The sequence below is a fragment of the Paenibacillus elgii NBRC 100335 genome (genome assembly GCF_004000865.1).
GTDB classification, from domain to species: Bacteria; Bacillota; Bacilli; order Paenibacillales; family NBRC-103111; genus Paenibacillus_G; species Paenibacillus_G elgii.
Genome location: NZ_BIMB01000003.1, coordinates 1 through 57671, shown reverse-complemented (window position 1 = coordinate 57671; position 57671 = coordinate 1). Strand labels below are relative to the sequence as shown.

Annotated in this window: 54 protein-coding genes (1 of these 54 running past the window's edge); 16 read left to right on the top strand and 38 right to left on the bottom strand. The window is 53.7% G+C overall.

The features are described 5' to 3' along the window. The 4 genes from PEL01S_RS03150 to PEL01S_RS03140 all read right to left on the bottom strand — a co-directional run. On the bottom strand, positions 1 to 461 hold the 5' portion of the coding sequence (locus PEL01S_RS03150) for an FAD binding domain-containing protein (protein WP_127459235.1). The gene continues 373 nt to the left of window position 1, outside the view; the window shows 461 of its 834 coding nt (coding positions 1-461); the start codon lies at positions 459 to 461; the stop codon falls past the left edge of the window. After that, positions 448 to 2796 carry a xanthine dehydrogenase family protein molybdopterin-binding subunit gene (locus PEL01S_RS03145; RefSeq protein ID WP_127459234.1) on the bottom strand — a complete coding sequence of 783 codons (2349 nt, stop codon included), beginning with the start codon at positions 2794 to 2796 and terminating at the stop codon, positions 448 to 450. Before PEL01S_RS03145 ends, PEL01S_RS03150 begins: the two co-directional genes overlap by 14 nt. 151 nt (positions 2797 to 2947) lie before the next feature. Further along, on the bottom strand, positions 2948 to 3124 hold the full coding sequence (locus PEL01S_RS34335; RefSeq protein WP_010501962.1) for a hypothetical protein: 177 nt from the start codon (positions 3122 to 3124) through the stop codon (positions 2948 to 2950). A 115-nt stretch (positions 3125 to 3239) separates the two neighbouring features. Further along, complete coding sequence (locus PEL01S_RS03140; RefSeq protein WP_127459233.1) at positions 3240 to 6374, bottom strand: DUF4855 domain-containing protein; 3135 nt, start codon at positions 6372 to 6374, stop codon at positions 3240 to 3242. A gap of 268 nt (positions 6375 to 6642) precedes the next feature. Here PEL01S_RS03140 and PEL01S_RS03135 point away from each other — a divergent pair, with 268 nt between their 5' ends. Continuing rightward, the gene (locus tag PEL01S_RS03135; protein WP_108533426.1) at positions 6643 to 7140 is read left to right on the top strand and encodes a DinB family protein; all 498 of its coding nucleotides are present in this window, start codon (positions 6643 to 6645) and stop codon (positions 7138 to 7140) included. Between the two features lie 117 nt (positions 7141 to 7257). Here PEL01S_RS03135 and PEL01S_RS03130 read toward each other — a convergent pair whose 3' ends face one another. From PEL01S_RS03130 to PEL01S_RS03120, 3 genes are all read right to left on the bottom strand, one after another. Then, a complete protein-coding gene (locus PEL01S_RS03130) occupies positions 7258 to 8112 on the bottom strand; it encodes a CPBP family intramembrane glutamic endopeptidase (protein ID WP_163767566.1) in 855 nt (284 codons plus the stop codon). A 162-nt stretch (positions 8113 to 8274) separates the two neighbouring features. Next, positions 8275 to 8799: a hypothetical protein gene (locus tag PEL01S_RS03125; RefSeq protein ID WP_127459231.1), complete on the bottom strand. Its 525-nt coding sequence runs from the start codon at positions 8797 to 8799 to the stop codon at positions 8275 to 8277. Then, positions 8792 to 9403, bottom strand: coding sequence for a TetR/AcrR family transcriptional regulator (locus PEL01S_RS03120; protein ID WP_127459230.1), 612 nt, complete (start codon positions 9401 to 9403; stop codon positions 8792 to 8794). The genes PEL01S_RS03125 and PEL01S_RS03120 overlap by 8 nt, the downstream gene beginning before the upstream one ends. 260 nt (positions 9404 to 9663) lie before the next feature. On the opposite strand from PEL01S_RS03120, the gene PEL01S_RS03115 reads away from it, so the two are divergent. Then, on the top strand, positions 9664 to 10833 hold the full coding sequence (locus PEL01S_RS03115; RefSeq protein WP_127459229.1) for a multidrug effflux MFS transporter: 1170 nt from the start codon (positions 9664 to 9666) through the stop codon (positions 10831 to 10833). Positions 10834 to 10964: 131 nt separating this feature from the next. Here PEL01S_RS03115 and PEL01S_RS03110 read toward each other — a convergent pair whose 3' ends face one another. The 9 genes from PEL01S_RS03110 to nikB all read right to left on the bottom strand — a co-directional run bounded on the left by PEL01S_RS03110 (position 10965) and on the right by nikB (position 19794). Further along, positions 10965 to 12026 (bottom strand): copper amine oxidase N-terminal domain-containing protein, encoded by a 1062-nt coding sequence (locus tag PEL01S_RS03110; protein ID WP_163767569.1) that lies wholly within the window; start codon positions 12024 to 12026, stop codon positions 10965 to 10967. 235 nt (positions 12027 to 12261) lie between these two features. Next, on the bottom strand, positions 12262 to 12723 hold the full coding sequence (locus tag PEL01S_RS03105) for a GNAT family N-acetyltransferase (protein WP_127459227.1): 462 nt from the start codon (positions 12721 to 12723) through the stop codon (positions 12262 to 12264). 100 nt (positions 12724 to 12823) lie between these two features. Further along, positions 12824 to 13573, bottom strand: coding sequence for a class I SAM-dependent methyltransferase (locus PEL01S_RS03100; RefSeq protein WP_108533418.1), 750 nt, complete (start codon positions 13571 to 13573; stop codon positions 12824 to 12826). Positions 13574 to 13577: 4 nt separating this feature from the next. Beyond that, positions 13578 to 14339, bottom strand: coding sequence for a class I SAM-dependent methyltransferase (locus PEL01S_RS03095; RefSeq protein WP_127459226.1), 762 nt, complete (start codon positions 14337 to 14339; stop codon positions 13578 to 13580). Between the two features lie 35 nt (positions 14340 to 14374). Continuing rightward, positions 14375 to 16030, bottom strand: coding sequence for a nickel ABC transporter substrate-binding protein (locus tag PEL01S_RS03090; protein ID WP_127459225.1), 1656 nt, complete (start codon positions 16028 to 16030; stop codon positions 14375 to 14377). Then, a complete protein-coding gene (locus PEL01S_RS03085) occupies positions 16027 to 17061 on the bottom strand; it encodes an oligopeptide/dipeptide ABC transporter ATP-binding protein (RefSeq protein WP_127459224.1) in 1035 nt (344 codons plus the stop codon). The genes PEL01S_RS03090 and PEL01S_RS03085 overlap by 4 nt, the downstream gene beginning before the upstream one ends. Continuing rightward, positions 16988 to 17932 (bottom strand): ABC transporter ATP-binding protein, encoded by a 945-nt coding sequence (locus tag PEL01S_RS03080; RefSeq protein ID WP_239551058.1) that lies wholly within the window; start codon positions 17930 to 17932, stop codon positions 16988 to 16990. Before PEL01S_RS03080 ends, PEL01S_RS03085 begins: the two co-directional genes overlap by 74 nt. 49 nt (positions 17933 to 17981) lie before the next feature. Further along, the gene (gene nikC, locus PEL01S_RS03075) at positions 17982 to 18803 is read right to left on the bottom strand and encodes a nickel transporter permease (RefSeq protein ID WP_127459223.1); all 822 of its coding nucleotides are present in this window, start codon (positions 18801 to 18803) and stop codon (positions 17982 to 17984) included. A gap of 58 nt (positions 18804 to 18861) precedes the next feature. Then, positions 18862 to 19794 (bottom strand): nickel ABC transporter permease, encoded by a 933-nt coding sequence (nikB, locus tag PEL01S_RS03070; protein ID WP_108533412.1) that lies wholly within the window; start codon positions 19792 to 19794, stop codon positions 18862 to 18864. Positions 19795 to 20251: 457 nt separating this feature from the next. On the opposite strand from nikB, the gene PEL01S_RS03065 reads away from it, so the two are divergent. Together PEL01S_RS03065 and PEL01S_RS03060 are read left to right on the top strand one after the other, a co-directional pair. After that, the gene (locus PEL01S_RS03065) at positions 20252 to 21301 is read left to right on the top strand and encodes an AraC family transcriptional regulator (protein WP_127459222.1); all 1050 of its coding nucleotides are present in this window, start codon (positions 20252 to 20254) and stop codon (positions 21299 to 21301) included. A 52-nt stretch (positions 21302 to 21353) separates the two neighbouring features. Continuing rightward, positions 21354 to 22148, top strand: a complete 795-nt coding sequence (locus PEL01S_RS03060; RefSeq protein WP_127459221.1) for an SDR family NAD(P)-dependent oxidoreductase — start codon at positions 21354 to 21356, stop codon at positions 22146 to 22148. Positions 22149 to 22243: 95 nt separating this feature from the next. Here PEL01S_RS03060 and ptsP read toward each other — a convergent pair whose 3' ends face one another. The 9 genes from ptsP to PEL01S_RS03015 form a co-directional block, all read right to left on the bottom strand. Beyond that, a complete protein-coding gene (gene ptsP / locus PEL01S_RS03055; protein ID WP_127459220.1) occupies positions 22244 to 23983 on the bottom strand; it encodes a phosphoenolpyruvate--protein phosphotransferase in 1740 nt (579 codons plus the stop codon). Then, entirely contained in the window at positions 23983 to 24252 is a 270-nt protein-coding gene (locus PEL01S_RS03050) for an HPr family phosphocarrier protein (protein ID WP_010500839.1), read from the bottom strand. Before PEL01S_RS03050 ends, ptsP begins: the two co-directional genes overlap by 1 nt. A gap of 49 nt (positions 24253 to 24301) precedes the next feature. Next, positions 24302 to 25036 (bottom strand): SIS domain-containing protein, encoded by a 735-nt coding sequence (locus tag PEL01S_RS03045; protein WP_063187598.1) that lies wholly within the window; start codon positions 25034 to 25036, stop codon positions 24302 to 24304. 22 nt (positions 25037 to 25058) lie between these two features. Continuing rightward, complete coding sequence (locus PEL01S_RS03040; protein WP_127459219.1) at positions 25059 to 25799, bottom strand: creatininase family protein; 741 nt, start codon at positions 25797 to 25799, stop codon at positions 25059 to 25061. A 13-nt stretch (positions 25800 to 25812) separates the two neighbouring features. Further along, positions 25813 to 26805, bottom strand: a complete 993-nt coding sequence (locus tag PEL01S_RS03035) for a phosphotriesterase family protein (protein ID WP_127459218.1) — start codon at positions 26803 to 26805, stop codon at positions 25813 to 25815. Positions 26806 to 26869: 64 nt separating this feature from the next. Continuing rightward, entirely contained in the window at positions 26870 to 28165 is a 1296-nt protein-coding gene (gene ulaA, locus PEL01S_RS03030) for a PTS ascorbate transporter subunit IIC (RefSeq protein WP_108533405.1), read from the bottom strand. Positions 28166 to 28184: 19 nt separating this feature from the next. After that, positions 28185 to 28448: a PTS sugar transporter subunit IIB gene (locus tag PEL01S_RS03025; protein WP_063187592.1), complete on the bottom strand. Its 264-nt coding sequence runs from the start codon at positions 28446 to 28448 to the stop codon at positions 28185 to 28187. After that, positions 28445 to 28891, bottom strand: a complete 447-nt coding sequence (locus PEL01S_RS03020) for a PTS sugar transporter subunit IIA (protein WP_127459217.1) — start codon at positions 28889 to 28891, stop codon at positions 28445 to 28447. Before PEL01S_RS03020 ends, PEL01S_RS03025 begins: the two co-directional genes overlap by 4 nt. Before the next feature lie 31 nt (positions 28892 to 28922). Further along, positions 28923 to 31043, bottom strand: coding sequence for a BglG family transcription antiterminator (locus PEL01S_RS03015; RefSeq protein WP_127459216.1), 2121 nt, complete (start codon positions 31041 to 31043; stop codon positions 28923 to 28925). Between the two features lie 224 nt (positions 31044 to 31267). Between PEL01S_RS03015 and PEL01S_RS03010 the strand changes: the two genes are divergently transcribed. From PEL01S_RS03010 to PEL01S_RS02990, 5 genes are all read left to right on the top strand, one after another. Then, positions 31268 to 31456, top strand: coding sequence for a YqaE/Pmp3 family membrane protein (locus PEL01S_RS03010; RefSeq protein ID WP_010500852.1), 189 nt, complete (start codon positions 31268 to 31270; stop codon positions 31454 to 31456). Between the two features lie 135 nt (positions 31457 to 31591). Further along, entirely contained in the window at positions 31592 to 32338 is a 747-nt protein-coding gene (locus tag PEL01S_RS03005; protein ID WP_127459345.1) for a MerR family transcriptional regulator, read from the top strand. A 152-nt stretch (positions 32339 to 32490) separates the two neighbouring features. Beyond that, positions 32491 to 33111, top strand: a complete 621-nt coding sequence (gene cdaS / locus PEL01S_RS03000; protein ID WP_127459215.1) for a sporulation-specific diadenylate cyclase CdaS — start codon at positions 32491 to 32493, stop codon at positions 33109 to 33111. Between the two features lie 159 nt (positions 33112 to 33270). Continuing rightward, positions 33271 to 33870 (top strand): sterol desaturase family protein, encoded by a 600-nt coding sequence (locus tag PEL01S_RS02995; protein WP_127459214.1) that lies wholly within the window; start codon positions 33271 to 33273, stop codon positions 33868 to 33870. 53 nt (positions 33871 to 33923) lie between these two features. Next, positions 33924 to 34586 (top strand): DUF2306 domain-containing protein, encoded by a 663-nt coding sequence (locus PEL01S_RS02990; protein ID WP_063187584.1) that lies wholly within the window; start codon positions 33924 to 33926, stop codon positions 34584 to 34586. A 125-nt stretch (positions 34587 to 34711) separates the two neighbouring features. Here PEL01S_RS02990 and PEL01S_RS02985 read toward each other — a convergent pair whose 3' ends face one another. From PEL01S_RS02985 to PEL01S_RS02950, 8 genes are all read right to left on the bottom strand, one after another. Further along, entirely contained in the window at positions 34712 to 35299 is a 588-nt protein-coding gene (locus PEL01S_RS02985) for a GNAT family N-acetyltransferase (protein ID WP_127459213.1), read from the bottom strand. 224 nt (positions 35300 to 35523) lie between these two features. After that, positions 35524 to 36498 (bottom strand): aldo/keto reductase, encoded by a 975-nt coding sequence (locus tag PEL01S_RS02980; protein WP_127459212.1) that lies wholly within the window; start codon positions 36496 to 36498, stop codon positions 35524 to 35526. An 86-nt stretch (positions 36499 to 36584) separates the two neighbouring features. Beyond that, positions 36585 to 37334 (bottom strand): arylamine N-acetyltransferase family protein, encoded by a 750-nt coding sequence (locus PEL01S_RS02975; RefSeq protein ID WP_127459211.1) that lies wholly within the window; start codon positions 37332 to 37334, stop codon positions 36585 to 36587. Positions 37335 to 37547: 213 nt separating this feature from the next. Beyond that, positions 37548 to 38606: a hypothetical protein gene (locus PEL01S_RS02970; protein ID WP_127459210.1), complete on the bottom strand. Its 1059-nt coding sequence runs from the start codon at positions 38604 to 38606 to the stop codon at positions 37548 to 37550. Between the two features lie 57 nt (positions 38607 to 38663). Continuing rightward, a complete protein-coding gene (locus tag PEL01S_RS02965) occupies positions 38664 to 39653 on the bottom strand; it encodes an ABC transporter ATP-binding protein (protein WP_010500873.1) in 990 nt (329 codons plus the stop codon). A 42-nt stretch (positions 39654 to 39695) separates the two neighbouring features. After that, a complete protein-coding gene (locus PEL01S_RS02960) occupies positions 39696 to 40802 on the bottom strand; it encodes a hypothetical protein (protein ID WP_127459209.1) in 1107 nt (368 codons plus the stop codon). A 21-nt stretch (positions 40803 to 40823) separates the two neighbouring features. After that, positions 40824 to 42194 carry an ATP-grasp domain-containing protein gene (locus tag PEL01S_RS02955; RefSeq protein ID WP_127459208.1) on the bottom strand — a complete coding sequence of 457 codons (1371 nt, stop codon included), beginning with the start codon at positions 42192 to 42194 and terminating at the stop codon, positions 40824 to 40826. Then, positions 42181 to 42450: an acyl carrier protein gene (locus PEL01S_RS02950; protein ID WP_127459207.1), complete on the bottom strand. Its 270-nt coding sequence runs from the start codon at positions 42448 to 42450 to the stop codon at positions 42181 to 42183. Before PEL01S_RS02950 ends, PEL01S_RS02955 begins: the two co-directional genes overlap by 14 nt. Positions 42451 to 42777: 327 nt before the next feature. On the opposite strand from PEL01S_RS02950, the gene PEL01S_RS02945 reads away from it, so the two are divergent. Beyond that, complete coding sequence (locus PEL01S_RS02945) at positions 42778 to 43269, top strand: PCYCGC motif-containing (lipo)protein (RefSeq protein ID WP_239551061.1); 492 nt, start codon at positions 42778 to 42780, stop codon at positions 43267 to 43269. Positions 43270 to 43342: 73 nt separating this feature from the next. Here PEL01S_RS02945 and ilvD read toward each other — a convergent pair whose 3' ends face one another. Both ilvD and PEL01S_RS02935 read right to left on the bottom strand, forming a co-directional pair. Continuing rightward, entirely contained in the window at positions 43343 to 45034 is a 1692-nt protein-coding gene (gene ilvD, locus PEL01S_RS02940) for a dihydroxy-acid dehydratase (RefSeq protein ID WP_127459206.1), read from the bottom strand. 22 nt (positions 45035 to 45056) lie between these two features. After that, positions 45057 to 45722: a GntR family transcriptional regulator gene (locus PEL01S_RS02935; protein WP_127459205.1), complete on the bottom strand. Its 666-nt coding sequence runs from the start codon at positions 45720 to 45722 to the stop codon at positions 45057 to 45059. A 302-nt stretch (positions 45723 to 46024) separates the two neighbouring features. On the opposite strand from PEL01S_RS02935, the gene xerS reads away from it, so the two are divergent. After that, positions 46025 to 47104 carry a tyrosine recombinase XerS gene (gene xerS / locus PEL01S_RS02930; RefSeq protein ID WP_127459204.1) on the top strand — a complete coding sequence of 360 codons (1080 nt, stop codon included), beginning with the start codon at positions 46025 to 46027 and terminating at the stop codon, positions 47102 to 47104. 41 nt (positions 47105 to 47145) lie between these two features. Here xerS and PEL01S_RS02925 read toward each other — a convergent pair whose 3' ends face one another. From PEL01S_RS02925 to PEL01S_RS02915, 3 genes are all read right to left on the bottom strand, one after another. Further along, positions 47146 to 48390 (bottom strand): PASTA domain-containing protein, encoded by a 1245-nt coding sequence (locus PEL01S_RS02925; protein WP_127459203.1) that lies wholly within the window; start codon positions 48388 to 48390, stop codon positions 47146 to 47148. A gap of 166 nt (positions 48391 to 48556) precedes the next feature. Further along, on the bottom strand, positions 48557 to 50083 hold the full coding sequence (locus tag PEL01S_RS02920) for an NAD(P)H-hydrate dehydratase (protein WP_127459202.1): 1527 nt from the start codon (positions 50081 to 50083) through the stop codon (positions 48557 to 48559). Between the two features lie 352 nt (positions 50084 to 50435). Then, a complete protein-coding gene (locus PEL01S_RS02915) occupies positions 50436 to 51965 on the bottom strand; it encodes a glycosyltransferase (protein WP_127459201.1) in 1530 nt (509 codons plus the stop codon). A 186-nt stretch (positions 51966 to 52151) separates the two neighbouring features. Here PEL01S_RS02915 and PEL01S_RS02910 point away from each other — a divergent pair, with 186 nt between their 5' ends. From PEL01S_RS02910 to PEL01S_RS34895, 5 genes are all read left to right on the top strand, one after another. Continuing rightward, positions 52152 to 53018, top strand: coding sequence for a glycosyltransferase family 2 protein (locus PEL01S_RS02910; protein WP_127459200.1), 867 nt, complete (start codon positions 52152 to 52154; stop codon positions 53016 to 53018). A gap of 116 nt (positions 53019 to 53134) precedes the next feature. Then, a complete protein-coding gene (locus PEL01S_RS02905; protein ID WP_127459199.1) occupies positions 53135 to 54274 on the top strand; it encodes a DegT/DnrJ/EryC1/StrS family aminotransferase in 1140 nt (379 codons plus the stop codon). Then, positions 54271 to 54912, top strand: a complete 642-nt coding sequence (locus PEL01S_RS02900; RefSeq protein WP_127459198.1) for an acetyltransferase — start codon at positions 54271 to 54273, stop codon at positions 54910 to 54912. Before PEL01S_RS02905 ends, PEL01S_RS02900 begins: the two co-directional genes overlap by 4 nt. A gap of 341 nt (positions 54913 to 55253) precedes the next feature. Next, positions 55254 to 55670, top strand: coding sequence for a class I SAM-dependent methyltransferase (locus PEL01S_RS02895; protein ID WP_231885153.1), 417 nt, complete (start codon positions 55254 to 55256; stop codon positions 55668 to 55670). A gap of 943 nt (positions 55671 to 56613) precedes the next feature. Continuing rightward, the coding region (locus PEL01S_RS34895) for a hypothetical protein (protein WP_218032543.1) at positions 56614 to 57671 on the top strand (1058 nt) is incomplete at its 3' end.

The following is a 57671-nucleotide window of genomic DNA, read 5'->3' as shown; positions in this document are numbered from 1 at the left end:
TGTAGGAACACTTGGTGTATGGGAACTTCTCTTACCCCTTGTATTCCTGCGATAACCATACGGCTGTTGGCCAGCAGAAGCGGGAGCACGGCCTCCCGATAATGAATTTTGCCGCAAATGTTTCCGCCGAACGTGATTTTATTGCGGGCTGTTTGGTCAGCGGCTCCCTGTGCCGTTTCACTAAGCAGCGGGAACAGGTTCGCCGCGGATAAAGCCGATAACGTGACACAAGCGCCGACAATCAGCTTATCCTTCCGTATTTCCATGACATTGCACTCCGGAATGGCTTTCAAATCAATAACGGCACCCGGGTGAATGGAATTTGTTCGAGCCCATGTAATGATCTCCGTCCCTCCGCCGTAATATATGGGATGTTTCCCCTGCTTGTGCAGAAGCTGAAACCATTCCACAGCCATCTGAACGGAAGCCGGTTTATAGTATTCAAAGTCAAACGGAATCATGGATCGTCCTCCAGATCATCTCGGGCGTCAGAGGCAGATGATTAAGCTCTACCCCCGCGGCGATCGTCAAGCTATTCGCCAATGCCGCGGGCATACCGATCAAGCCATGCTCGCCGATTCCGCGCAATCCGTAAGGAGCTTCCAAATGAGGTCTCTCGACGAAGTCAATCATGTACTGCGGCTGCTCGCCGTAACGAATCAATTTATAGGTTCGAAATTGTGGATTTACTATGGCGCCCTTGTCGTTAAATAAGAAGGCTTCCCGGCTGGCAAAACTTAAGCCCATGCTCATGCCGCCTTTAATCTGGCTGCGGGCAAATTCCGGATTGATCACCTTGCCGGCATCGATAACCGAGGCCGCCTTCACGATTTTGTACGTGTAATCTTTCGTATTCCATTCCACTTCTATCGCTTGGGCACCCACCGTCCATTCCGGACCGGGATTTCCTTGACCGGTTTCAGGATCCAATGGGGTTAAATGACGCATCGCATAGCTTCCGCGTCCGATGATTTGACCGCCGATCGTATTCCCATTCGGGAAGGTGTAGCCGCTAGCGAGTTTCTCGATTGGTATCCCCATATCGGGGCGGCCTTTCAAGAAAACCTTGCCCCATCCGACTTCCAAGTCTTTCGGCAAGCATTGCAACACGGTAGCAGCTATGTTTTTTAACTGGACAATGGCATCGTCAGCCGCATTCAGGACCGCATTGCCAACTAGAAAGGTGCTGCGGCTCGCCACCGTTTTCCAATGCTGCGGATCGGTTTCGGTGTTTACGTCCGTCGAAATATGGATCATCCGGTCATCCATCCGCAGACGTTCGGCCAGCAGTTGAGTTAGCGCCGTCCTCGTTCCCTGACCGATTTCTACCGCGCCGCAAAGCAGATTTACGCTTCCATCGGGATTAAAGATAATAACGGCTCCCGCTCCGGCGTTTGTTGGCGTATTCGAATTTTTCCAAAAACAGCATACCCCTATCGCCTTAACGAGATGGCCGTCGATTTCACGCAGCGGACGATCGTCCCAATGGATTAACGTTTTTAATTTTGCAATGCACATGGGCAAATCGCCCAGATTGCTTCGATCCAGTAAAGTTTGGGTCGGGGACGTATCCCCTGGCCCTATCGCATTATGAAAGCGAAATTCCAAAGGATCCATACCTACTTGACGCGCCAATAAATCAATCGCTCTTTCGATGGCGAACGTCAGTTCCGGATGGCCGAATCCTCGAAAGGAAGTGGAGTAAGGATGATTGGTATACATGCATAAAGAATCGCAATGAACGTTGTCGATGCGATAAGGCCCCGTGCAATCGACGGCTCCCGCCCGGCTCATGACCACACCCCGATCCGAGTACGCTCCGCCATCATACAGATGCAATATTTCCGCAGCCATTAATTTTCCTTCATGATTACAACCAAGCTTGATTTTGGCATCCAATCCGATATGGACTGGAGAAGAGATCATGTCCACCTCCCTGGAATTAACGATTTTTACAGCTCTTCCACCAACGGCACGGGACGCCAAGAAAGCAAGGAACTCCATTTGAATCGCGGCCTTCCCACCGAAACTGCCTCCGACCATAGGCGTGTGAACGATCACTTTATGAAGTGGAATATGAAACGATTCGCTGATTGCTCTTCGGATGACATAGGGCGATTGGGAAGCGGAATGGATGATCACGGTGCCGTCGGGCCTAATTTCCGCTGTGCTGCATCGCATTTCCATCGCTGCATGATCGGATTGTGGTAAACTGACCTCGACTTCAACGATATGGCGGCTATTCCTCCATCCTTCCTCCATATTCCCCTTCCGTATTTTTGTTAAGTTGGCGATATTCGTTCCCGGCTCCGGGTAGACCTCTTCGTACCGCTTGTATTCCGCAAGACGCTCATGAACGAGCGGAGCATTTTTCTGAAAAGCTTCCCTTGGAGAAAGGACGGTCGGCAATAGCTCATAATCTACTTTGATCCGGAGAGCCGCCATCTCGGCAATATATTCTTGTTCCGCGACAACAAGGGCGACGGGCTCGCCGTAATATCTCACTTTGTCTATTGCGATTGGCGGCCGGTCTGCCAGCGGCGACCCGGTCAACATCGGGTAATATTGTCCTGTTATGACCGCCTTGACGCCCGGAATTTTCATAGCTTCAGACGAATCGATCGATCTGATTTTAGCATGAGCATGCGGACTGACAGTCATTTTGACATGGAGTAGATCGGATATCGCACGATCATTAATATATTTGGTTCTCCCTGTAACTTTCTCCCATGTTTCCTTTCTGGGAATACTTTTCCCAACCGATCGCTGGATCTTGGCCCCCTCCTTTTTCCACATGATCTTGCAACGTTCAAATTCGGCATATCCTATATATATACAGGGCTTGTTGTCCGTATTATTTAATTGATGAACTTCCATTATGGATGGGGTTGCCTTGATGATAAAAAAAGCACGCACCAGGCTTAACCTGATACGTGCTTGGACCCTCTTATCGTTCTTTCAATTCATCCTCGGGTACATCGTATTTATTGATATGCGAGGTGATCGCCTCGACGGCTTCGTTTACATCCGTCGTCGCAGGTACTTCGTTCACCACATCGTCCGTCTGGTCATAAAAGTTCAACCGGTTCGCTTCGGCCGCTTGCTCTTTGTCGCTTTCTGTCATCGTCAAAATACCTCCTTCTTAGCATTCGTTCGCCTTTACTATGCACGAAGTTAATATTTGTTATGCATACTTCTTGCCAACGAGTAAAAGGCATTCCGCAAACTAATCTCTCCACCTAAGGGGTCGGAGTCTGTGTTGTCTTCTTGAAGATGGAAATGGCTTCCTTTAGCTGGGCGGTTGCTTCATCGACATTCGCCTGCGTGAAGCCTTCTTGCTTCAGCTTTCTCATGCTACGGGTCGAAGCTTCGGCCAGATGCCCCTTCTCCTTATGGTATTCGTTACCCGTTTGCTGCAGGAGCATCTTTGCTTCGTCAAGCAGTTGCTGCAGCTCAGTGGTATCCACCCGGCGATCGTTCCCTACCCGAACGCTCGATTCAAGCGTCTGCGGCTTGCCGTTATAGGCGATCGTTGCTTTGATCGTTGCCGTGCCTTCTTTTACTCCTTTAATCCGAATACGGCTTCCGGATTCGCTTATCTTCTCGGCCGCATCGCCGATAACCTCCCATTGATAGGAAGCCTCCTCTTCGGGCACCGCATAGCCATTGCCGAAGCTGCTCGACAGCTTAATCGTTCTTTCCTGTGCCGGGGTGGAAAAGAAGTGATATTGTCCGCGCCAAGCAACCTTGGCCCCCTTCTTCAGTACGGCCGACTTATTAAACACTTGCAGAAAGTACGACTTGCCATACGCTTGCGTAAATGCAACCGGCTGATCATCAGCGAGATATTGCAATTGTCCAAGTCCGTAATGGCGATCGAGCGATACAAGAAGCTGATGCTGGCTTCCATCCTGTACAGCCGAGCAAAGCCAGTACTTGTCTACGTCAGGATGCCGGGATTTCATGCCGGAGTCGCTATACTCGCCTGCTTCGCCTCTTGCGACCTCCGTCTCTCCTGCATAATAACGAATTTCATGATTCCATGCGCCATTGACGGATTGCAAGCCGTAATAGCGATACAAGGTGATGTCTTCCAACGGCTCAATCTCAGTATGGACCTGTACTTTACCGCCCTCAACTTCATACGTAACTGTTTCTTGCAGGATTTCGCGCCCGCTGCCGTCCTGCTCCTTCGTGTTAAAGGCTTGGATCCGATTGACTACCTCGATCTTCACCTTTTTGCCGGAAATGACCTTTCCGTCTTGAGGTTCCTTCCCGTCAACCCACACGTTATATTGGACGGTCCTGCCTGTCGCAGAGCTGTTCTCGCCGCCGTCGTAGTTGTGGTTGCCCCCGGTAAAATCCTGCCCGTTGCCATTGCCATTCTGATTGGCGCCTACAATATACGGGCCGATCCAATCTGACACATCCGGCCACAGCATAACGGAGGAACGGGCCAAGTCAGGACTGGCATCCTTGTTCACATTCGGGCTAAGGCGCCATTCTTTCATCCCATACAGCTTGTTGGCACCGGCATGATCGAATACCATCCACATATCGTTGCCGCTATTGTATTTATGCGTAATCTTGAGGGTGCTGCCTTCCTTCACGACATATTGGGTACTTCCCTGCAGCGGATCGCGAAGAACCGGGTTATCGAATCCCTTATTGGTTTGGAGAGGCGCTTCCGTCCCCTTTAACCGATGAGATGTCCACGGTGCGACCTCGACGGCTACAGATTCCGCTTCCAAAGTCCCAACCTGAGCACGGAGTACAGCTGTACCCGCTTGTACGGCTCGAATCTTGCCTTCCGGCAATACTTCAATGACGCCCGGGTCCGAGCTGGTGAACACAGCCTCCGCCTTCTTCTGCCCTTTATCGTTCCGGTCGATGACTACCGGCGCCCATACCGCGCCGATATCCATCGTCGCCAGCTTGGATGGGAGCGTTATCGCATAATCGGGCACTGTTTTGTCCGGCCCTTCCCCTGCGTTCTGTAGAGCAACGTCACGATAGAGAGTTTGCCGGTCGCGAATGTCAACCTTCACCTCTCGCCCTTGCATTCCCGGCTTCTCTACGACGAATGTATTTTGCGTCGCATATAATCCCTTTATTTCAAATTTTCCGTACACATCTGTCGTTACGACGGTTCCTCCCTGATCGATTAACGTAGCGCCAGCCATACCATTTCCGTCACGATCCACCACACGCCCCGCAAGGTTTCCCGTCGGAGCTGTAAATGTTCCTTTGGCAAACTTGTATATGTCCTTGTACATTTGCTTAGCCGCCGGAAACTCGGAATGGTAAAGATCATACAGAGCGTAAACATCTTGATAATAAGCAACCAGCGCATCGTTCATAAATTGCTTCTTAACCCCTGTAATCAGGTAATTGTAAAAGACTTGACGATACCTTGGAAGGTCAATCATACGCTGATCGAACTCCACTTCTACGCCCGCTTCATTGGCGTAAGCAATATCCGCTGCTTCCTCTACACGAGCCATTGTAGAGCTCTCGTCAGAATAATGGTCCGGCTGAATCGCCGAAAAATCAAATCCGAGCCGTTGGCCATTGCCCTTCTCCCTTGCCCCGAACCACGGGGTCCAGCCCAGACGCATGCCTCGCTCCCGCAAATATTCCGCAGCATACTTTACACTTTCCTGCTCGCCGACTACAGCCGTATCCAAGTCTTTCTGAAGCCAGTAGAACCCTCCCAGCTTCAAATGCTTATATTTCTGCTGCTCGAAGCGTGCCGCCATCGTATCAACATACCAGCGGATCAATGCTTTTCGCGTATCCAGACTTTCCAGATTTTTAACGGTCCCGTCTCCATTGAAATCGCCGAAATCTTTGCTTTGCGGATCGGGGAACGGCAAGGTGAAATACACATTGACCCTCTTGCCCGGATCTTTCAAATCCCCGCTTACCTGCTCCACCGCAGCCTCAAGACCATCCAGCTGTATGCCCTTCTCAAATACCCGATCCATCGCCCATTTCCAATCCTGCAGAGTACCGGGCCTGCTGCCGGCTGCCCAATCGTAATAACGTCCCAAGCTCCCTTTGTATGGAGAATAGGCACTGACCATCAGAAAGGTGTCAAAAAAATAATCTTCCGCAACGCCTTTGTCGTTCAGATAACCTACATAGGGCAGGAACCGTTCCTTGTCATATTCCCCGACCTTCATGCCATTATAATCGTCCGGGTTATAGTAGCCTGTGTGGATGAGCGCAATGTTCGAAGCGCCGTTGGATTTTTCACTGTTCTTAGGTAAATAAGCCGCCAGACTGACTGACGGAAAAAAGTTCATCACGATGACGGAAACAAGCATGAGTAGAGCTATCAGCAAACAATTCCTTTTCTTCAAGTTCATCATCTACGAGTTCACTCTCCTTTAGATTAAGCGAAGCGCTTTCAAAAAAATCTCTACTTTCTTTATCATCTCCTTCTCCTAAAATATATAGACAGAATGGAAGATATATCCTTCATTATCATATCAAATTGGTGGATTAATTCAATCGCTTACTTTCCCATTTCCAGCACGACGAAGGTCCCAACTCTTTCGCAACCGAACGACTGGGAAAAGACTTTCCACTCGACCGGGTTTATAGTATGCTATCCAAATAAGGGAGGAGAGGAATTTTATGGTGAAACAACTGATCGTCGGAGACGCCATGCATGAGCTAGCCACTACGCGCCGCATCCTGGAGCGCTTGCCCGATGAGCATATGACGTGGAAGCCGCACGTGAAATCGATGACGTTGGGCGGACTGTCCACGCACCTGATCAACCTGCTGAACTGGCAAGTTGCGATTTTTCTTTACCCGGAATTCGATCTTGCGACCGTGCCGCATCGGCGGGAAGCTTTGGAAAGACGCGAAGACGTGCTGGAGGAATTCGACACGAACGTCGTCAAGCTTGAAAAGCTGTTAGCTGAATGCGACGAGGAAACGCTCGGCGAGGAATGGATCTTGCGGAACGGCGACCATATTATCCTGCGCCAACCGCGGGCGATCGCGCTTCGCACCTTCGGATTAAGCCACATGGTCCACCACCGGGCCCAGCTCGGGGTTTATTTACGGCTTCTCGATATTCCGGTGCCAGGTCTCTACGGTCCCTCGGCCGACGAGGAAGGCAAATGAACTAAGACGCGCCAAAAAGTCGCAGGGCATCGGCATGACCGCCGTACTCTGCGACTGTTTTTTCGGGACGAACGCTTCTTTTGTCGCCGGGCATAGCACAAATGACTTGCTTTTCCGCTAAGCGGCACGCCGCTGCCGTCTTCTATGCCACGCATACAACACCATAAAACCGAGAACACTCATTCCCGTATCCAGCAGCCCCGCTTCCGGTCCGAAGTCTCCACCGGTCAGCCAGCCTACATGCGTTTGAAACGAAGCCTCGAATACCCCTTTCACATCGTTCCCGCTGACGGCCAGTCCATAAAGGCTGCCCTGTGCATAGTTCCAAGCAAAATGATAGCCGATCGGCATCCATAAGTTCCCCGTTATCGCGAACATGTAAGAAAACAACAGTCCAGTCAGAAAAAGATTGAAAACCGCCAAGGCCGATATGTCGTTATTTCCAAGGTGAATCAAAGCGAACAAAATCGCCGACAGTATGTAGGCAAAGGGCAGCCGGTATTTTAAAGCCTCCATCGTTTTCATAATGTATCCCCGGAAAAACATTTCCTCCGAGAAGCCGACCCATATAAACATCATGAGGCTCCAGAGCAGACCGGACGCACTCCAGGATGGGTTGATCCGAAGCGTAACCGCACCGGCGGCCGCCAGAATGCCCGCTATCATCGACATGAAACCAAGGCCCAGTACAATCCCGGCACCGAACTCACGAACTCCCGCCAACGTCAAGCGCATGCCCAGGTCCCGCAAGCTTCGTTTTTTCAGGAGCATCCAGATGAGAAGCGTGGCTGCAATTCCCCCCAACGGGGTAATCAGCTCCGGTCGAACAGAAGAAACGAGTGACTTGCCGCCCCATTTGACCGACAGTATGAGTCCAATCGCGAATTGCAAACCCACGAACAAGAGCAAGGATAAGAACAAATCCCATCCGAGCCTCATTTGGCCTGCGTTGTTTTTAAAAAGCTTCAGCAACTTGCCATCCCTCCGCAGCATGAACTTATCGACACTAACCTATTAAATTTCCTACGTTCATGCTAAAAAAGCAAGTGCTTGGAAGGACTTACAGAAAAATTTAAGAACTTGTTCCCCGCGTTGCCTCGTAAAGGAACACGCTGATTTAGGGTCAAGAAGAAGTTACCGTCCGACCTTTTTCAATCGTGCGTGAATAAAATTTTTAATTTCCGGATGATTCCTGTACAAGGTCAAGCTGTATAGGATGGACGATGCGGTGATGGTAGACCAGATCAACCAGTCTGCCGAAATCCGAGCGATTTCATTCGTAAACTGTTCTTGACCTGCATCGAAGGATGACACTATGGCGGAAAAATTAAACAATAACAAGATGATCCCTCTTCCAGCAAGCATCGCGATCCAGCCGATAATATAGGGGTACCCTCCGACCGTACATAATTGGTTATCGCGATAAAATACTTTCGTTTTCTTGGCTTGCCAATACCCGACGACCGCGCCTAAAGCCAGTAAACTGATCAATTCGGCTATAATAAGGCCGTCTAATTTATCGGGCAGACCGGTATAAGTTCGGATAATCGCCATGATCGGCAGTCCGAGGAGATCGAATCCATCGGCCTTTTTGGGGATGAGCTGCCGAATGATCAGCACAATGACGACGACAAGAATAATGAGTGCAAATTTATCCACCCGCTTGATCCCCTCTTTTTCTCGTTAAGTAATAGTCGATGAGCTGATCCACTTTTTGTTCCGGGTATTGTTCCGGGCTTTGAAGCACATGAATAATTATCCCTTCGATAAAGCAATAAACGATCTCCGCTTCCAACTCCCGATCACAGTCCGGTTGAAGGTAACCGAGCTCCCCCATCAGATCGACAATCATCCCCATGATATACCTTGTATAATGGTTCATCTGCTGCTGCAGTTCAAGTAGCTCCGGATTGCTGAAGGACTGGCCGAGAAACGCAACCCACACCCTTCGCTCCGACAGCTCCTCCGGATTGACAGGAACAAGAAATTTCATCAGCCTTCTGATCGCTTCTTCATCCGTCCCCTGAAAAGCTTTCGTCCGAGTCATGGCTCTCTCGTGCACCCGGTCCAACACCAGCTTCATGGAGTAATAAATTAATAGATCCTTCGACGAAAAATGATGCTGGATCATTCCGGCCGAAATGCTTGCTTCATCTGCGATTTGTTGGATCGATGCTTTATCCAATCCATGCTTTAAGATCACACGCCAAGTAGCAGATGCGATCTGGTTTTTCCTTTCCGTAAGATCGATTTTTTTGGGCATGACAAAATGCTCCTCTCTTTTTTTACAATATGATTATATTGTTTTATTCCGTTTTTTACAATACGATCATATTGTAAAAATGCACCCCTGGTGTCGACAGTCTCCCGAAATCCTGCTAGAATGCACTATAGATCTCCCCCTATAAAAAAATTAAGGTGAAAAATCATGCTATCCTTTTCCAGATTGAGCAAATGCAAACCCCCGATCCCGTAATTTCTTTGCCGGCTTATTGAGATTTTTGAATTATAGGGGGATTGGCTGTGCAAAGAAAAATCTCAACACCATCATTATGGCTGTTCATTATCCTTGTGGGTTTTCCGCAAATTAGCGAAACAATCTATACACCATCATTACCGGATATCGCAAATCGCCTGCATACAACCGGCAATGCGATTCAACTGACGCTTAGCATGTATTTCCTCGGTTTCGCCGTTGGCGTTTTTTGCTGGGGAAGGCTTTCGGATTCCATCGGGCGGCGTCCCGCCATGCTTTGGGGAATCTTGGTTTATGCCTTGGGCTGCTTGGGATGTTATTTGTCCGGTTCGGTCGAATGGCTGCTTGTCAGCCGGTTCATTCAAGCTTTCGGCGCTAGCACCGGTTCGGTCGTGACGCAAACCATGCTTCGTGAGAGTATCGACGGAGCCAAGCGCCATGCCGTGTTTGCCCAGATCTCTGCGGCACTTGCCTTTACACCGGCCATCGGGCCGTTCATTGGCGGATGGGTCGATCAAGCGTTCGGTTTTAGAGCCGTGTTCCTCACTCTAGTGGTGATGAGCGCCGCCATTTTTACGTACACCTTGGTTTCTCTGCCTGAGACAAGAGTGTCCACGAGCTCCGGGGTCCATACGTTTTCTGTAGCCAAGCGCTTGGTTTCCGACAGAAGAGTATGGGCATTCGGTTTTCTCATCGGAGCGACCAACGGCATCTTGTTTAGTTACTATGCCGAGGCTCCGTTCATTTTTATGGATGTTTTTCACATGAGTCCGGGCGTGTTCGGTTTTTTGGGAATTTTTGTGGCGTTGTCCTCCATCCTTGGTGCGATGCTGTCGAAGAAACTGCTGACCCGGGTCCCGGCCGAAAAAATTATTTTTCTCGGTTCCCTCGTCACGATAGCGGGAGCCGTAGGTCTCGCCGTTCTTGCGCTTTATGGCATAAGCCCTTCCGTCATCGGATTAGCGCTCATGGTAACTTCGATCTTTATCCTCCTACTGGGGATTGGTATGGCAATCCCTAACTGCCTGAGTCTGGCGCTCGTCAATTATGGCGATGTCCTTGGCACCGCAGGCGCCATTTTCGGATTAGGTTATTACGTGGTGATCAGTCTCATTACCAGCGGGATGAGCTATCTTCACAACGGTTCGTTAGCCACTATGCCGATGTATTTTCTCGTATTGGCGATTAGTATGGCCCTTGTGAGCAAAAAGCTGTAAACATCGGGAAGCCGGTTCTCTCTTAGCAGAGAATCGGCTTCTCTGCATGTAAGGCCCTAGAGGGCAAAAAAAAAGCAGCCCTTTAACATGAAATCGTTAAGGACTGCCCCTTTTTGCGATGATGCCGTAATTTAGTTTTCTACAACGATTTTGACGGCTTGGCCGATTGGCGGCAAGCTCTTGGTCAAGATCGGACCATAGAAGCCATACACTTTATCGCCTTTTTTAAGCTGGTTGGCGGCAACCGGTTGATTATCCTTCGTACCGATCACAGGTGTATCCCCTGCCACATTCAGGATTACCGTGTCATGCGATCCGTCGCTAAGCTTATTCCCCTTGATCGTAAGACGCGTTCTCCCCTCTGCCGACGAAGTAATCTCCTCGATCTCGCCTGCCGTACCTAACGTTTGTTGGGCTGCAGGACTCTGTTTCACGATAATCTTTTTCGCATGGGTCATCGGCGGCATACTCATGGCCATAACTGGACTGTGCTCCGCTTCGATGGACATACCGAGCTGCAGATCGGCAAGCGTCAGCTTCTGGTTCGTGTCGGATACGATCTCCGTTTCGTCGGAAATGTTCAGTCGGACGCCGTGTCCATAGCCGTTAAGGCCGATCTCTCCGCCTTTATCGCGGTAGGTAATGCTGGTAACCGTTCCTTGCTTGGTTGTGTTCGCCGCCTGTTCACCGCTTTCTTGCTTCTTGGAATCGATATGGATCGTTCCCGTTGCGTCCGTCTTCACTTGAAGCTTCATCACCTTTTCAAAATAGGACAGCGGAACATACGTTTTCTCATTCGTTAACTCCGGCGCCACCTCAAGTGGAACGAGCATTTTGGCAAAGCCGTATTGGTCTTGTCCGATCTGAAGGGTTAGCCATTGGTTGCCTTGAATCATCTCCAGCGACTGCGAATCCGGCTTCCAGGTCAGCTTATAACCCAACGCTTCGGCGGCAGCGCGGATCGGTATCATCATTTCATTTTTAGCGCCTACATAGATCGGGTTCTCTTCCGGAGAGAATCCTTTTCCATTGATCACGAGAACAAATTTTAGACCGCCGTAGGAATCCTGCGGAGTAGGAGCGGAAATCGGCAGCGGTTTTACCGTTGCAGGCTCGCTTGGAGCGGCGGACACAACGTTGGTTGCCAGCAGTGCGCCGGCCAGGACAACTCCGAGTACTTTGAATGGTTTCATGATGTCATATACCTCCTGTAATAACCTTATGTAAGATAACAACCCATGGAGCCAGCGCTCCATATTTTGTCGTTTACAATCTCCTTGACGTGCCATCCGGGTCAAATGTTGCATGACAGGTGCTCCAAGCCAAAAAAACCTGCTCTCGAAGTGAAGAGCAAGCGTTCGTGCATCATTTTGGAATAATCAGCTTTTCGGCATTCTTATTGCTGCGGATCGTGGAGTTCGCCGTCGGTCAAAGAAGCCTTTTCTCCATACATATACTGCTGGGGCAATTCACGTACTCTCCAAAAGGCTCGATATCGATAAATCCGAATTTCTTGTACAGCGCTATCGATTCGGGCTGCATAGGCCCGGTTTCGAGGAGCAAGGATGTAAATCCCGCCCGCGCTGTTTCCTTCTCCAAAAATGACAAGATACTTGACGCAATCCCTTTATTTCTGAAGTAAGGATCCACGAAAATCCGTTTCAATTCGGCGGCCTGCGCATCTAGCGGGCGATAAGCTCCACAGCCGGCGGCGGCACCGTCCCAATAGGCAAGAACGAACACCACCTCATTAACCTTGGCCCCTTCCAAATCGACGCCAAACACTTCGTCGGCAGGGTACAACGAATATAAGTAATCATCGAGCTTGGCAATCAATGCGAGCAAATGCTCATTGCTCGGCTCTACGACTTGTATAGTTAGCATTTCCATCCTCTGCTCCCCCGGTATGCAATCTAGTTCCGATTATACAGAAACTCTGCCAACTAAAAAAGGCTGTCGCAAAATTGCCTCGACAGCCTGAGTCTACTAGTTACTTCTGCCCGCACACCATAAACATCGGCGTTGACCGGCTTAATACTTGCTGCTTCTCATCCAACACCCGCTCCGACAAATTTTCCACGCTGAACGCCTCGCTGTAGCCTGCGGCTTTCAGCGCCTGCAGATCCCATGCCGGACGCCATTCCTTCGTTAACGGCAGCAGCAGGCTGAGTCGGTCGGATTCCTCCCAATCGACATGTCTGGGCGGACTGCCCCAGCCTCTCGCTTCATATTCGTGCAGATCCGCCTCCCGCTTCGCCCGCATTTCGTCATCAACCAAATGACGGTTCCAGTTAGCATCGAATACGAGCAGCCGTCCGCCTGGACGCAGCACCTTCAGCCACTCCCCGTAAGCAGCCTGAGGCGCATGAAGCGTCCATGTCAGGTTGCGGCACACGATCAAGTCCAAGCTATCGGGCGCAAGCTCCAGCTTGTGCGAGTCCATTTTGCGGAACTGCGGCTTCACCCCTGCCTGCTCGGCATTGCGGCGCGCGCATGTCAGCATATTTTCCGTGCAGTCGATGCCCAGGACATGATGGCCGGCCTGCGACAAAATAACCGTGAAAAAACCGGGCCCGCAGCCGATATCCAGCACATCGAGACGCTCCTTTCGGGGAGCGAATTCCAGAATCAAATCTAGCCAAGCCTGCTTTTCAAAACCGTTCAGCTCCTTTTGGATGCTGTCGCTGTAAAGCTCCGCTTCGCCGTTCCAATACGTTTCGACTTCATTTTGAATCGTCATCTCGTTACTCCTTCTTTGCTATGATCATAAAACGTCTGTCGCTTTGATAGCCGTATTTCAAATGCTGCATTGTCATCTTGTAGCCGGACGTAAAATTGTGGCGAATTTCCTGAATGCGAAACCCGGCTCGCTGCAAAGCCTCTTGGTCGGCCTCCGGGCGCAAGACCTGAACAAACGGCAGCTTGCCGAGCAGCTCCTTATCCTGATCGGACCGACTTCTCACTCTCAGCTCCGTAAGGAGGATGAGCGTCCATCCGAGGGCGTACCACAGCTTGTTGAAGAGCGCCGGTCTCTTCGGCTCCTTCCGATATAAATAATTGCCGTCGAATACGATCAACGTGCCTCCCGGCTTTAAGATACGGTACCACTCCGCATAGGCTCGGTACGGATCGGGCAGCGTCCAGACGACATCGCGGCATACGACCGCGTCGAAGGAGTTGTCCTTTTCGGCATGGAGATGGGCTGCGTCGCCCAAGTAGGCTTTCACGTCTGCACCGGCCGCCCTGAAATTGCGCGCTGCCGTTTCGATCATCCCCTGAGAGGCGTCGACAGCCGTAACGCGGTGGCCCATTCTGGACAACAGGATCGAAAAAAATCCCGGTCCGGTCCCCATATCCAGGACGGCTTGCCCCTTCCGTCCGCCCAACCCTTCATTTAACAGCGATGTCCACATCGATACGGTCCGTCGGCTGCGGAACTGCGCCTTGACTGCCTTGTCGTAGCTGCCGGAGCCGGACGTCCAGTAGTTGGAAATGTCTTTCAACATAGCGTCTCTCCTTGAAGTTTTTCGATATTATGTCGTTACTTGACATCCAGCTCATTCCAGACGACCGGCAGGTAAGCAGTCTGTCCAAGTTTAAAGCCTTTGACCCTGCTATTGACAACAAAAATCTCATCCGGGTAATAAACCGGCAGAACCATCGCCTGCTCGAACATCCGGCCGAACAGCGCGTCGTACTTGTCTTGTCTTGTTTTGGCATCCATTGCTCCCATCGCTTCGTCGATCAAAGCCTCCAATTGCGGATCTGACCAAGCGACAGCAGGAGCATTGGCCGAACGATGGAACAAGGACAGCAGGAAAAAGTGGGGGTTCTGGGAATCCGCATAGGTGCGGTAAATGAGCATATCGTACTGTTTGTTCTTCCACAGCGCATCGTAATAGGCATTCGCTTCCAGCACCTTCAGGTTGACGCCGATGCCGATTTCCTTAAGCTGGGACTGGACAAATTCGGCGATCGATTTCCATTCCGGGAACTCGGCTTGCTGCAGCACAAAATTCAATTCGAGCGGCTTGCCGTTTTTCTCGACGATGCCATCGCTGTTCGTATCCGCAAAGCCCGCTTCCTTAAGCAGTTGCTTCGCCTGCTCAGGCTCATAGCCGTACCATCGGATATTGTCTGCGGTCACATAAGGCACCGTAGCCGGGAACAAGCCTTGCGCTTCCTTGCCCATACCGCCCATCAGCTTGTCGACAATGCTTTTTTTATTGACAGCCAGATTGATCGCCTTGCGGACGTTCACATCCTGCAAGTACGGGTTGGAGCCGTTAAAGACGACAAAATGCGAATTCGTACCGGGAGCGGATTGCACGGTTAACGAATCGGATTTCTGTGCAACCTGAATGCTCTCCGGCGCAATTTTGCCCATCTGCCCGCCGGAAATGTCGACCGAGCCGTTTTGCAGCGCCAGCAGGCGGGATTGCGGATCGTTGACGACCTTCAGCACGATTTTGCTCAGCAGCGGCGCTTTCCCCCAGTAGTTGGGATTTCGCACCAGCACGGCCTGCTGGTCCTTCGTATAGCTTTCGACCTTCCACGCGCCGGTGCCGATGGGCTTAACGAACTTGCCTTTGACATCGCCCGCCGGCTCAACGGCCGAAGGAGAAAGAATGCGCACCGGTCTGGCATACGTCAGCTCGGTCAGAAACGGATAAAACGGCTGGCTAAATGTCATCTTGACCGTGTGCGTGTCAACGGGCGTAATTTCCTGCAGCGCCTTCGCCACATTGATGGACGAATTGGACGGGTCCTTGTACCAACGCTCGAACGAAAACTTGACCGCCGCCGCGTTAAATTCGGTGCCATCGGAAAATTTCACGTCTTTGCGCAGCTTGAACGTATATTCCTTGCCGTCAGGGGAGATGGTCCAAGATTCGGCTAACGAAGGCAAAATTTCCCCTTTCTCGCCGTATTCGACCAAGGAATCGTAAATCATCGGATGCAGCTGAATCGAGCCTTTGTAAGTCCCGGCATCGAGCTGGTCGATCCCCGGATCGGAAGCGATGGCGACGGTCACCTGCTTTGCCCCGGCGCTTCCGGTTCCGTCAGCCGTACGGCTTGCACCGCCTGTGTCTCTGGCCGCACAGCCGGTAACGAACACGAGCAGAGCACTTAATAAGATGAAGACGGTTTTTACTGCAAAAAATCGTTTGTTGCGGCTTGCGCGGTTCTGTTTCATCTTGGTTGCCCCTGTTCTTTAACGATTTGAAATGTTTGGCTGGCCTTCCCTCCGGCTTCATTCGCATAGAGGTGGCAGGCAGCCTGGTGAGACGGCCGCTTCGTTTCGAGTACGGGCTCGACCGTAAAGCAGACCGGCATTGCGGCAGGACAACGGCTGCAAAACCGGCAGCCCTGCGTAACTCTCTCTCCCTGCGACAGAGCCGGTTCTCCGAACGGCCTCCCTGTCCTGCTCCGCCTGAGCCTCGGATCTTGCACCGGAACCGCATCCAGCAGCGAACGGGTATACGGATGAATCGCCTCTTCGGCGATGCGGGCCGCTGGCAGCGTCTCCACGATTTGCCCCTTATACATCACGGCTATCCGATCGCAAAAGCGGGATACGGACGATAAATCGTGAGTAATGTACAGATACGACAGGCCGAAGCGGATCTTCAGCTCTTCAAGGAGCGTCAGGATTTGCCGGCGAAGCTTGAAATCGAGGCTCGAAAACGGCTCGTCGCAGATCAGCAGCTCCGGTTGAAGGACGAGCGCCCGCGCGATGTTTACCCGCTGAAGCTGCCCGCCGCTTAATTCGTGAGGATACCGCTCCGCATAGGCCGACTCCAATCCGACCATGTCCAAACTTTCCAGTATGACGCGTCTGCGTTCCAGCGCTGCCATGCCTCCGTAACTGCTGAGCGGCTCGCCGACAATTCGTTCCACCGTAAACAACGGATCAAACGAGGAATAGCTGTTCTGGAACACCATCTGCACCCTGCTGCGGATCGTCCGCAGCCGTTTGAATCCCCACCGGGTCACCTCTTCCCCGCCGAACAGCAGGCGGCCTTCGGTCGCCGTTTCGAGCCCGAGCAGCAGACGGGCAAGCGTGCTCTTCCCGCTGCCGCTTTCGCCGACGAGTCCGAGCGTCTCCCCCTTGTCCACATGCAGACTGACCCGGTCCACGACTGGCATAGCATCATTTGCGGACGGAAACCATCGCCCCTCCCGTTGATATACCTTCGTCAGTCCTTCCGTCTCGATCAGTCTCACAACGGTCCTGCCCCCCTTTCCAAGCTCCCCCCGTTTGCCTGCTTTCAAGCAATTCTCTGGTGTAGGCATGCCGCGGATGGGCAAATATTTCGAACACATGGCCCGATTCGACGATCCGCCCGCCTTTCATGACATAGACCTCGTCGGCGATTTCGGCCACGACGCCCAAGTCGTGGGTAATAAGCAAGATCCCCATGCCGGTCTCCCTCCTAAGCTGGTCAAGCTCCTGCAAAATTTGCGCCTGAACCGTGACATCGAGCGCGGTCGTCGGCTCGTCGGCGATTAGCAGCTTGGCTCCAGAGGCCAGGGCGATAGCGATCATCACGCGCTGGCACATGCCCCCGGACAGTTGAAAAGGAAACTTCCGCAGCAGCGTCTCCGGCTTCGGCAGCCCAGCCCGGCGCAGTTGGCCGACGGCCAGCTTCTTGGCCTCAGCCCCTTGCACTTTCCGGTGCCGCCGGATGGTTTCGGTCAGCTGTGTGCCGATCGTCAGAACCGGATTCAGCGCATTCGCCGGGTCCTGAAAAATCATCGCCACCGTGCTGCCTCGGTACCGGCGCAGCTCTCTTGCGGACAACCGGCGAAGGTCCGTTCCGTCCAGCCAAATTTCCCCCTCTGCGGTATGCCGGCGAGGATCGAGCAGGCCGGGCACGGCTTGGGCCAGCGTGCTTTTGCCGCTGCCGCTTTCCCCGACGAGCGCGACGATTCGCCCTTCCTTCACCTCCAGACTAACTTCGTCCACGGCACGCACAACTGGAGCATGAAACGATATGCTCAGCCGATGGATACGCAGGATCGCCGGGATTTCTGCCGCTTCCTGCGCATGGCTCCGTTTGACTCGCGCTTCTATCTCTTGCATCGTTACCGACATCGCGATCCCCCTTGCTCAGGACATGTATTGTTGCCTCACGTTTGCGTGCTTATCCTGCGCCGCGCAGCATTCGCCGCAGCCCCTCCCCGACCAGATTGAAGCCGAGTACGGCGATCATCACAGTCAGTCCCGGAAAAAGCATCAATTGCGGCTCGGTCTGCATGTACGGCCGCGAATCGCTCAGCATTACACCCCATTCGGGCGTCGGCGGCTGTGCGCCGAGACCAAGGAATGAGAGGCCGGACACAGACAAAATAATCGTCCCGATCTCCACCGAAGCGAGCACGATAATCGGGCTCACTGCATGAGGCAACACATGGCGCAGCACAATCTGCAAGTGCGTCGCACCGCCTGCCCGCGCCGCCGTTATGTAGTCCTTTTCCTTGATCTGCAGCACCATGCCCCGTATAATGCGCGCGTAGCTCGTCCACCAGACGGAAGCGAACGCCAGCAGTAGGTTAAGCAAGTCGGGCCCGAGCATGCCTGTAATCGCCAGAGACAGAATCAGACTTGGAAAAGCGAGCAGAATATCGATAAACCGCATGATGATCTGATCGACTTTACCGCCCACGTAACCGGCGACGATTCCGACCGGCACGGAGACCGCAAGCATCGCGCCCAGCACGGCGACGGAATAAAACAGCGAGGTGCGCGTTCCGTACATCAGACGGGAGAGAATGTCCCGCCCCATTTGATCCGTGCCGAAAAGGTAATTCGCTGAAGGTCCGGTCAGCTTCATGTCCAGATTTACCTTCAGCGGGTCCCCGGGTGCGATATGCGGCGCAAAGATGCCGACCGCGATAAAACCGATCACGATCAGCCCGCCGATCCAAATCGCGGCATTGCCCGGAATTTTGCGCCCCCGTTTCATGCCGGATGCTCTCCTTTCGTTTCTTTTTTGCATAGGCCGCTTCTCCACGCGTTGCTGCTCAGCGCAGCCGGATTCTCGGGTCGATCATCCGGTAACACAAATCGACGGCCAGATTGACGCTGACGACAAATACGGCCATCAGCAGCACATACCCCTGAATGACAATAAAATCCTTTTTAAAAATCGCATCGACGGCAAATTTGCCGATACCCGGCCAAGAAAAAATCGTCTCGACGATCACCGATCCGCCGAGCAGCCCCCCGATGTTGATGCCCAGCATCGTCATCACCGGAAGCAGCGCATTGACTGCGGCATGCCGTCCGATGACGAGGCTTTCCTGCAAGCCTTTGGCCCGTGCCGCCTTGATGTAACTGGTGCCAAGCACATCCAGCAGACCGGAGCGAATCACCCGGATATAGTTGCCTGCCATCCCGATCCCCAGTGTGAGCGCAGGCAGCACTACACTCCGGAACCCGTCCATGCCCATGACCGGAAACAGCTTCAGCTTGACCGAGCCGTAATACACAAGCAGCAGACCGAGCCAATAGCCCGGCATCGAAATACTCAGCATCGCGACGATTCTTGCCAAACGGTCCACCCACGAATGCGGATATAGCGCCGAACCGATTCCAAGCGGAAGCGAGATGGCCAGCATCGCCGCAAGCGCCCACATCCCGAGCAGCAGCGTTGCCGGAAGTCTGTCCGTCAGCTCCTGCCAAACCGGGAGATTGCTGCTGTATGAACGGCCGAGATCCAGATGAACCACACGCCATAACCAAGCCGCGTACTGTTTGTACACGGGATCGTTCAACCCCATCGCTTCTCTGGCCGCATCGATCGCTTCTGGCGAAGGCTGCACGCCCGATGTTCCCCGCAGCATAATTTCAGCGGGATCGCCCGGGGTCAAATTCATGAGCACAAAGGTAACGCAGGTGACACCGAGGAATACCGGAATCAGATGCAGCACCCGCCGTAAAAAATAAGCTATCATGTTCACCACTTTCTAAGCTGCCGGGATCGATAATTTATGAGTAATAATTACGATTATTGTCGATCTTAAAACAGACTTCATTGGCCCGCCTCGATTAAACTATGTCATTACAGCAAGTCTGGAAGCAAATTTCGATATTTAATTCGTAATTATTACTATCAGTTATCTTAGCTTGCTCCACTGCGAATTGTCAATCTTAAAAAACTTAGCGCACGTTCTCCACCGTCTCGAACAGGATTTCTTTTCCATGTATGTTAAGGTAGACACCTTACTCGGCTTAAGAGTATTCTTAGGTGGACTTAAGATTTGGCGTCATTGGCAAGTAAAATGTCGCCTACCGCTAGTTACAGAGCGACATAGACGAATTACTATAGTAGTTGTCCCTTCAGCTAGGCAGGATACCCGTTCGAACCCAAACCAATGAATACGTGAGCAGTCTAAGGAGGCCCGTATATGTATGAAGCCCCATACCTCTGACCGGATTAAAATCCCGCCGGGATTTTGGGAAGCATTGCGTCAATTGGGGATTGCCGCCCATGACGTAGCTCGTAGAGCACGACTACCGCTTACCATAATTACTGAACCGGCAGTGACCACCGCCCAATATTTCGCGATCTGGCAGGCTTATTCCGACCTCATTGGCGACACGGCCAAAGGGATCGTCAAGCTTGCGACCGCCTTTGATACAGCGAAGTACCCGCCGGCCGTCTTGGCGACTTACCACGCTCGTGACTACCGCGACGCGCTCAACCGAATGGCCCGGTACAAACAGTTGTGCCCTCCTGAAAGCTTACGGATCACCGAGGAGGCCGAGCACTGTACAATCGAACTGGAGTGGCTGAATACCGAGCAATCCGGCCCTCCGATGCTGGTTGGTATCACGCTGGCCTGTCTTTTGGAGCTTGGGCGCCGGGGCACAGGTCAACCTTTGACGGCGCGGCTCGTCGAATTTTCGCACTCCATGGGCGATGTACAGACTCTTGAAGCTTACTTCGGCTGCCCTGTCCGGATTGGCGCAAAAAGTAACCGGCTGACGCTGCATCGAAATGATCTGGACCGCCCCTTTGTCTCGTACAACGAAGAGTTGCTGGAGATCCTGACCCCCGCTCTGGACCGGTCGTTGGATGAACAGCAGCGCAGCCGCTCCTTTACCGAGACGGTCAAATGGATCATGAAACGCAGCCTCACCGGCGGACGCCCCGACATTCAGACTGTGGCGAAGGAGTTGGGTATGAGCGATCGTACCTTGCAGCGCCGGCTTACTGACGAAAACACGAGCTTCAAGCATCTGTTGACCCAAGCTAGACATGAGCAGGCACGAGAGTACTTGGCAGACCCCTCGCTCGATATTAAAGAAGTGGCTTTCTTGATTGGATATGAAGACCAGAACTCGTTTTATCGCGCCTTTCGTCTCTGGGAAGGCGATACTCCTTCCAATTGGCGTACCGAACATCTAGGTACAAGCTCGATATCGGAAGGACGGCCAGGAATGCCGAATTTTCATTAAAAAATTTCCCAGCCGAACCAATTCTAAAGTGGAATAAAAGGAGAAATGTTCTATGGATATGGGGTTAAACAATAAAACGGCTTTAGTTACCGGATCAACCAAAGGTATAGGGAAAGCTATTGCCATCGAACTCGCCAAGGAAGGTGTTCATGTACTAATTAACGGACGAAATTATGAAGAAACAGAACGAATCGTGAGTGAAATGAAGTCGGATTTCCCGGCTACCTCTCCTCAAAATGCCGCAGCCGATCTTGTGGATATTCAACAAAGGGAAGCTTTATTTAAAAAATACCCCAATGTTGACATTTTAGTTAACAATATGGGAATTTACGAAATTATGCAATATGAGGACGTGGACGATGAAGTATGGGAAAAATACTTCCGTACGAATGTTCTTGCGGCAAACGCATTATCCAAATTTTATCTACCTAAAATGCTGAAAAATGATTACGGCCGCATTATCTTTATGGCGAGCGAAGAAGCCATTATGCCTTCGGGACAAATGCCCCAGTATTGTATGACAAAATCCATGCTATTATCATTGTCCAAAAGCCTATCCAAATTGACAGCAGGAACAGAAGTTACGGTCAACACGATCTTGCCGGGACCCACACTCTCTGAAAACGTGCATCAAATCATTGAAGGGATGTACCCCAATGAAGATTTGACTTTTTCGGAAAAAGAGAAAAAATTTATGACGACAAACCTGCCTCAATCTGAAATACAGCGTTTTATCAAGCCTATTGAAATAGGGAGACTAGCTACATTTGTATGCAGTCCTTATGCATCCGCATTTAAAGGTTCTCCAATCCGTATGGATGGCGGAATGGTGCCGACTATTTTTTAACATTTTTTGTAATACTAAAAGAGGACGTTCCCGCGCATTTTCGCAGCTTGGGATACGTCCTCAAACTATTTTTCACAATAAGCTGGCGCTCAGTCTTACAACTCCGCCCGGAAGCGCTCCAGCTCGCTACGCACTTCGGCAGCGGTAGCAAGCTGCAGCCACTGCTGCGCCCGCTCCCGGCACGTCTCGGCGCTCAACTGGGCGAGAGCGCGCTTCACCTTCGGCAGCGCCCCCGCTTCCATGCTCCACTCATCGAGCCCGAGCCCGAGCAAGAGCGGCGCCGCCAGCGGATCGCCGGCCATGCCGCCGCAGATCCCCGTCCACTTGCCGTGCCGATGGGCGGCTTCGATCACCCGGCGAATCAGCTCCAGCACCGCCGGGTGGAAATAATCGTACAGCTCCGCGACCTTCTCGTTCATCCGGTCGACGGCCAGCGTGTACTGGACGAGATCGTTCGTCCCAATGCTGAAGAAATCGACCTCGCGCGCAAAGCTGTCGGCCATCACCGCCGTAGACGGAACCTCGACCATGATGCCCAGCTCGATATTCCGGTCGAAATCGACGCCCTCGCGGCGCAGCTCCTCCATCGCCTCGTACGCTGCCCCTCTCGCCTTTCTCCATTCGTCGATACTAGAGATCATCGGAAACATGATCTTGACGCTGCCATGCGCGCTGGCCCGCAAAATCGCTCTGAGCTGCGTTCTCAGCAGCTCGGGACGGTCGAGGCCGATCCGGATGGCGCGGTAACCTAGAAACGGATTCGCCTCCTTGGGCAGCTCCAGCGCCGGAAGCTCCTTGTCTCCACCGATGTCCAGCGTACGGATGACCACGGGCTGACCGGCCATCGCTTCCGCGACGCGCCGATAGGCGGCATACTGCGCTTCCTCGTCCGGAAGCCGCGACGCACCCATGAACAGAAATTCCGTCCGGTACAGCCCGATGCCGTCCGCACCGGCTTCCGCAGCCGCCTCGGCCTCCGGAACGGTGCCGATATTGGCGGCCAGTTCCACCCGCCGCCCGTCCGCGGTGACCGCCGGGCGGGAGCGGAACGCCTCAAGCTCGTTCCTTAGCGCACGCTCCCGCTCCTGCAGCTCCGCCGCCTGCCGGAGGTAAGCGTCCTCCGGATTGCGGACACACAAGCCTGCGCCACCGTCGACGACCAACGTCTCGCCGTCCCGGACGGCGTCCAGAGCATCACCCGCGCCGACGACCGCAGGAATGCCCAGCGACCGGGCCAGAATCGCCGTATGCGACGTCTTCCCCCCGACCCGCGTGACGAAGGCCAGCACGACGCGCGGATCGAGCTGCACCGTATCCGATGGCGCCAGATCGTCGGAGACAAGAATCACCGGCTCGCGAAGCTCCGAGAGCCGGACCTGCGTCCCTCCGCGCAGGCTGGACAGCAAGCGGCCCCCGATGTCCCGAATATCCGCCGCGCGCTCCCGCATATATTCGTTTGCCATGCTTTCCAGTCGCGCCGCATAAAATTCGGTGACCTCCCGGACCGCCCGGGCCGCCGATATATGCAGCTCCGCGACCTTCCGTTCCATCGCCGGATAAAATTTGGGATCATCCAGAAACCGCAGCTGGCCCGCAATAATTCCGGCCTTGTCTTCGCCAAGCCTCCGCTTTGTCCGCTCCACCATAGCTTGAAGCTCCGCCGCGCAGGCCTCCTTCGCCTGCCGCAGCCTTGCCGTTTCTGAGGCTACCTCGTCGGGACCGATGCTTTCGCGCTCCGGCTCCATGCCTGCCGCGGCTCCCGGCGAATACCGCAGCGCGCTTCCGATCCGCACGCCTTCCGACACGCCGATGCCTGAAATCCGCTGCTCCCTCATCACGCTTCACCGAACTTGCTTTCGATCAGCTCGGCCAACGCCTGCAGGCATTCCTGCTCGTCCTCACCGCTTGCTTCCAACACGATGCGGGCACCTTTCTCCAGCCCAAGGGTCATCAGGTCCAGCATGCTTTTTCCGTCGGCTTCTTCGCCGCTCTCGCTGCGCACCTTGAGGTCCGAGCGATACTCGTTGGCCTTGTCTACGAACAGTTGGGCCGGACGGACGTGAAACCCTTGTTCGTTTCGTATGATTATCTCTTTTGCCACCATGCGGCATGCCTCCTAACCTATAATGTCTATATATTTAATAGGCTATCAATTAGTTCAAAAGTGGAATGCGCTCCTTGTACCGTTCAATCAGGGCGGCGTTGTGGCGGTCGGCCCCATCGATGTTGCCGCTTAGGAAAACCGGCGGCTGGAACCCTCGCTCCGCCATCCGTTCGATGGCCGAAGCCAGCACGGCATTGAGCAGCGCCGCTCCGATTACCGTGGATGTCGGGGTGAACGGGATCGGAACGTCCGGATGGTTCAACACCGCATCGCCTTTGACCGCATAATTGTTAAGGACCAAGTCCGCGGCATCGTACAGATGCTTGCCGCTCGTATGCCGCGAAGGCTGGCTTTGCGAATATTCCAGCGAGGTGATGCCGATCGTAAATGCGCCTTTTTCCTTCGCTGCCAGCACGACATCGACCGGAACCGGATTTCGCCCGGAGGTGGACAGCACGAACGCGACCTCGCCCGGACGGATGTCCTGCTCCTCCATAAACGTGCAGGCCAGTCCGTTCTGCCTTTCCAGCTCCGAGGAGCGGACCGCCCCTTCGTGCAGCATGAGCGGCTCCACAAAGATCGGCCGGATTGGGACCAAGCCCCCTGCGCGGTAAAACACTTCCTCCGTCAAAATATGCGAGTGGCCGCATCCGAACAAATGAACGACGCCTCCGCCAATAATGCAGTCGGCCGTCCGTTCCGCAGCCTGCCGCATCGCAGCCGTTTCGGTCGTTTCCACTTGGTTCAGCATGTGCCGGATATGATTAAAATAGGTTTGGATCATAGCTGCCTTCACCTGCTTTTCTTCATAATGTGGGTTGATGCCGCTTCTTGGCATCGTTCACGATACGCGTCATGACGTCGAGACTCGTTTCCAGAATGGCCCGCCCTTTCTCCGAGGTGGCCAGCGTCGCGTCGCCGAGAACGGCGGTCGAGGTGAAGGTCTCCCATGGGGTAGGCGTACAGTCGGCCTCCACTCCGATATCCGGGATGTCGCAGATCGCCCGGCTCATGTCGACATGCTCTCCGGCCAGATAGAGCATATACGAGGTTTCAATCTCGCAAGCGTGAAAGTACGAAGCATGGCTGCTGGAAGACTCGCGGACCTGCGCCGTAATTTCCTTCACACCGGGATAAAAGAAGTAATAAACCTTCAGCTCGGGCACTTGTTCCGCCAGCTTGCGGGCCGCTTCCTTCAAGGCCGTCGCGTTGCCGAGATGACCGTTCAGCATGACGAAGATGCGGAAGCCTTGCCGGAATAAGCTTTCCCCGATATCGCTCAGCAAGGCGATCAGCGCCTCATTGGACACGTTGATGCTGCCCGGAAAATTGCGCAGGCTCCATACCTGGCCGTAAGGCAGCGTCGGCAGCACGAAGCTGCCCGTCCGTTCCGCCAGCTTGGCCGCCAGCCGTTCCGCCAACAGATTGTCCGTCCCCAGCGGAAGATGGGGACCGTGCGCTTCCACGGCCCCGATCGGCAGAATCGCGGCCTGCACCCGGGCGATTTTCTCTTTTACGTCGAACGAATTTTCGTATTGCAGCTGCATGGGGTGCCCCTCCTCACCGTTTAAAGGCGAAGCAGTTCGCCGGATTCGTCACGAAAAACTTTTCCACCAGCTTATCCCCGTCGTACCCGGCCTTGTTCGCCTCGTCGATAAAGCGCGGAATCCATTTCGCAATGATATATTCCAAGCCGAGCCCGTAATCGTAGTGCTTGTAGTACGTTTTCCGGGCCGTATCGCCGCTGATCAGAATCTGATTCTCGTACCCTTTGCGCACCAGCTCCAGCAGGAGATGAATCCGCGTGCTCTCCGGCGCGTATTTGATTTTGGCGATGCCGTCGAAGCACAGATAGGCTCCGGTTGTAGCCATTTGTTCGTGGTAATACGGATCGGGATTCCGGTCCATATGGCCGAAGCTGACGTACGCCAGATTCACGTTCTCGCTCCGCAGCAGCTCGATCTGCTCCAGCCCCATCGTGCCGACCTCTGTATGGGAGTGGACCGGTGCTTTCGTCTCGTGGTGCGCGCGGGCGACAGCCCGCAGCGTCTTCTCCTCCAGCGGCGTAATCCGGTTGTAGCCCGTGCCGAATTTCACTTGACCGCCCTTGAACGGCGTTCCTTCCAGCCCTTCTTCCACTTCGCGGATGATGAAATCCGCCAGCTCGTTGATGCTTTTCGCATCGATCCACTCGTAATATGTGTTGTAATTGCCGATGATCGGCTTCAGCTCTTCCTTCACTTTGGCGTTCCACAGAAAGCTTTTGTTGAAGCCGGCCGTGCCGACGATTTGAACGCCGGTTTCCTCCATGATGGCGTACACCGCATCGACGTCGCGTCCGTAATCGACAGCGGTGGCGTCGATGATCGTTTGGCCGCCGTGGCGTTTGAAGTCCAGCACGTCCAGCTTCGATTTTTCCTTGTCATCCAGCAGCAGGTCGTCTTCTCCCCGCTCCGCCCAGAACGCCGGACGGCAAACGATGTGCTCATGGGAATACGTAAACCCGAGCTGTTCCTTAGGGATATCCCCACGCAAAGTCCGAACGAAACTCATCTCTCTGTGACCTCCTTATCGTACCGCGGCCGGCGAACCGGCCGGGGCCGACTGGCGATTTTGGTTAAAACAGCAGCTTCGCAAGAAAACTGATGATCGGCCCGATAATAAACATGTCGGAGTCCGCCGCCCACATAGCCGTATCCGGAATCGTCGAAGCGATGAAAAATTTGACCATCGCGTACTGGCCCCAAGCAACGACGGTTGCGGTAACGAAGCCGGCAAGCACCGCACCGCGCGCTCCCCCGGTCGCGTTGCCGAAGACGCCCGCCGTAGCGCCGTGGAAGAACAGCACGATCATCGTCGGCACGAAGATGTAAGCGACTGTGTTGCCGAGCACGACGAGCCAGATCAAGGCCCCGACAAAGGCGCCCATAAACCCGAGAATGACGGCGTTCGGCGCATAAGGGAACGTAACCGGGCAATCGAGCGCAGGCTTCGCGCCGGGAACGATCTTGGTGGCGATCCCGTTAAACGCCGGCACCAGCTCGCCGATGAACATGCGCACGCCCATGAGAACGATTGCAATCCCTCCGGCAAACGTGAGCGATTGAAGCATCGCGTAGATGATGAAGTTCTGCTCACCTGCTTTGGCGACCAGCTCTTTCGCGCCCGGCGTATCTTTCATGACAACGACGATTGCGCCGATCAGGAACAGCAGCCCCATGCTGAGCGCCGTAATGACATTGGAGTCGCGCAGAAACTCGAAGCCCTTCGGCACCTTGATTTTTTCCGCGTCGTTCTCCTTGTTCCCGAACCACTTGCCGAGCAGTGCGCCTAACAGCGCAACCGACGCCGACGTATGCCCGAGGGCGATGTTGTCGTTGCCCGTAATTTTGCGGACGAACGGCTGGGTGAGCGCAGGCTGCAGCGTCCAATACAGACCGAGAATAACGGATAGGAATAAGACCAGCTTGCCGAAAGAAACGTTGCCTGCCGAATGAACCACGACACCTGCGAATACGGTCGATGTCCAGAACATCATATGACCGGTCAAGTAAATGTACTTGAACTTCGTGAACCGCGCGAGCAGGACGTTGATCAAAAAGCCGATGAACATCGCGAGCGTGACCGCGCTGCCGAATTTGGAGTTAAATGTCTGCTGCCCCATGAATTGGCCTAGCGATTCGGCCTGCAGCCCGAACACTTCCTTCCACATCGGCTCGAACACGTTGAGCGCATTGACGATGACGCCCGCTCCCGCCCCGATGATAAGGAAGCCGATGACGGCCTTGAACGTCCCGCTGATCACCTGACTTGTCGTCTTTTTCTGAAGCAGGAGACCGACCAGCACGATGAATCCGAGCAAAATGGCCGGCGTACCGAAGACGTTGGTCGCTATCCAAAAAATGACTTCCATGTAAAATCCCCCTTAAGGATTAGATGGTGTCTTTCAATTTCTCTTTAATTTCGTTCAGATCGAAATAGTTGTTCACGATGACGATATTGGCGGAGTGCCCCTGCAGGCTTTGCGCCAGCTCGTTGCTGGTGATGATATGATCGGCGGACATGCCGGATGCCGAAGAAACGTCCGTATGCTCCACATCCGCATTTACTCCCAACTCTCTTAGCACGCTTTCCACGTTCATTCGCAAAATCAGGCTCGTTCCTTGACCTAAACCGCATACGCATAAGATTTTCATGCTTCATTCCTCCTCAAGATGATGTTTTCGATGTCTTCCGGGCTTCCGGCTTCTCTGAAGCACTGCACATAGTTCGGGTCGTTTAAAAGCAGCGTCAGCCTGCGCAGCAAAGCGATATGGTCGGCGTTGGAGGCCGAACCGAGCGCGAAAATCAGCTCCACCGGATCGTTCGTTTGATGGCCAAACACCACCGGCTGTTTCAACCGGACGAAAGCGACGGACGCCTCATGGACACCGTCCTCGGCTTTCGCGTGCGGCAGGGCGATGTGTGGTGCGAGCACAAAGTATGGCCCCTTGTCACGGTACGCCTGCACCATCGCATCGACGTAGGAGGCGTCGGCCGCTCCCCCGCTGACGAGCAGCGAGCCTGCGGCCCGAATCGCTTCCTCTGCCGATTGCACCTCCACATCGAGACCGATCAGTTCCCTTTCCAAAAATTTCATCCGTTTCTCTCCTCCCTGCTACGATTCCTTGCTATGACGTGTGCCGACGGATAAGTCCGGCAAGCTGATCGGCGGTCTGTGCGGCGAGAAGGATATCTTTCATTTCCTCCTCCCGCAGCAGCGTCGTCAGCTGAGACAGCGCCCGCAAATGCGATTCGCCATCCGCGCTGGCGAGCACCAGCACGAGCCGGATCTGGTGGCGTACCTCCGGACCGAATGGTACGGCATACTCCAGCTTCAACAGGCTCATGCCGAGCCGCCGGACACCCTCCTCCGGCTTCGCGTGAGCGATAGCCACCCCCGGCGCAACGACGATATACGGTCCGTAGCTGTCGACTTTGGCGATCATCGCTTTCACGTACCGCGGTTCGATGAAGCCTCTGCGCAGCAGCGGCTCGGCCGCCAACTCGATAGCGGCCTTCCAATCGGCTGCCTCGTTCCGCAGCACCAAGTGCTCCGGCGGCAGCAGGCTGGCGAGCGATGGCTTTTCTTCCTCCACCGCCGGAGCGCGTCCGGCGGACAAATAGCGCTGGAGCTCCCGCAGCAGACCTTCCTCGTCCGAGATGCGCGCGTACTTCCGCACCATCTCCAGAATCGCCTGCGCGGAGCGGCCCTGCGGCGCATCCATCTGCCCCGACACCCGGTTTACCTGATGAAGCAGGTGCGCCTTATCGGCATCCGACAAGATGGGATGCACCGTAAACACCGGCGCCGGGCTGTTCTGCAGCGGGACGGTCGAGAACAGCAGATCCACCGATTCTGCCGGATACGATTCGTAATCCCGTAGTGACAGGACCGCTTCGATATCCAGAGCCGGGAACAGCTGCTCCAGCTGGATTCTTAGCATGCGTGCGGCGGAAATGCCGTTGACGCATACGATCGCCGCCTTTTTCCGCCGGACGGGCATGGCGTTTTCCCGGCGCATCCAGCCTCCGAAATGCATCGCCAAGTAGGCGATCTCATTGTCGTCGACCGGCTTGCCCAGATGCTCTTCCAGCGGTTTTACACATTTTCTGGAAATCTCGAAAATTTCCCCGTATTTTGATTTCATCGCTTCCGCGAGCGGATTATCGATCTCCAGCCCGAATTTAATCCGGTAATAGGCCGGCTTCAAATGGATCAACAGCCGCTGCTCCAGCTCGTCGCGGTGTTGAAAGAAGATGCAGGCATGCCGCTCGAACAAATCGATCATCTGGCGGATTAACCGCTTTAACAGCAGAACGGTTTCGCCGGCGTCAGCATCCTTACCGGGATCAGCCAACGCCTCCCCGCCGCTCGTCCGGTTTACCCGCGCCCCCAATAGCTGGAGGGTCAAGTAACAGATCTCATCCTCCGGAAATTCGAGGTCGAACAGGCGTCCGAGCTCGCCCCCCAGTTGGACGGCCCCCGCATATTCCGGCGTTTGCTGTAAGGCCTCTTTTTCATCGGCGTCGAGTGTAATGCGGTGTCCCTGCTGGAGCCGGTTCGCGTAAACCAGCAATCTTGTGGTGAGACTAAACACCATATCGTCGGTGAATTCCAGCCCGAGCGTCTTCTCACAGCGGGTGACGAGCTCGTACACCTCCGCAAGCTGCTCCTCTTGAAAAAACGGAAGCTTGCGGTGAACGACGTTGGCATTGACAAGCCCTTGAAACTGCGAGACGAAGCTTTTCCAGCTGACGTGATGGAGCACTTGGGACATAAAGTACGATAGCGCCTTGCGCTGGTCGGCTTCTTTCCCTTCGACGCTGTAACCATTCTTTTTATCGAACACGACCTCAAGCTGAAAAGCGGCAAGCTCTTTCTTCACCTGCTTCAGCTCGTTCAAGCCGGTTCCGCGGCTGACCAGCAATAAGTCCGTGATCTCCTGCATGAACAGCGGTTCCCTGCGGGTGAGCAACTGAATCGCCACCCAGGCTTTTCGCTCCCGCGGGGACAAGTAATAGTCGTCCTTTTCAACTTCTTGCGCCATGGAAGGGATGCGGGAGCGGCTTTCCTCCGACAGGAGGTACCCCCGGCCACGAACATATTCGACAGGAGCGAGTCCGTGGTCCGAGAGCCACTCGTTGACGGCTTGAAGATCGTAGTAGACCGTCCGCTTGGAGATATCGAATTTCTTCATGATTTCGCGGACGGACACGTAATCTCCGGTTTCCTGCAGCATGGCGAGCATGCCGGCGCGCCTTTGGTCCAGAATCGCCCATCCCCCCTTCCGTCCGTCTATCTTTCGAATCTAGTATGTTATCTGACGCCTTTATTATACAATCGGCCTTCGCGCCAAAAACAGAACAACTATTGTCGTCCGTTCCGTGCAAAAATTGCACTGTCGCTTTCCAGAAACTTTTCATATCTTAATCTCGTATAAAAGGATAACGAACTTAAAAGGAGGTTTTTCGGATGTATCTTCTAGCTATATTGCTTCCTCCTGTCGCCGTTCTATTTTGCGGAAAACCGATACAGGCTCTTCTCAACTTCATTCTGACGCTGTTCTTCTGGCTGCCGGGCGCCATTCATGCCTGTCTGGTCGTTCACGAGCGCAAGCAGGATCAACGGATGGAAAGAATGTCTCGGAACATGTACCGGTAATTAGGTATAGGAAGCGGATCATCGCAAAGACACTTCTCTCAAAAGGAAGTGTTTTTTGTTTTTTAGGGCTCAATTTTGTGGTTGACTCTAACGCTACGTTATACTCTATAGTGATTGTTGAAAGGAGGTCGCAAGATTTCGGTGAAGGTAAAAGAGGTTGCGGATTTAGTCGGCATCAGTGTGCGCACACTTCATCATTACGATGCGATCGGGCTGTTGACCCCCGACGGGACGACGGAGGCCGGGTATCGCTTGTACTCCGACGAAAATCTCGAAATGCTGCAGCAGATCTTATTTTTCAGAGAACTTGACTTCCCTTTAACGAAAATCAAAGAAATCATTCACAGCCCTTCCTTTGACCGTCTGGAAGCGCTGGAGCTGCACCGGAGCATGCTGCTCGAAAAACGCAGCCGGCTCGATACAATGATTGCGACGATCGATAAAACGATGCAACATGCGAAAGGAGAAATTCAGATGACAACGAAAGAAAAATTCGAAGGCTTTGACTTTAGCCATAATCCTTACGAACAAGAAGCCCGTGAACGCTGGGGCGACGAAGCGGTCGACAAGGCCAATGCCAAAGCCAGCTCCATGTCGAAAGATAAACAGGAAGCGATGGCCCAAACGATGAATGCCATCTACGCCAAGCTGTCCGGACTTCGCAGCGGCTCGCCGGATTCCGCCGAGGCGCAGGCGGCCGTTAAAGAATGGTACGATCTATTGAACCAAATGGGTTCTTACACGCTCGAAGCCTTTAAATGCCTGGGGCAAATGTATGTGGATGATGAGCGTTTTACCAAAAACATCGACCGCTTCGGAGACGGCCTAGCGAAGTTTATGCGCGATGCGATGGCCGTTTATGCGGACACGAACCGAAAATAATGCGATGGGCAGCTTCGCAAGTCATTCCTTGATGACTTCGACGCTGCCCTTTTTCGTAACCGATCCCTCCCCCCTTCCCTCGTAAGAACATGCCTCGAATAATCGCTTTTGGGATCGGTTAAGCTAAACTATGGAAAGGATGGGATTTGCAGATGGAGCATTTGGACTGTGACGTTTCCCCTTTAAGAAAGGAGCTTAAGGAACAATTGACCGAAATCCTTCACAGCATCGGACAAATCGTCTCCAGCCTGGACGAGGTCAACACGTGCCTGCTTAACGAAATCGAGCACATTTCCAAGCGGTTTTCCAAGACGGGAGCGCTTGCTTCCACCTATTATTTGAACTGTTTTCTCTCGCCCTATACGAGCAAGTATAAAGAGATTTCCCGTTCGGTGAACCACCTGAGTCTCAAGCGTCAAGGCGGCCTTATCGTCATCCAGCGGGAAGACAGTATCGATCCCTGGATCACTCCCGGCATCCTTCTGTCCGCAGAAATTACCAGTTCCTTGCTGGAATCCATCTTCGTTCCGGGCAGCCCGCTGCACGACGGGGCCGTATTTATACGCTCCGATCAGATCGTCTCGGCCGCCAACATCCTCCCTCTGACCGAACGAACCTTCCCCAATCAAAAGCTGGGGACCCGTCACCGCGCCGCCATCGGACTGTCGGAGCGGACCGATGCGTTAATCATCGTTGTATCCGAGGAGACCGGGAAAACCTCCTTTTGCCTAAACGGCCATCTCTATCCTTTCTCCATTCCCTCTCCTATTTAGTCGAAAATACGTCTTTCCCTTTTTTCCACGAATTTGTATCCGATTTGAAGGGCTTCACCGTCCGGGGCCGTCTAAAGGTTTGTATATATACTACAAAGAGATGCCTTTTATGCGGGCCCGCTGTCGAAAGGCGCTTGCGACGGATGAGGTGTATGACGAATGAAGTATGTTCTAGAGTTTTTGCAATTCCGGTTAATCGTTTTCCTGATGATCTTGATTGTACTGAGCGGGACGGGGGTAGGCATCACCTACGGTTCTCCACTGACATGGCTCGCCATTGCTGGCGGAATCGTGCTGTTCGGACTCATCGAATACATCGTGCATCGGTATATCATGCATGAACTCCCCCGCCTGCTTCCGAAGGCATATGAAGGGCACGTGGCGCACCATCAGCATCCGAACGACGACCGGTTTTTGTTCGGTTCCGTCTGGTACGAGGTCGTGACGTATCCCTTGCTCCTGCTGCTTTTTTGGGCGCTGACGGGAGAGCTTCATCTGGCTTTGTCGGTCGTCTTCGGGACGGTCGTCTGCCAGATGTATTACCAATGGAAGCATTTTGTCTCCCACCGCCCTATCGTACCTCTCACACCGTGGGGCAAATGGTTGAAAAAGAAGCATTTGCTGCATCATTATCTGGATGAGCACGCTTGGTACGGCGTATCCAACCCGGTTATGGACGTTGTTATGGGGACGAACAAAGTGGCGCCGGATGCTAATGCGGCGAAGCGCTCTCTGGGCAGCAGCACGGAGAACATGTAAACGGGGGGCAAGCGGACGGAGACGGATCAGTCGTCTAATGAGGAGGATTTCTGATGGGCAAGAGCAGCGTAAGAACGCTTGTGATCGTCTTGGCGTTGGCGATTGGAGCATATGCCGTCTTTCAATACGGCTTGAACAGTCCTCTAACTGCCGATTTCATCAAGAAAAAGCTGAGAAGTCCCGATTTTCATCTGGAGCCGTGGATTTATATTCTGTATATCCATATCGTTACAGCCGTGTTGGCGCTGGTGATCGGTCCGTTCCAGCTATTCCTGAAGCCTGCGGGCATAAAGCGGCGCCGCCGCCACCTGCTCCTTGGTTATGCTTATGTGCTTTCCATTACGATAAGCGGTCTTGTTAATCTTTTTTTAGCTTGGCATGCAACAGGCGGATGGGTCTCGGGGCTCGGCTTTTTCTTGCTCGACGTGCTGTGGATGGCTGCCACGTTTATGGCGGTCCATAAAATATCGATCAACGACGTGCAAGCGCACAAGGAATGGATGCTGCGGAGCTACGCGCTCACCTTCGCGGCCGTTACGCTTAGACTATGGCTCCCGCTGCTGATCGTGCTCAATCACGGAAAATTTGTTCCGTCGTATCAAATCGTAGCTTGGCTGTGCTGGATTCCGAATCTTATCTTCATCGAAGCGCTCATTCGCCGCCGTTGGAAGCGCGGCGCCCGTCAACTTAACGGCACATCCCGTCCCCTACGCTGATTGGGTAGAAACGGCCCGAAGGCTGCATTTTGCGCCCCGGGCCGTTTTTTGCGCAAGTTTAACGCTTGCTCAGTTCTTCTTCGGTTGGGCCCGGGTTCTTTATAGCATGACTTTCTTGCTCGCTATTATAAAAACTCGCCAACTGGAAAATCAAGATTAATCGTGGTATGACGCAATTGTGATTGATTCGCTTTAGCTTTCTCTGAAAACAGACGCATCAACACGACAACGTCTAAGGATTCGCTAGATAAAGCCCCCTCATCCTGACTACCAACGAGTACCACATCTGGCACGATAGGCCATGCCCCAGCACGATTATAGAAATAAGCTAAAGACGGTTTACAAGTGAATATGCCAAAATCTATGCCGCTTTGCTTTTCAATCCATTGCGTGGCGGCAGCCACCGTACGTAAACCTAACCCTTGACCATGATACGCGGGATCTGTAGCCACGCAGCTAAGTCCGGCAATATTGAATGTTTGTCTATCGTGCTTAATCGCCTTCTGCACCACACCTGCATAACTGACCAACTTTCCATCTATGCAGGAATAAAATGAGCGTACATTAAACTCTTTCTCGTGAGCTTCCGGAATCGTTGCACCCGGCATTGGACAAACATCCGGCCACACCCGATGCAAAATGATAGCAATCTCACGTCGTAATGCATCAGACGCTTGATTATAATAGATGGATTGCACCATACCCGTTGTCATAGGTTCATTCTCACACTTTCTGAACATGTTCATGTGAATTGAACTTAACACGAAACAAGTCGTATCTCAAGGGAATTTTCGATAATAACTCGGATTATAACTCCGGTAAAAAAATTAACCGTCATCCGGAAGAGATGACGGAATAAGAACGGAAATTGTGGAAGCACTCTTTCCGGCAGCGTTGACCTGCAATCGAAAGCCCGGTTTCCCTCAGAACGAGGAGCTTAAGGCATGTTGCGGCCCCGGGAGGCGACGTAGAGCGTGTACCACTCTTCCCGCGTCAGCGTCACCCGCTCCGCTTCGCCGCAAGCCCGGATGCGGTCGGGACGTACGGTGCCGATCACCGGCTGGATGCCTGCGGGATGGCGCAGCAGAAACGCGAGCACGATCGCTTCAGGCGAGACGTCCTTCTGCTCGGCCATACGGCTGACCAAAGCTGCGGTCGCCCGGACGGATTCCGGCTGTCCCGACAAGTCGCCGCCGGTGAACAAGCCCCGTGCGAGCGGGCTCCACGCCTGGATCTGGATATGCTCCATCTGGCAATACTCCATCGTCCCTTCCGGGAACGAGACGCCGGTGCCCTGCGGCTGGTTCAAATGCACGCCTGCATCCAGCCAGTCCAGCTTGAGCAGGCTCATTTCCAGCTGATTGGCGATGAGCGGCTGCCGGATCGCGGACTGCAGGAAGCGGATTTGCGCCGCGCTCATGTTCGAGACGCCGAACGCTTTCACCTTGCCCTTTTCATGCAGCCGCTGGAACGCTTCCGCCACCTCTTCCGGTTCCATCAGCGGATCGGGCCGGTGCAGCAGCAAAATATCCAGCGTCTCGATGCCGAGCCGGCTTAAAATCCCGTCGACACTCGCTTCAATATGTTCCTTCGAGAAATCGTACCGCCCCGGAACTCCCTCTTCCTCGAAGCGGATGCCGCATTTGGATTGAATGATGATCCGCTCCCGCAGATCGGGACGCTCCTTCAACACTTGACCGAACACTTGCTCGGCCTTGCCTTTGGTGTAAATATTCGCGTGATCGAACATATGGATGCCTGCGGAGAGCGCCGCCTCGACTGCTTCGTGCGCCTGCTTGACATGCTCCGCCGTGTAGGGCTCCCGGTCCCAGCTTCCGCCAAGACCCATGCACCCGAGCACGATCCGGCTGGCGGGAAAACCGTGTTTATGTAATGGAATCGGTTTGTTCATTCGTATGTACGCTCCTCTGCCTTGTGCTTGTAAGCCTGTCGTTATTATATGTCATGCGCGGGAGCGGCTGCAATGGTGCGCCGGACTTAGCGAGCGAGAAACCGGTCCAAGATATCGTCGATGCGGCCGGCTTCGATCGTCTCTTTCGTTTTATTCGGGCCGTCAACCAAAGTCAAGGAATGATCGAACAGCGTCATCCGGCCTTCCTCCGTCACCTTCATCAAGAAATAAACCTTGTTGAACGGCGATTCCGGAGCGTATTGCGTCACGTCGCACACCTCGGCAAAATCCTCCAATCGTTTCGCTTCCGGATTAAACCTGTACAGGATGGCCCAGTCCCGGTCCTCCTTTTTCTCCAGAACATAACCGTTCTGCAACCCAGCGTACGGTCTGATCCGATAGAAGCCGTCCGCGTCCCGGATCTCCTCCCCGGTCACGGGCACCGGACGGCGCGGGGAGTTGCCGCCAAAGCCGACGTCAACCAAATAAAGTCGCCCCTCCAGACGAACGAGATTGGTGGCATGCGAGCCTTCCGTCCCCCATTCACCTTCTCCCCGATAGACGGTTGCGGCAATCATATGAGTCTCGAACCCGGTCCTGCGCAGCAGCTCGCTGAACAGTCCGTTTAATTCATAGCAAACGCCGCCCCTCCGCCGATTGACGAGTTTATCGAAGAGGTCTTCTGTTCGAAGCGCAATCGGAATGCCGCGCAGGATATCCAAATTTTCAAAAGGAATTCGGGTTACATGCCGCTTCTGAAGCTGCGTCAAGCCATCCAAGGTCAGCTGAACCGGCTCTGCCGCTTCGATGCGCTGCAAGTAAAGACTTACGTCCATTTTTATTTCCCCCACTTCTCAGGATCAACGAAACCAAGCCGAGCACGATCGCTCATACATCGTGACCCTCCTCTTTTTATATCGTGTCGACATATCGCTACGATATAGTATAGGTCGAAGCAGCGACCGCTTCAACTATGAAAATGTATTGTAAAGCTTCGATCCGCGGCGCACGAAAAAACAGCCGCCCGCAAGCAGCTGTTTTCCTTCTGACTATGTTCCAACGGGCTGACCCGATTCCACGCGCTTCAACAGCCGCTCCAGCAGTTCCGGCTCTCTTTCCTTAATCGCCTCCAGCTTGGCGGGCATCTTCGCGTAAATGCGGTCATCGCCCTTCATTTCCGCGATGGCCATCTGATCGCGCAGCAGCTTCGCCTTGTTCGCGAGCTCTTCGAACGACTGCTGCAGCTCGTCGTCCCGCTCGATGATGCCGTGCTGCGTAAAATACCGGATTCGGTCCGTCATCACCTTTTTGTGCTCCCAGAGTAAATGCAGATGCCTTACGGCATTGGGCCACACCAACGAGGGATGCCGCTCCGCAGCGGCCTTGAAATACAGCTGGAGATATTCGTATGTCTGCAGACCGAACACTTCGCCGTCCGGGTTATAGTTGATCCGGTTCAAATGAGTCTCGCTGTTCAAATAATCGCGCAGCTGGTCCGCGACCGCCACCGGATCGAACACAAAGGGATGCTCCCCGTTAAACCGGTAAAAAAACGTATGGTGATCCGCTTCAAGTCCGGTTTCGATAAGCCGTTTCATCGAATCGCAGGCGCTGACGAACTCCTCGAACGGGATTTTGATCGTCCGGTACACCTGATTGAAGTCGAACATCGACACATCGAACGTTCGTTCCTTCAAGTCGTATCCGGAGAGCATCAGATGATGGGGAAAGGCTTCACCCTCATAGGCGGAGCTGGCCGTTATTTTCGATTCGTCGATGAAGACGATTGCATAATAGCCTTGGTTCATTCGCCCGATCATAAAGTCGACAAGCTCATCCGGCCGGTAGCCCGATAACAGCTCATAATTGACGGCGCAGGTCAGCAGAAACGGATTGTTGAAATTCAGCTCGTTCGGCTTGCCCCGGAAAAAATCGAAAAAAAACGTCCGCCGTTTCTCCAGAAAATGCTTTGTACACGACATTTGGATGAAATTGGTATAATACCAAGGCAGCGTCTCCTCGTAATTGTGCGTAATCGATAACGTATACGCCCAGCGCAAGAAGCCTTTGATCGGCGGCGGCTGCAGCGGCAATTGATACCGGTTCATAGTATAAACTCCCCCCTTGCCTTTCTTAGGTTGAAACGGTTGTTTACGCCTGCGGGGTCATCCGGTGGCTACTTCTTTGCCATACAGCTTGGCAATGCTTTCCTCAAGCGGGAGGTCCGCCACCGTGAAGTCGACAACCGGAAACCGGTCGAGCAGCATCCGGGATACCGGCTTCAAATGCTCCTTCGGCAGCTCGATGACCGCGTGATACAAGTCGCGCTTCGTGACGCAGCCGAGCGGCCTCAGGCTTTCTTCCGGCACCGGCTCGGAAAACTGAACGTTCAGCACCTTGACTTCGTTGAACAGCTCGTTGATTTTCTTAAAATCGCCGTCGTACAAGATCCGGCCTTCGTTAATGACGATCGTACGCTTGCAGACGTCTTCAATATCCTTCATATAATGGCTGGTCAAAATCAAGGTGGCGTTGAATTGTTCGTTGTAATAGGTCAGAAACTCCCGGATCTTCTTCTGCGAGATCAGATCCAGGCCGATCGTCGGCTCGTCCAGAAACAGCAGCTTGGGACTGTGGATCAGCGCAGCGATTAGCTCCATCTTCATCCGTTCGCCGAGCGACAGGCGCCGGACCTGGACCTGCAGCAAGTGCTTTACATCCAGCATCTCCGACAGCTCGGCAAGCATCCGCTCGTAGGCGTCATCCGGAATCTGGTAAATGCATTTGTTCAGGTAGATCGATTCGATGGCGGGCAAATCGACCCACAGCTGATTTTTTTGCCCCATAACCAGTGAAAAGATGCGCTTGAATTCGTTCTTGCGCTCCCATGGCGTATGGCCGAACACCGACGCTTCCCCGCCGGTCGGATGCAGAATCCCGGAAAGCATCTTCAGCGTCGTCGTCTTCCCAGCACCGTTCGGCCCGATGAAGCCGACGCACTCTCCAGAGGCGATCTCGAACGAAATCGACTTGACCGCTTCCTTCGTCAGTGTTTTGCGGGAAAATAAATTTTTCAAGGAATGCCGGAGACCCGCTTCCTTCGTGTAATAATCGTAGGTTTTGTGCAGTCCGCTCACCCGGATCATCCGTTCCATGACGTCCTCCTGATCCTTCATCTTTTTGGAAAGGTTAGTGGATTAGACGTAACGCTCTTTTGGGGCCGTATCAAATTCCCTCCCGTAGTGACAGGCTGTCATGCGCTGTTTTCGCAGCCGTTCGTGGCAGGCCTGCAAAGGCGCGGCCGGAAATCCGTCCTCCTCCCAAGCGTCAAAGCTAATGCCGAATCCGCACCGCTTCCAAAAATCGGCATTGCTCCCCTCGTGATTGCCGAACGGCTCAAGCAGCAGCAGCGGCGTAGCGTACACTAACGAATCGTTCAAGGTAGCGCCCCCCGGCTTGCTGATAACCGCCCGGCTTAAGCGCACGAGCTCCAAATAAGAAGCGTAGTCCGGCAGTCTGCGCCGTTCGACTGTTCCCTGCCGCCTCACGAGCTCCAGCATTGGAGGATAGGTATACGCACCGCCGGCGTCCTTGATCCACGGACTCCACTCGGGGTCCACCATAAAATAGCGGGTTTCCCCATCATCCTCCTGTACTTCGCTCTCGTCATACGCAATGATATCCAGCCGGCAGCCTCCGCGCCGCAGCCGCTCGATTTTGTCCCGGTAGGTACCGATCCCCCAGCCGCCACCATGAATGAGAAACCGGTCGTTCCGTTCCTCGAAGGACGCGTGCTCTGCGTCCGGCGACGCGATCAAATAACCGGGGCTTCCGAGCCCGGGATCGTAAAATTGAACATTGCGGTATGCTTGGTAGGAAGATTTGTAAACCTTATACGAAGGGGTGTCGCAAGCATCCATATGAATCCATTCGATATGGACGGGAAACCCCGCAACCTCCTTGTAGGCTTCCAAAATAGGCAGCCAAAACCCCGTAAATGCGATAAACGTCGCGCAGCCCGTTTGCCGCCAATGCGCGTGCAGCCGGCGGACCGCCGAATCGTCGAGATTCGGGCTAATGTCCTTGGCCATCCGATGTCCGGTCAAGGCGACCGAAAAATTATCGTGAAACGCTTTTTTATACCCGTTGATTTTGCTGCGGGTCTCCTCGCGATAGAGCGTTTCAAGCACTTGCACTTCCGCTCGCACATGTTGGCGCGCAAGGTATTCCCGCAGATGAATGGCAGGAATATAAGCGCCGAGCGAATTGCCCGAGGCCAACAGCGTGATCGCGTTCTTGGTCATGGACAGCTCCCTGCCCTTCTGTTAATGGAATACGGTAACCGAGAGGTCATGCAGCACTTGCTTTAGCCGCCCTAGCGTTTCTTCCCGGGCCTCCTCCGTTTGTCCGATCACCGACACATACAACCGGCCTTTCGGCTTCGCGTTTGATCGTGCGCCCGGGCCGCCGTTCACGGTTAACGTACCGGAGGAAAGCGGCATGATGCCGCTTTGCCGCAGCGGGGTAAACAACAGCTGCTCATCCTCCAGCGTTTGGAGCAGCCGTTCGAAGCGGAATTCATCCGGCAGAGCGACGGACAGATAGGTAAGCCAGCCCTTGAGGTTCCAGCTTGCAAGCAGCCCGTCCAGATGGGCATTAATGAGCCCCATCGACATTCGGGCGTTAATCTCGACGATCGGGACGAGCTCCCCGTCCTCCAGCAGCATCGAGTCGAAGCAAACGTATCCGAAATAGCCGTCGAGATACAGCTCGTGCAGGGCTGCCTCGAGCATGCTGAAGTATCCTTTTTGTTCGAGGGAGTTCACAAAGGCGGCTTCCGCCGTGACCGAGCCCCCGTAATTTTGCTGGCGGTTCATCATCCGCTGGACGGAAATCAGCTGCCGGGTGCCGTCCGGCTCAAGCAGCCATTGGCTGGAGAAATCGGCCGCCTTGGGCAGCAGCGGTTCGAGCAAAAAGAGCGTCTGAGAGCCTGCTTCTTCTTGCTTCCGCAGGTACGAAACGATCCGCTTCAGCAGCGACGGGCTTTCGATCAGCAAGTTGCCTTTGCCGGAAACGCCGAACGGGTCCTTGATCAGAAAAGCACCTTTGCTCAGCAGTTCCGTGCCGTATTGCTCCACATCCTCCACACTCATGGCCGGCGTGCCGTACGTGCGCAGTCCCGTATCCTCCAGCAGCCGATGGTGGTACAGCTTGGAATTTACGCGCTTCACCACAGCCAAATCCGGCAGCGGGTTGGCGAAAGCCACCTTTCCCGCGTACTCTTGCGCTTCCTCGGTTACCGCGTACGGCGAGAGCACATACGGCTTGTCCGTATTGGAGCCGGGGATTCCGTCCCAGGGAGCGAGCTTAAAGATGCACGACGCGAAATCCTGCGAGCGCAGCGCTTCTTCGGCCTCCGGCGAAGTCAAGTCCACGACGCTGTGATGATGGAACGAGACGCCCAGCTTATCGAAGTAGTCCAGCAGCGCGTCATCGATCCGGCAGCGGGTAACCAATATATCGTCAGGCCCGCATAGCGGGAAAAGCAATTCATCCATACAAAGAACGATCCGGTCTCTTTCCGGGTCGGGAATCCGGGGCAGCATCGACAACAGGGAATCTCTCCAGCGCGTTTCCGGGTCAAACGTGCCCATGACCGTTTTGCGCAAAGCAACAGCGGCTTTATTCGACAGCATGCTCGTAAGCGCCCTCGACCGGAGCACACCGGTTTAAGAAGTCGATAAATGTGCCGATGGAGCGAAAATGAAGGTAATCGAATTCATCGTAATCGATCTCGATCTTCAGTTCTTCCTCTACCTTGACCATAAAGTTGAGCATTTGTAGCGAATCCAGTCCGACCTCGTTGTTCAAATCCGTTTCATGCGTAAGCCTTTCCCGCAATGACGGGTCCTCTTTAATTTGGCACAAAATTTGGACGATCGTATCGAACACATCAATTCCCTCCTCTTGGCATATAAGGTACTTTAGGCTCATTCCTTTTCATTATGGCATATCGGTATGGAGGCGGGGAGGGATAAATTTCCACTATTATGGGATACAATCCATTTCATTTTAGAGGCTGAGCGGACAATTTTTTACGTGAATGAGGTGCAGGCGGAGGGCGCCTAGGCCGCAAGACCTTGATCTTCGACAACAAATTCTGACGGTGTCGATGTTACGGCGGTACCCGTTCGATTCAGGGCTAAGCTGCTTTTGTCATGGTATACGCGGGTATGGTATAATTCGATCGAATAAAGCGAATGCGACGAGGTGAATCCATTGTTTCGACGACGTACAACGGTAGTTCTGGCTTCGACCGCCGTTCTGCTGATGCTGAGCGCTTGCGGCGGCTCCAAGACGGCGGAGGAGCCACATGCCCCGCATCAGACGCCAAGCGGCGATCTGCAAGAAAAGACGGCCTCGCTGAGCACGCTGCCCTCCTTCCTGGACAAGCAGCCGGAGCAGATGAAGAAAGCGTATTTGGTTGCGGCCCAGACGAAGGATCTGCTGCGTAATATCCCTTGTTATTGCGGCTGCGCCGAGAGTGCAGGACATCAAAGCAACATGAACTGCTTCATTAAAGAAACCGCCTCCGACGGCTCGGTCGTATGGGACGATCACGCCACCCGCTGCGGCGTATGTCTGGAAATTGCCGTCAAATCCGCGCAGTGGCAGCAGCAGGGCCAATCGGCCAAAGACATCCGCGAACAGATCGACAAGCAGTATCAAAAAGGCTACGCCAAGCCGACTCCGACTCCCCTGCCCGCCTAATTTGCACGCAAGTCAGAAAAACGCGGCTGCTTGAATTAGCAGACGGCGTTTTTCTGGCATCGGTGATTACCGATTACAAGTCCAAATCCGTAACCGCTCCTCGGGCCGCCGAGGACACGAGCCTTATATATTTCGCAAGCACCCCGCTGGAAGCCTTTGACGGCGGCTTGCTCCAGGCTTTCGCTCTGGCCTCGAGTTCTTCCGGCGACACGGCAAACGTAATCTGCTGCGTCTCGCTATCGATGGTGACGAAGTCGCCTTCCCGCAGCAAAGCGATCGGTCCGCCGACCTGCGCTTCGGGAGATACGTGTCCGACGACGAAGCCGTGGGAGCCTCCCGAGAACCGGCCGTCGGTGAGCAGCGCCACTTCCCCATGAAGTCCTTTGCCGACGATCATGGCCGTAACGGACAGCATTTCCGGCATGCCGGGTCCGCCCTTCGGGCCCACATACCGGATCACCAGCACATCGCCCTTCCGGATCTCATCGTTCATGATGGCGCGCGTCGCTTCTTCCTCGCTGTCATAGACACGAGCCGGACCTGTAAAGCGCAGCTTTTTCATGCCGGACATCTTGGCAACCGCGCCCTCGGGAGCAAGATTCCCTTTCAGCACAACGAGCGGACCGTCCGGCTTGACGGGATTGTCGAAGGAGCGGATGACCTTCTGGCCTTCATGCAGCGGAGGAGCCGCAGCCAAGTTTTCGGCCAACGTTTTGCCGGTTACGGTCATGCAGTCGCCATGCAGCAGCCCCCGCTCCAGCAGGAGCTTCATCACTCCCGGCACGCCTCCCACATCGTTCAGATCCTGCATGGCATACGCTCCGCTCGGCTTCAAATCGGCCAGATGCGGCACGCGCTGCCGGATTCGCTCGAAATCATCCAGCGTCAAATCCACCTGCACCGAATGAGCCATCGCGATGAGATGAAGGAAGGCATTGGTGGAGCCGCCCAGCGCCATGACGACGGTGATGGCGTTCTCGAACGCTTCTCGCGTCATAATGTCCCGCGGAAATATCCGTTTTTCGAGCAGCTCCAGCACCTTTTTCCCGGCTTCCGCGCATTCGGCAGCTTTTCCTGGAGAGATGGCAGGCGTCGATGACGAGCCGGGCAGGCTCATCCCCAAAGCTTCCACGGCAGAAGCCATCGTATTGGCCGTGTACATCCCGCCGCACGCTCCCGCCCCCGGGCATACGTTGCATTCCACCCGGTGCAGAGTTTCGTCGTCCATCTTTCCGTCATGGTACTGCCCGACGGCTTCGAACGCGGTGACGATATCGACCTTTTTCCCATCCAATTGGCCCGGCTGGATCGTTCCTCCATACACATAGACTGCCGGCAGGTTCAACCGCCCAATCGCCATAAGACAGCCCGGTGTATTCTTATCGCAGGCTCCGATCGCCACGACGCCGTCGAATCTCTCTGCGCCGACGACGGTTTCGATGGAATCGGCAATAATCTCCCGGCTCGGCAACGAGAACAGCATGCCTTCGTGGCCCATCGCGATACCGTCGGACACGGTGATCGTGTTGAAAATCAGCGGTGCTCCGCCAGCGTTTTTCACCCCCTGCTTGGCTTCTCTTGCCAATTGGTCGATGTGCATATTGCAGGGCGTCACTTCGCCCCAGGTACTGGCAATCCCGATCATCGGCTTCTTGAAATCCTCGTCTTGAAAACCGACCGCCCGCAGCATCGCCCGGTTCGGGACCCGATTGACGCCCTCGCTGATAATATGACTCCGAATTCGCAACTCTTCTTTTCCCGGCATCGTCTTCCTCTCCTTCTCTTTGTCAGATCAGTTCATAAAGCTCGCGCATCGGTCTTAACAGATTTTGCTTCATCATGGCGGCCGCCGCTTCCGGCTCCCGTTTCTCAAGCGCCTGGATCACGGCCGCATGCTCCTGTACGGAGGCTTGGGTCGCCGCAACCGGCTGCTTCAGGAATACGTATTTGAAGCGCCGGATGTGAATTTGGAGCGATGCGCCAAACGAAGCGATATACGGATTGTCCGCAATGTCCACGATAAGATTGTGGAACTGCTCGTCCCACTCCATCGCTTGAAACGGCTGTCCTACGGCAATCGCGTCGGAGAACCGGGCGTTCAGCTCCTTCAATTGCTCGATGTGTCCAGGCAGAACAAGCGGTGCAGCCTGCTCCGCAGCCAAGGCGTGCAGTGAGGCCAGCGTAGGGTACAGCTTCAGGATGTCATCCATTTCAATGAGCTTCACTCTGGTTTCCTTCCCCGGATGAAGCTCGACCAGCCCTTGAGCCTCAAGAAGCTGCAGCGCTTCCCGGACCGGTGTGCGGCTGACGCCCAGCGCTTCGGCCAAGTCTGCGTCAAGCAGCTTCTCCCCGGGGTGAAGTGTGCCGTCAATGATCCAGCGCTGAATTTCCGACAACGCCCGTTCCTTGGCCGACAATCGGATCGGCGTCGAAAAGTTTCCAGGAATCGGCATAAGTACCCCTCCCTTGGTTATTATGCAATATATCGCATACAGATATTTTATGCAAGTAATTTATTCGAAAAAAAACATCCCACGGGCTCGCATGTCATTGCATCAGCAGGGATGTTTCGCTTGGGATTGCGGAGATTGCCGCGAATACGCAGCGACTCCCGTTTGTAATTGACAGACCTGTTCCTGCTCTCCCATAATAAATTTAGGAACCTGAGAGTTTCATAATATCGTTCAATTCCTCAACAAAATTCATTACATAACATTTATTATGTAACCTATTTATTCGTATGGAGGCGGTTCGCATGAATATTATCAAAATCAAAGACCGCAGCGAGCTGGAGAAAAAAGTGCCCTCCATGCCATGGTATGTGGAGAAATTCATCAATTACAAGCTGCCCGACCTCTCCCCTTCCTCGCTGCTTGAATATGTGCGGGACTACGACACCTTCTTTTCATGGCTGCTCGCGGAAGGCTTGTCCTCCGCCGCTACGGTAAAGGATGTGCCGCTCATTGACCTGGAACGGCTGCATATGGACAGCATCGACAATTTCAAAATGTTCCTCGCCACCCGCAAAGAAAATTCGAACGGCAAGACGACGATCGCCCGCAAGCTGTCCTCGCTGCGGTCGCTGTTCCATTACTTGAGCCAAATTGCCGAGGACGAGAACTTCTATCCGCTGCTGAAGCGCAACGTGATGGCCAAAGTCGAAATCAAGCGCACGCACAAGCCGAAGGATACCGCGGCCAAGCTGGAGGGCAAGCTGCTCCAGGAGGCGGAAATCGCGGAATTTATCGAGTACGTGCAAACCGGCTATCCGATCGATGTCGCCAAAAACAAGCAGGCGCTCTACTCCTACGAGCTCAACAAGGTCCGCGACGTCTGCATCATCAGCCTGATCCTGAATTCGGGCCTCCGCGTATCCGAGGTTTTCAATCTCAATGTTGAAGACATCGACTTGAAGAAAAAGCTTACGTATGTGTACCGTAAAGGTAAAAACGACGATACGTTTAAAACGCCGGTTTATTTCCGGCAGGAAGCCGTCGACTTCTTGTCCTCGTATTTGGAGCAGCGCCAGCTGAGATACAAAGCGCCCAAACGGGAAAAAGCCCTCTTCCTTGCCGTTGCCAACGGCAAAAAAGAAGGCGAGCGCATGACCAAGCGCGCCATACAGGAGATGGTGATCAAATACGCCAAACGGTTCGGCAAGCCTTACTTGTCCGTGCATAAGCTTCGCCACTCATTCGCGACTGACTATTATTTGCGCAACGATTTGTATAAAACGCAGGAGCAATTGGGGCACGCATCGCCGGAAACGACGCAGATCTACGCCCACCTGACCGATAAAACGATGGCTGAAGCGATCGACAAGCCATCGGAATAACGCCTGTAAGCCGGTCCCCGTCTCGCTCGGGGCCGGCTTGTTTATTGCTGCTTTCCTTTGCTCACCCAATATTTGATCTCGGTGCCTTTGGGGACCTGCGTATGGGCGGCCGGCTCCTGCTTGAACACCGTGCCTTCCTCGCGATCGTTTACCTCTATGGCGAATTCGAAATGCAGCCCGGCCGCCATGGCCTGCTTGCCAGCTGTATCATTCTGCAGCCCGATCAAATTAGGCACGATCACGATTTCGTCTTCCGCTTTTTTCTGATTTGGGTCGTTTGCAACTTCTGGCCCGGCCGGTATGTCGTAAGTATGATGCGGCGGCTGTACGGGAGCGTGATGCTCGGTTTGGGCCGGCGAGGTGCCTTGGCCTGAAGGCTCCTCTTGATGCTTCCCCAGCCATACGAAAGCTGCGGCGCCCCCCAAGCAAGCAATCGCCGTTCCAACCAGCAATTTGCGTCCTGTCCGTCCTAGACTTCTCCGGGGCGGAGCCTCTTCTTCCTCTTCGACCGGTTCTTCCTCTTCGTACGTACTCTCCGGTTCTGTCTTTTCCCGGACTTGCCTATCCCATACCGGCATAGACACATCCTGCCTGACGGCGGTGTCCTGCCGCAAGCTCTGCAGCACGAGCATAAATGAAGCCAGCGTTTCCTGGTCGTTCCACACCCGACGCAGGGTAGAAATCAGCAGCTCCTGTTCTGCGTGCGGAATCGCCGCAAGCGCCTCACGCAGTCGGTGTTCCATCGTATCGAATGAAACGGGGATCGATTCGGAACGGGTCAAGATCTGATACAGCAGGCAGCCGAGACCTTGGGCGCCGCGCTGCGTGTGTGTCCCTTTTTCCCAATAATTAATGATCTTGAGCTGTCCGTCATCGTTGAGCCACAGGTTCGCAGCATGAACGGAACAGCCGGATATCCCTTCCTCAAGCGCATCCATCAGACCTTTTCCAAGCTCCAGCACTTTGGAGACCGCTTCCTCCGGGGTAAAACGATGCCCCTTCAGCTCTTGGATAAACGGCTTGCCGTCGAACGTCTTCAGCACGGCAAAAATATAATTCGGCTCCATCCCTACATCGAGGATATGTAAAAAACGATTGTCGCTAAGCGGCGCAACCTCCCGCAGCTTGCGGATATACGCCTCTTTGGCGGCTTCGTCCGTGCTTTCCACGACGAAAAAAACGACGTCTCTTCGCAAAGGCAAATCTTTCCCACTGTATAGCATTCCGCTTAACATCGGAAGAATCGGCTCGGTAAGCACGTAACGTTGATTGATGGATTTCTCCATGGAAACCTCCTTCAAACGTCATAATTATAGTATTCGACAGCCGAATGATTTTTGTGAGGCGTGTTATGACGAAAAATGAATATAAACGTGTTGGGTTTATAATAAACGTCATTAAATATTAACGACAAGTATAATCAATTGCATTAATTGTAAGTGTCGATAACTGTCACAAATGGTCGATGATCTCCCCGGCCGTCAGCGATGCAGGAAGCTCACGGCTAGCGGCTGCTCGGTCCCCAGCGGCGCCATGAAGATAGGTCCCTAGCGCTGCCGCCTCAGGACCATGCCAGCCTTGGGCCAACAAGCTCGCGATGATTCCCGCCAGAACGTCCCCGGCTCCTCCGGTAGCCATGCCCGCATTGCCGGTCGGGTTGATATAGACGTTCCCTTCGGGATCGGCAATCACCGTCCGTGCCCCCTTCAGGACAAGCGTCACGCCGGTGCGCACCGCATAACGGCGGGCCGTCTCTATGCGATCCCGCTGGACAGCCGGTACGGTGGAGCCGGTCAAACGTGCCATTTCCCCCGGGTGCGGTGTCAGCACGACCGGTGCTCCGCGTTTCGGCCAATTGGCGGCATCCCCCGCAGCGGCCAGCATATTAAGCGCATCCGCATCAAGCACGAGGGGACAATCGGTTCCCTCCCATAGCTTACGCAGGAAGGCTGTGTCCTGTCCCCATCGTCCGACGCCCGGGCCGAAGAGCAGCGCGTCTTTTCCGACGGCGAGATGCGCTAGCGCATCCGCTTGGACGGCGCTCCAGTCTCCTCTCTGCTCATCCGCCAGCCCTGCAAGCATGGCCTCCGGCACCTGGCCGAACATCGGCTCGGCCAGTCGATCCGGCAAGGCCCACGTAACCAAGCCGCTTCCGCCGTGAAGCGCGGCTTTGGCCGACAGCAGCCCCGCCCCGCTCATCGATCTGCTGCCTGCAGCAACGAGGACGTGGCCGTAGGTGCCCTTATGCGAATCGGCCCGCCGCAGCCGGTAATCCTCAAGCCGGAGCTGCCGCGATAAGAGCGGCTCTTCGATTCGGAACGTGCGGATACCGGCTTCGGCAGCCGCCTTCCGGGGGATGCCGATATAGCGCACCTTCACCTCGCCGGCAAACTCTGCGCCCGGATACTGCTCCAAGCCCCGCTTCGTAAAAGCGAGCGCAACGGTACGGGCCGCCCGGATGCATGGATCAAAGACTTGCCCGGTATCCGCGTCCAAGCCGCTCGGCAAGTCAACGGAAAGGATGGGCAATCCGGAAAGGTTCGCTTGTCCGATCAGAGCGGCATACGCCTCTCTCGGCGCCCCGCGGCTGCCGGTTCCAAGCAGCGCATCAATGATGCCGCTGTATCCCCTCCAATCGATTGCCGACGAATCGTATACTTCGCAAGGTATTCCTAACCGGGACGCGATGTCCCGCTGAATCGCCGCTTCCCCACGGAACGATTCCGGGGCTTCGGCATATATGATTTTAACGTCGTAACCCGCTTCGATCAAATGTCTGGCGGCTACAAGCCCGTCCCCGCCGTTATTGCCCTTCCCTGCGAGAACAGCCAAAACGCCTCTGCGGGCGTCGAACAGCTCCATGCCTTCTTCCGCCACGGCCCGGCCGGCATTCTCCATCAGCACAAGCGCCGGGATGCCAACCGTTTGAATCGTATGCAGATCGACCCTTCTCATTTCTTCCGCCGTGACGACAAACATGGCCTCAGCCCTCCCGTGGTTTGGGTTTCCTGCTATTATAACATATTTGACCGGCAGCTTGCTTGCCTCAATAAAGTTTACATAATATTTATTATGTAAACTAAAAACGTTGAGAAAGTGAGCTTTTACAAAATAAAGAATCAGACACTCCAGTTTGGACATCCGATTGAGCGGTTCAACAACGCAGCGTTGGAACAAGCCGAGGGCTTGACAATAATAAAGCGGTGGCTGCTGCAACCACCGCTCCCGTTTGCAATAACGAAAAACAATCAATACGTCATTAGATGGCCGTCCCGCATACGGCGACATCCTGATATTCATCTTCCTTCCCCACTTTATGCTGCCCTGTCTTTTAAGGCATCACGACCACTTTCTCTTCGCAGGATGCACAATACTTCGCATACTGGATGCAAGTCTCCAATGAATCGTCCGGATCCATCGGCCACCAGCGGATCGCCCCTTCGGGTGCATGGGAAGCAAAAAACTCCACTTCCTTAGGGATGCGGCCCACGACGATAACCTCGGTGTTCTTAAAGCCCGACTCCGCACCCCTTTGGAGAGTCTTCCTTAATTGAGTATGCTTCGTCTCCGGATGAGAGTATGGAATCGGGAACAATATCGAAACCCGAGTGTTGTCTTCATGAATGACGTGAGCCGTTTTGCGGGCGGGATCATGTACGGAGGTCTTCCATATACGGCTGTATGGCAGATGCTCCGGCAGTTCCAATTCGGTCAGCCTCGAATGAATTCTATCGTGGTAATATCGTTCCAACTCTCTGACCAAAATCTGGATCTGCTTATTTCTTAGAAAAGTGGTGTTGTTTCCCCTTTCGTTCCGATATTGGATGTAAAGTAAATCGGGAATAGCCGCAAACTTGGAACAAAGAAACGTCCGAATCAGCATGTCGTAATCGTCAGCCACCAGCAGCTCATCGCGATGGCCCCCGACCAAATGATAACAATCCCGGGACCATGCGCGAGGATGATTCGGCAACCCGACCAAATGGCGGACCGTATTGCCGTTGATCGTCGTATGTCTATGCGCATTTTGCCAGCGGTTCATTGCATGCAGCCAGACCCGATAAAATACGCTGTATCCAAATCCGCAATCCCAGCCGTACCAATGTGCATGAAGGTTTTCTGCGTACACCTCGGTGCAATCCCCGTAGACCAGGCCGCAATCGGGATTTTCCTGAAAGGCCCGAACAATCTTCTCGAGGCAATCGGGCATCAGCTCGTCATCATGATCCACCTCGACTAAGATTTCCCCCGTACAAAGACCTGCGGCATACCTTTTGAGCGCCCCGATATAGCCATTGCGGGAATCCTGGCGATATCTGCGCACGCGAGAGTCTTTTAAAGGAAGCAAGTCATTCTTGTAAGTTTCGTCGTCATCTCCGGAATCATCCACAATGACCCATTCCCAGTTCGGGTAAGTCTGATTTAACAGCGATCGATAAGGACGTTGAATTCTTTCTTTTGACCTGTAGCTTGCCGTGAACACGGAGATCAGAGGCGTATCGGAGGAAAAACGTGTAGGCGGAACGGTTTTGTTTTCAGGGAGAGGATCTGTCCCGCTGAGCCAGCAATAAAACAATTTATGCGATTCGAGTTCGTCCGGCGTTTGGAAGTGCAGCCAACGTTTTTTTTCCTGAACTGGCAGCGAAATTAGAGTTGTGAAAGGTTTCCATTCCTCTCCTATGGAAACATAGACGCGCGGCTTCCGCGGTCCGGCATCGACTAATGGGTCATCAGGGCCATACATTCTCACGGTGATGTGGTTTTCTGCTAACCTCAAGATCAGTTCTTTCAATTTATTCTTCGAAATCTTGTCTGTCACAAACAGATGAACCGTCAATAAAGGAATAAAGTCCGACGACAAGTTGATTCCCCTTTCCCAGATCCATTCTCTTTTTTCACATACGCAGTGTATTCCGCTGCTCGAACATCCGTCCGCCCAAAACCTTGCGCATGAACGCACATTTCGCTTGAGAACGCATATTCTGGGAGGTGCAATCCTATCGTCCATTGCGGGACGTCACTCATTTTTAAGAAAGGTGGAGTTATCTTGGAACATCCGTTGGTTAGTGTCGTGATTCCCGCTTATAACCGGCCACATACGATAAAAATCGCTATTGACAGCGTACTCGAACAAACCTATCCGAATATCGAAATCGTCATCTGCGACGACAGCTCCAATAATGAAGTGCAACAAATGCTGGAAGCGGCTTATCTGCCGACTTATCCCCAAATCAAATATCACAAAAACGAGAAAAACCTTTTTCTTGAAAACTGGCACAAATGCTTCGATTTGGCCTCAGGGGAATATATCAATTACTTGATGGATGACGACGTATTTCATAAAGAGAAGATCGCCAAAATGCTCCGTTTTTTTCACGAATTCGAAAACATTACGCTGGTCACCTCCTGCCGGCAAACCATCAATGAATCGGGGAGCTTTCTTGCCCCTATTGCCGCCACGGTCAGACTTTACGAAGAGACAAGAGTGATGGATGGAAAAATGCTGGGGAACATCGCGTTAACCCGCTGCTTAAATGTGATCGGCGAGCCGACGACCGTTTTGTTTAAAAAGGCGGACCTTACCGAACCGTTCGGAGTATACCGCGGGAAGCAATATTCGCTGATCAACGATATGGCTGCCTGGTTATCCCTGTTGTCCAAAGGAAACGCGGTGTATATTCCGGAAGCGCTCAGCTACTTTCGATTACATGCCAGCCAAAATAACAGCGCGCTTGGCTTCAAGGCGTTCAGCGAATGGCTCGATATCACGATCGCCTCCAGAGAAGACGGGTTTCTGGAGACGGAGGAATTGTACGAAACCGCCCTTCTTGCTTACCGCAAACGCGTGCAGGGATACCCGCAATTTGCAGCGGACATTCAGCGGATCGATTCGATCCTGAATACGATAGAATGAGGCATTGCGAAAATCAGAGAGACAGGCATTCGCCGTTCCACCTATTCGTGGATTTCATATTATAAGGTGTGCACATTTTAATTGGAAAGTGGATTCCAGTGGGAAGAGGTTGCCTTATGTATGAAATTCCGTTCTTGCGACCGAATTTAGTCAAAAAGGAGCGGTTGCTTTCTTATTTTGAAAACATAGAAGCAAGCCGGATTTACTCCAATTACGGACCCTTAAATCATCTGTTTGAAACGCGCGTAATTGCCCAAATGTTCGATGGCGCCGGCGCAGCCGTGACGGTGCATAACGCCACAATCGGGCTGATGCTGGCGATTTCGCAAAGCAAGCGGCCCCGGGGCAAATATGCGGTGATGCCCAGCTTTACTTTTGCAGCGACCCCTCTAGCTGCCGAGTGGTGCGGGCTTGAGCCCTATTTCCTGGATATCGAACCGGACGATTGGCAAATGAACAGAACGCAATTGGAGGAGACCGTCGAGCGGCTGGGCGAGCAGATCGCGGTCGTCGTTCCTTACGCCACTTTCGGTTCGGCTATCGATTTATCCAATTACAACAAGCTGCTGCAGGAAGGAATTCCGGTCGTCATCGATGCGGCTGCCAGCTTTGGAACGACTGTTGCAGAGAATGCTGCACAATTCGGCAAAGGCTTCGGTGGAGCCGTGGTGTTCAGCTTTCACGCGACCAAGACGTTTGGCGTCGGAGAAGGCGGCTTAGTGTATAGCGCAGATCAGGATCTCATTCAGCGAATCCGCCAGGCTGGAAACTTCGGCTTCTCCAGCTCCAGGGAATCCGTGATGTTAGGCTTAAACAGCAAAATATCCGAATATACCGCCGCTATCGCCCTGGCCACACTCGAAGGGTTCCAGGCCGTACAGGAGCGAAGAAAAACGATCATCGGCTATTATCTCCGTGAACTGCAGCAGCAGGATTTGTTGCAGCGAGGATGGTCTGCCCAAAAGATGCAGGGCCAGGTGCCCCTGCAATTTTTCTCTCTGCTGAGCCCGGACTCTCACGGCAACCGGGAAGTCATCCGGCGGCTAGCCTCCCATTCGATTGAAGCCCGAACTTACTTCTCCCCGGCATGCCATCAGCAGAAGCAGTTTCAAAGCTACCCCCGTTCCGATCTTCGGTCGACGGAACGGATTGCGGACCGGATTGTCAGTCTGCCGCTCTGGGAGGAAATGAATGAGGCCACCGTCGGACAGATTGTGAAGGTGCTTGGAAGCATTACCGAGGGATATGCCAGATGAGAAAGATCGTCATTTGGGGATCGGGCGGGCACGCCCGCGAAGTCAACTGGCTTTGCGAAGAGATGGGAGTTCAGGTGCTAGGGTTTCTGGACGACCGGCCCGAAATGAAGGGCCAACTGGTGAATGAATTTCCCGTATTGGGAACGCTTGACGATATCGAATCGATGCGGCATGAGGTCGAAATCGTATGTGCCGGGGTCGGGTCCCCAGCTCTAAAGAAGCGGTTTGCTTACGACACGATCCGGTCGGGATTCCACATCGCAGACCCGCTGATCCATCCTCGTGTCCGTTTGTCCAGAAGAAATATCGTAGGGCAAGGCAGCATGATCTGCGAAGGAACCATCCTTACCGATAATATCCGGATCGGAAGCCATGTGATCGTCAATCGAAGCGCCAACATCAGTCATGATACAGTCATTGACGATTATGTCACCATCGCCCCGGGTGTGAATCTGGCGGGCAACGTGACCCTCGGCGAAGGAGCCTACATCGGCATCGGCTCTTCAGTTCGGGAGAAATGCCGCATCGGATGCTGGTCTATCATTGGCGGCGGAGCCTTTGTCAAAGACGACATTCCCGACTTTACTATGGCCGCTGGGGTACCGGCCGTCGTTAAAAAACGGCTTGACAAGGCTTAGGAAAGGAGAAAAATCATTTGGTTGACCATCTCAAGCACCAAGGCCCTTACTATTGTCCTTATTGTAATAATACGATTGTACGCTTTCGCCCGTGGCCGGATATTTACGATTTTCCCAAGTGCCAGTATGAAATGTGGAACAAGCAGACCGCCATGTGTCCCGTCTGCTCCTCTTTCGACAGGGAAAGATTGTATAAATTCTATATTGAACGGGAAACGGATCTGCTCGTGAGGCCGCAAAAATTACTGCACATTGCACCCGAGAAAAATTTAAGGAAATGGTTAAAAGGGCAGCCGAACCTTTCCTATATATGCGGCGACTTAATGCCTCAGGATGCGGAAATGGAGCGGGTAGATTTAACGGCCATGCCTTATGCTGACGAAACATTCGATGCCGTGATTTGCAGCCATGTACTGGAACATATCACCGAAGATCATAAAGCGATGGCAGAAATCTACCGCGTATTGAAACCGGGCGGCTGGAGCATTCTGCAAGTGCCGATCGCTTTAAACTTCGAGGAGATTCTGGAGGACCCGACGGTGACCTCGCCGCAGGCAAGAAAAGAACACTTCGGCCAAGACGATCATGTACGCATTTACAATCGTAAAGGATTCGTTGGCCGGTTGGAAGCGGCCGGATTTCATGTCGTTTTATTTAATTTGGCGGAAAAATACGGTGTCGAGGAAGCAAACCTGTACGGTTTGTCCGAGAAAGATACGCTGTATATCGGGACCAAGAAGACTGTTCCCGCACAATGAATCCACTGTCCCCCAAATTGCAATTAGAAGCAAATAGTCGGCTGCCGCTTGGCAGACGGCTTTTTTGCAGATGAACGGGCAAGGTCGCAGTCAACACGAAACTTGGTAAGACAGCGATCGAATGCCTTTGCGGCTGATCGGCGCCTTCACCTGCTCCTCGCTTTCCTTGCCGAAGCTGGCGCTGCCCAATGTATGCGAACGTTCTCCTAAATTTTTAGCTGAAATCCGGCCAATCTGGCCCTGTAGCAGTTATCGTCATCCTCAAACTGACCGGTGTGAACGGTTCGTTCAGAAGCCCAATCGACTCCATCGGTTCCTATTTAATCAGAAGCAAAATCAACGAGCCCTGATATGAATGGCGTCGGGAAAAGTGAGCCGCTCCCCCAAAGCCCTTCCCTTTGCGCCGAAAATATGCGATTTCACCTCTGCAATAGCCGAGGCTCGCTGTGCATTATCACATACTATATTAAAGGCTTCGCGATCTTAGTTTTTGAGAGTGGAGCTACATTAGTATACGGAGGTGATATCCAGTTGGCCGAATCCGCATTTAGAGCTCATGCATTGGTGAGCCAAATTATTCCAACAACCGGACCCTTTAACGTAGCCTTTCAAACCGTTGAGTATGATTTGAACGGCGAGTATAACCCAACGACTTCAACCTTCGTCTCCAGCCAGGGCGGCGTGTACACGATTAGTGTCACCCTTCTTCTCTTGGCGGACCCTTCCGTGGAATTCGTAGCACTCTCATTGTCAGGACCTAACCAATCCGGAATAATATTCATCCGAGATATCGATCTACCGGACCTGCCTTTCACAGTAAACTTCACCGCTCAAATGAATTTCGCTCCGGGTGACAGCTTGGGGGTAGTTCTTCAACCTAACGCCGGAACGGTTACTGTGGTAGCCCAGTCCGTCTTTACTCATTTGGAGGCTGCACGGACAGATGGAGCAGTTGGGCCAGCAGGGCCTCAAGGGCCTCAAGGACCTCAGGGTGCAGGACCTCAAGGACCTCAAGGACCTCAAGGACCTCGTGGTACGCAAGGAACTCAAGGGCCTCAAGGACCTCAAGGACAGCGCGGCGTTCAGGGCTTCCAAGGACCTCAGGGCACTCAAGGGCCTCAAGGTGCCCAAGGGGCTCAAGGACCTCAAGGGCCTCAAGGACAGCGCGGTGTTCAAGGTTTCCAAGGACCTCAAGGCACTCAAGGACCTCGCGGCGCTCAAGGCGCTCAAGGACCGCAAGGACCTCAAGGACAGCGTGGCGTTCAGGGCTTCCAAGGACCTCAAGGCACTCAAGGACCTCAAGGTGCTCAAGGTGCTCAAGGACCTCGCGGTGTTCAAGGCTTCCAAGGGCCTCAAGGACCTCAAGGCGCACAAGGCGCTCAAGGACCTCGTGGTACGCAGGGAACTCAAGGGCCTCAAGGTGTTCAAGGACCTCAAGGGGCTACCGGCGCTACGGGCGCTCAAGGAACTCAGGGCGTTCAAGGACCTCAGGGCGTTCAAGGGCCGCAAGGTGTTCAAGGGCCGCAAGGCGATCAAGGGCCTCAAGGCGTTCAAGGGCCGCAAGGTGACCAAGGACCTCAAGGTGATCAAGGACCTCAAGGTGTTCAAGGACCTCAGGGCGTTCAAGGACCTCAGGGCGTTCAAGGGCCTCAAGGTGATCAAGGGCCTCAAGGCGATCAAGGGCCTCAAGGCGATCAAGGACCTCAAGGCGTTCAAGGGCCTCAAGGCGTTCAAGGACCTCAGGGTGATCAAGGGCCTCAGGGTGATCAAGGGCCTCAAGGACCTCAGGGCGATCAAGGGCCTCAAGGACCTCAGGGCGAACAAGGACCTCAAGGCGATCAAGGACCTCAAGGTGACCAAGGACCTCAAGGTGACCAAGGACCTCAAGGTGACCAAGGACCTCAGGGTGATCAAGGGCCTCAAGGTGACCAAGGACCTCAAGGACCTCAGGGCGATCAAGGGCCTCAAGGTGACCAAGGACCTCAAGGACCTCAGGGCGAA

What these genes read in the sequence shown, in the direction of transcription:
- PEL01S_RS02900 (WP_127459198.1), top strand. Translation starts at nt 54,271, where the DNA reads ATGAGAAAGATCGTCATTTGGGGATCGGGCGGGCACGCCCGCGAAGTC.
- PEL01S_RS03095 (WP_127459226.1), bottom strand. Translation starts at nt 14,339, where the DNA reads ATGTTGAAAGACATTTCCAACTACTGGACGTCCGGCTCCGGCAGCTAC.
- PEL01S_RS03100 (WP_108533418.1), bottom strand. Translation starts at nt 13,573, where the DNA reads ATGACGATTCAAAATGAAGTCGAAACGTATTGGAACGGCGAAGCGGAG.
- PEL01S_RS02990 (WP_063187584.1), top strand. Translation starts at nt 33,924, where the DNA reads ATGGGCAAGAGCAGCGTAAGAACGCTTGTGATCGTCTTGGCGTTGGCG.
- PEL01S_RS02970 (WP_127459210.1), bottom strand. Translation starts at nt 38,606, where the DNA reads ATGAACCGGTATCAATTGCCGCTGCAGCCGCCGCCGATCAAAGGCTTC.
- xerS (WP_127459204.1), top strand. Translation starts at nt 46,025, where the DNA reads ATGAATATTATCAAAATCAAAGACCGCAGCGAGCTGGAGAAAAAAGTG.
- PEL01S_RS02935 (WP_127459205.1), bottom strand. Translation starts at nt 45,722, where the DNA reads ATGCCGATTCCTGGAAACTTTTCGACGCCGATCCGATTGTCGGCCAAG.
- PEL01S_RS02905 (WP_127459199.1), top strand. Translation starts at nt 53,135, where the DNA reads ATGTATGAAATTCCGTTCTTGCGACCGAATTTAGTCAAAAAGGAGCGG.
- nikB (WP_108533412.1), bottom strand. Translation starts at nt 19,794, where the DNA reads ATGATAGCTTATTTTTTACGGCGGGTGCTGCATCTGATTCCGGTATTC.
- ulaA (WP_108533405.1), bottom strand. Translation starts at nt 28,165, where the DNA reads ATGGAAGTCATTTTTTGGATAGCGACCAACGTCTTCGGTACGCCGGCC.
- PEL01S_RS03105 (WP_127459227.1), bottom strand. Translation starts at nt 12,723, where the DNA reads ATGGAAATGCTAACTATACAAGTCGTAGAGCCGAGCAATGAGCATTTG.
- PEL01S_RS03050 (WP_010500839.1), bottom strand. Translation starts at nt 24,252, where the DNA reads ATGGTGGCAAAAGAGATAATCATACGAAACGAACAAGGGTTTCACGTC.
- ptsP (WP_127459220.1), bottom strand. Translation starts at nt 23,983, where the DNA reads ATGAGGGAGCAGCGGATTTCAGGCATCGGCGTGTCGGAAGGCGTGCGG.
- PEL01S_RS02985 (WP_127459213.1), bottom strand. Translation starts at nt 35,299, where the DNA reads ATGACAACGGGTATGGTGCAATCCATCTATTATAATCAAGCGTCTGAT.
- PEL01S_RS02955 (WP_127459208.1), bottom strand. Translation starts at nt 42,194, where the DNA reads ATGCTGTCGAATAAAGCCGCTGTTGCTTTGCGCAAAACGGTCATGGGC.
- PEL01S_RS02965 (WP_010500873.1), bottom strand. Translation starts at nt 39,653, where the DNA reads ATGGAACGGATGATCCGGGTGAGCGGACTGCACAAAACCTACGATTAT.
- PEL01S_RS03090 (WP_127459225.1), bottom strand. Translation starts at nt 16,030, where the DNA reads ATGAAACAGAACCGCGCAAGCCGCAACAAACGATTTTTTGCAGTAAAA.
- PEL01S_RS03065 (WP_127459222.1), top strand. Translation starts at nt 20,252, where the DNA reads ATGAAGCCCCATACCTCTGACCGGATTAAAATCCCGCCGGGATTTTGG.
- PEL01S_RS03025 (WP_063187592.1), bottom strand. Translation starts at nt 28,448, where the DNA reads ATGAAAATCTTATGCGTATGCGGTTTAGGTCAAGGAACGAGCCTGATT.
- PEL01S_RS03110 (WP_163767569.1), bottom strand. Translation starts at nt 12,026, where the DNA reads ATGAAACCATTCAAAGTACTCGGAGTTGTCCTGGCCGGCGCACTGCTG.
- PEL01S_RS03045 (WP_063187598.1), bottom strand. Translation starts at nt 25,036, where the DNA reads ATGATCCAAACCTATTTTAATCATATCCGGCACATGCTGAACCAAGTG.
- PEL01S_RS02980 (WP_127459212.1), bottom strand. Translation starts at nt 36,498, where the DNA reads ATGAACAAACCGATTCCATTACATAAACACGGTTTTCCCGCCAGCCGG.
- PEL01S_RS34335 (WP_010501962.1), bottom strand. Translation starts at nt 3,124, where the DNA reads ATGACAGAAAGCGACAAAGAGCAAGCGGCCGAAGCGAACCGGTTGAAC.
- ilvD (WP_127459206.1), bottom strand. Translation starts at nt 45,034, where the DNA reads ATGCCGGGAAAAGAAGAGTTGCGAATTCGGAGTCATATTATCAGCGAG.
- cdaS (WP_127459215.1), top strand. Translation starts at nt 32,491, where the DNA reads ATGGAGCATTTGGACTGTGACGTTTCCCCTTTAAGAAAGGAGCTTAAG.
- PEL01S_RS03010 (WP_010500852.1), top strand. Translation starts at nt 31,268, where the DNA reads ATGTATCTTCTAGCTATATTGCTTCCTCCTGTCGCCGTTCTATTTTGC.
- PEL01S_RS03015 (WP_127459216.1), bottom strand. Translation starts at nt 31,043, where the DNA reads ATGCTCGCCATGCTGCAGGAAACCGGAGATTACGTGTCCGTCCGCGAA.
- PEL01S_RS03145 (WP_127459234.1), bottom strand. Translation starts at nt 2,796, where the DNA reads ATGTGGAAAAAGGAGGGGGCCAAGATCCAGCGATCGGTTGGGAAAAGT.
- PEL01S_RS03060 (WP_127459221.1), top strand. Translation starts at nt 21,354, where the DNA reads ATGGATATGGGGTTAAACAATAAAACGGCTTTAGTTACCGGATCAACC.
- PEL01S_RS03080 (WP_239551058.1), bottom strand. Translation starts at nt 17,932, where the DNA reads ATGTCGGTAACGATGCAAGAGATAGAAGCGCGAGTCAAACGGAGCCAT.
- PEL01S_RS03020 (WP_127459217.1), bottom strand. Translation starts at nt 28,891, where the DNA reads ATGAAATTTTTGGAAAGGGAACTGATCGGTCTCGATGTGGAGGTGCAA.
- PEL01S_RS02895 (WP_231885153.1), top strand. Translation starts at nt 55,254, where the DNA reads ATGGAGCGGGTAGATTTAACGGCCATGCCTTATGCTGACGAAACATTC.
- PEL01S_RS03135 (WP_108533426.1), top strand. Translation starts at nt 6,643, where the DNA reads ATGGTGAAACAACTGATCGTCGGAGACGCCATGCATGAGCTAGCCACT.
- PEL01S_RS03140 (WP_127459233.1), bottom strand. Translation starts at nt 6,374, where the DNA reads ATGATGAACTTGAAGAAAAGGAATTGTTTGCTGATAGCTCTACTCATG.
- nikC (WP_127459223.1), bottom strand. Translation starts at nt 18,803, where the DNA reads ATGAAACGGGGGCGCAAAATTCCGGGCAATGCCGCGATTTGGATCGGC.
- PEL01S_RS02995 (WP_127459214.1), top strand. Translation starts at nt 33,271, where the DNA reads ATGAAGTATGTTCTAGAGTTTTTGCAATTCCGGTTAATCGTTTTCCTG.
- PEL01S_RS02975 (WP_127459211.1), bottom strand. Translation starts at nt 37,334, where the DNA reads ATGGACGTAAGTCTTTACTTGCAGCGCATCGAAGCGGCAGAGCCGGTT.
- PEL01S_RS02920 (WP_127459202.1), bottom strand. Translation starts at nt 50,083, where the DNA reads ATGTTTGTCGTCACGGCGGAAGAAATGAGAAGGGTCGATCTGCATACG.
- PEL01S_RS03035 (WP_127459218.1), bottom strand. Translation starts at nt 26,805, where the DNA reads ATGAGTTTCGTTCGGACTTTGCGTGGGGATATCCCTAAGGAACAGCTC.
- PEL01S_RS02960 (WP_127459209.1), bottom strand. Translation starts at nt 40,802, where the DNA reads ATGACCAAGAACGCGATCACGCTGTTGGCCTCGGGCAATTCGCTCGGC.
- PEL01S_RS03120 (WP_127459230.1), bottom strand. Translation starts at nt 9,403, where the DNA reads ATGCCCAAAAAAATCGATCTTACGGAAAGGAAAAACCAGATCGCATCT.
- PEL01S_RS03040 (WP_127459219.1), bottom strand. Translation starts at nt 25,799, where the DNA reads ATGCAGCTGCAATACGAAAATTCGTTCGACGTAAAAGAGAAAATCGCC.
- PEL01S_RS02925 (WP_127459203.1), bottom strand. Translation starts at nt 48,390, where the DNA reads ATGGAGAAATCCATCAATCAACGTTACGTGCTTACCGAGCCGATTCTT.